Here is a 56,660-nt window from a genome sequence, read left to right as displayed (position 1 = left end):
GAGGCGGTCCACAGGTCGTCGATCGCCGGTCGGTTGCTGCTGGTGCCATCGATGCCGACGGCGATCGTACCGCGCAGCCGCGGTCCGAACATGCGATAATAACTCGCCGATGCGCCATAACCGTTAACATTGTCGAGCAGTGGGTCGCTGCTGCTGATCCAGTTCGCATAAACGCTGGTGGACCAGCCGGCATCGCGGCCCAGTTCGCCGCTGACATAGGCCGTGAGCCAGTAGTTCTCGTCGATCACCCCGTCGGCCGAGGCCAGGATGGTGTTGCGCGCGGCGATGAAGTTGCGGCGGTCGTAGCCGAGGCCTACGCCCGCGTTGAGGCGGCCGATCCGCATCGAGTAGTTCGCCGAAACGCCCCGCGCCCGGAAGAACGCCGAGCGCACCGAGCCGAGCGCGCCGGACAGGCAGTTGCCCCCGTCGAGCGAGGCGACGCAGCCGCGCAGCTCGCCGGTGATCGGGTCGCGCACCACCTGGAAGTCGTCGGGCAACTGGTCGATCGCGCGGTTGAGTTGGCCACCGAAGCCGCCGACGTTGTCGTAGACCGAGATGGAAAGCTGGCTGCGGTCGTTGGGCGCATAGGCCAGCGTCCCGCCGAAACTGGTCGAGCCGTAGCGCCGCCCGACGTGGGCCGAGAGCGAGGTGCGGCGGCTGGGGCGCCACATCACCGCGACGTCCCAGATCAGCCCGCTGACGTCGTAGGCCATCTGGCGCGGCTGCGACTTGTCGGTGACATAGCGGCCGTCCGAGCCGACTACGGGAATGCCGTCCTCGTCGCGCAAAGCATCGCGGCTGGAAATTTCCACGTCTTCGTAACCGATCGCGCCGACGACCTGGACGGTGCGGCTGACGGGCACGGTGACCAGGCCGCGCACTTGCATGTCGCGAGCGCGCTGGTCGAGGTTGGAGATGTCCTCCTGGTAGAAGCTGCCGGCGGCGCCCACGCCGACGGGCAGCACGGTCCCCGGCGCGAAGCCCGCCTGGACATCGGCCATCTGGGTCACGCTCTTGTCGAAGATGTCGACGGAGGCGCCCGTGCTGTCGCGCAAGGCGTCGGACTGCTCGACCTTGGTGAAGCCGGCGCGGTAGTTGGCGGAAACGTCGAGGTCCCCTGCCCGGGTGGTTACCGATGGGCCCGCGTAGACCGAGTAGATAGAGGTCTTGTACTTGTCGTTGATGCCGCTGCCGGCCAGGGCCGAGCCGCCGTTGCCGACGTTGGCCTGCGTCGCCAGCCCGCCCGCCTCCAGCGTCACGCCCGGCACGATCGTGGTATAGCCCCGCGCGATGCCGCTGATCGCGTCGCCGTCGCGCGCATTCTTGCCCCAGCCGAACTGGCGCTCGTAGCGCACCGAGACCGATGCCCCGTTGTTGCGCCCCGAGATCGCGGCGTCGACGCCGACGGCAGCCTGCGTATAGGTCAGCACCTCGCTGCCCGGCGACAACTCGGCCGAGACGATCTGGTCGATCTCGATATAGGGCACGATGTCGACGCGCTTGCCGCCCTTGCCACGCCCCTCGCGCGAGCCGGCGCGGCCTGGCTTGCCGGTGGCGGCCCCGGACGAGCCCTGCCCGTCGCTCGATGCGCCGCTGCCGACGCCTTCGTAGCCGATCGACTGCGCGGAGGCACCGGCAGGTGCCGCCAACGCAAGGATCGTCGCCAGCGAGACCAGATGGCCCGATGACTGCTTCATGCGGATCATCCCCTGTATCCGTAATAGGACCCGAAGCGGCGGCCGCTCGGGCTGAACTGCGCCGCGTTCAGCAGCAGTTGGACGTTCGGGCAGGCGCCGAGGAGCGAGATCGCATCGTCCAGCGATCCGCGTCCGGTCTTGTCGGCGCGCACGATCACCATGGTCTGGCCCACGTACTTGGCCAGTTCCGCCGCGGGCGAGGCCGCCAGCGCCGGGGGCGAATCGAAGATCACGATGCGTTGCGGCGCGCCCTGGGTGAGGCGGTCCAGCACGCGGCCGGTGCGCGAACTGGAGAGATATTCGCTGTCGTGGCTGGTGGTGTCGCCCGCCGGGAGTACCCAGAGGCCGGGAATGTCGGTGCGCAGCACGCAGTCCGCCACGTCGAGTTCCTCGTCCATCAGCGCGTCCATCAGGCCCGGGCCGCCCGGCAGTCCGAGCGCGGAGAGGATCGAGGGCTTGGCGAAATCGGCGTCGACGAGGAGCACTTCGCTCTCCTTCTCGGCGGCGATCGACAGCGCGAGGTTGAGCGCGCAGTAGGTCTTGCCCTCGCCCGGATGGGGCGAGCTGACCAGGATGCGCTGGGCCATTGCCCCCGCCTTCTGGCGCCGCAGGTCCGCCGCCTGCACCAGGAGCTGGCGCTTGACGATGCGGAACTCCTCGAGAAGCTCGGTGACGGTGCCCTCGGGCACGATCAGGCCCTGCTCGCGCAGATGCTCGCGGTCGACCGGATGGGCTTCGCCGTGGAAGACGGCGGGCGGTTCGGCCGCAGCGACCGGCTCGACCGGCTCGGCCGGCGCGGCGACGGGCGCGGGCGCTGCGGCAGCGGCGGGACCAGGTTCAGGCGCAGGCGCAGGCGCCGATGCGGGGCGCTGTGCCTCGGGCGGCTTCACCGGGAAACGGCGGGCGGGGGCCTCGGGTGCGACCGGCAGCGGCTTGGCGATGATGCTGTTGAAGTCGAAGCGGCCGGCGGCACGCTCGAACAGCGATTCGCGGCCGGTGGCTTCGGCGCGGTCGGACGCGGCGTCGGACTGTCCGCCGGACTCGGCATCGGGCTGCGGCGGCACGGGGATCTTGCGATGATCGGTCATGTCGTTTCCCTCAGGCCACCATGCCGCGCTGGATGAACTCGGCGGCGAGCAGCACCACGAACAGCCCGCCGAGCGCGGCGCAACTGGCGTAGAAGTATTTCAGGCGCTTCGCGCGCAGGGCGCGGGCCCCGTCGGTCAGGCTCTGCGAGATGGCCCCGAGCACGGGCAGGCCGGTCGCCCGCTCCAGCCCTGAGGTCGTCGCGAACACCGACCGCACCCGGCTGAGCGCGAAGGCGGCGGCGCAGCCACCGGCAAGGCCTGCCACCAGCACGCCGAGCAACAGCACCGGGCGGTTGGGCGCCACGGGAGCGCGCGGGCTCGTCGGCGGGTCGACGACCTGGAACTTCACCGCCTCGCGCTCGGTCTTCACCTCGCCGCGCAGGCGCAGTTCCTCGCGGTCCTGCAGGAGCTTGTCGTACTGCTGGCGCAGCACGTCGTAGTCGCGGTTGATGCGGGTCGCCTGGGTGGCGAGTTCGGGGTCCTGGATCGCGGACGCGGTCGACGCAGCTATGTCCGACTGCAGCGCTGCCTTGCGCGACTGCATCGCCTGGACGTTCGCCAGCCGTTCGGCCCGGATCGACTGGAGCGAGCTGTAGGCCGGGTTGATCGTGCCGCCGCCGTTCGCCGCATCGCGCGAGGCCGGGCCCTGCAAAGCCGCGACCTGGTTGCGCGCGGCGATCACGTCGGGATGATTCTCGGTGAGGCCGCGGGCACGCATCCCGGCAAGGTCCGCCTGGGCACGGGCGAGCGCCGACTGCGGGCTGCCGTCGGCGATGCCGCCCGCGATCGTGCGCGGAGTGCCGGCCAACTGGCCGTCGATCGCCGCCAGAGCGCTCTGCGCGGCCGACAGGTCAGCCTCGAGGTCCCGCAGCCCGGCGCGCGAGGTTTCCAGGCGCTGGGCCAGCGCGGCACCGCCCAGCGCCATCTCGGGATGCGCGGCCTCGAAGGCGGTGCGCTTGGTCTCGGCCGATTCCAGCTCGCGTTCGCGCTGCTGGAGCTGCTGGTTCACGAACTCCAGCGTCTCGACCATGTCGCCGCGATCGCCCGAGAGGTTCTCCTCCCGGAAGATGTCGATCAGCTTCTGGGCGACGCTCTGCGCCAGCTTGGCGTTCTCGGCATCGGAGAAGGAGCTGTCGTTGGCAGTGGCGGTGATCTCGAAGAGATTGTCCTCCTGGCTCACCACCTTGACGTTGTTGCCCAGCTTGAGAACCGCCGCTTCCATCTGCTTGGGGTTCTCGATGGTGTCGCCCAGGCGCGTGGCGCGGACGACCTTCTCGAGATTGACGGCGCTGGTCAGGGTCTGGCGGATACGCTCGATGTCGCGCTTCTTGTCGGCCACGCCGATGCCCACCTGCTCGGCCAGTGCGTCGTCGAGCTGGATGAAGATGCGCGCGCGCGATTCGTAGGAGTTGGGGATCAGCGCGACCACCAGCCAGCCGGCGATGCAGATAGCCCAGGCCAGCGCCAGCGCGATCCAGCGACGGTGCCAGACGCTGTGGAGCGCGCTGAGCAGTTCTTCGTAGAGCGTGTCCATCGTGCCGGCGGGTCCTTAGAACATGCTCTCGGGAATGATGATGACATCGCCCGGGGCCAGCATCACGTTGGCCTTGCTGTCGCCCTTCTTGAGCAGGTCGCCCAGGCGCAGGTCGAATTCCTTCTGGGTGCCGCTGGCCTTGTCGAAGCGGATCAGGCGCGCCTTGTTGCCCGAGGCGTATTCCGACAGGCCGCCCACCGCGATCATCGCGTCGAGCACGGTCATGTTCGCACGATAGGGGATCGATGCCGGCTTCTCGGTCGCGCCGACGACGCGGATCTGCTGGCTGAACGTGCCGGAAAAGCCGTCGACGATGACCGAGACCAGCGGGTCCTCGATGTACTGCGAGAGCTGCAGGCGGATGTCCTGCGCCAGCATCGCCGGCGTCTTGCCGACGGCGGGCATGTCGGTGATGAGCGGCGTGGTGATGCGCCCGTCGGGCCGCACCTGCACTTTGGCGCCCAGTTCCGGGTTGCGCCAGACGAAGACGGTGAGCTGGTCGAGCGGGCCGATGACGTAGTCCTCGCCCGGCCCTTCCTGCATCGATACGAACGAGGCCGGCGGCAGCTGGGGTCCGGAAGTGGTCGCGCATCCGGTCAAGGCGACGCTGGCGAGCGCCGTGGCGGCCAGAAGTCGGGTGGAGCGGCGATGCGGCATGGAAACGTCCCTGTCTGCGCCTGCCCTGCCCCCTGCTGCACGCTGGGGGTGGGACCTGGCAAAATCCAGTATGCGGTATCGGTTGAAAGGGTGAATATTGCGTTAGCCTTGCAAGGCCAATTCAACGCGGGTCCCATAACGGGACGGAGCGAAATCAAGGGTTAACGGACAATTCGCCGTCCCGGGCCCGACCCTGGACCGTGGGCGAGGCCACGCCACCTCGCGCCGGGCCGCCATGCCGTCGGGGCCCATGGCGAGGCCCCGCCTGAAGGGTCGAACCCGGGACGACGAGGACATCTCAGACCAGCATCTCCTTCGCCGGCCCCTGCCCCAGGAACGCCGCCGGGCTCGCGCTCGCGCCATAGGCCCCGGCGCAGAACACCGCGATCAGGTCGCCCTCCTCCGCACGCGGGAAGCCGCCCTTGTCGGCCAGCTTGTCGAGCGGCGTGCACAGGCAACCGACGATCGAGGCCTCCTCCTCCACTCCGGCGCCAAAGCGCGTGGCTATGGCGGAAGGGTAGTTGCGCCGCACCACTGTCCCGAAATTGCCCGAGGCGGCGAGCTGGTGGTGCAGGCCGCCGTCGGTGACGAGGAACACCTCGCCATGGCTGACCTTGCGATCGACGATCCGCGCCAGATAGACCCCCGCCTCGCCCACCAGATAGCGGCCCAGCTCGATGCAGAACTCGGTTTCGCGCAGGACCTCGGGCAGCATCGCCAGCTGCGCGGCGAGGCGATCGCCCACCAGCGCAAGATCGACCGGGGTGTCGCCGGGGAAGTAGGGAATGCCGAGGCCCCCGCCCAGATTGCAGTGGGGCAGCGGGGCACCGCTCTCCTCGGCGAGCACGCCGGCGAGCGCAAGCGCCTGCCCTTGCGTCTCGGCGATGGCCTCGGCGTCGAGCGCCTGGCTGCCGGCGAAGATGTGGAAGCCGCGCCACTGTGCGCCGCTGTCGATGACGGTCCGCACCAGTGCCGGCACCCGTTCGGCATCGACGCCGAAGGGCTTGGCGCCGCCGCCCATCTTCATGCCCGAGCCCTTGAGGTCGAAGCTGGGATTGACGCGGATCGCGAGGCGCGGGGTCACGCCGATCCGCTCGGCGATGGCGATGGCGCGCGCGGCCTCGCCTTCGGATTCAAGATTGAGCGTCACGCCCGCGCGGATTGCCGCTTCCAGTTCGACATCGCGCTTGCCGGGCCCAGCGAAGCTGACTTTACCCAGCGGAAGGCCGGCGCCGCGAACGATCTCCAGCTCCCCACCCGAGGCGATGTCGAAGCCGTCGACCAGCCCCGCCATCAGCTCGAGCAGCGGCGGGAACGGGTTGGCCTTGACCGCGTAGTGCAGCGCCACGCGCGCGGGCAGCGCGGCGCGCAAGTCGGCGACGCGGCGGCGCACATGCTCCGCGCTGTAGAGGAACAGCGGCGTCGCGCCGGCGTCCTCCACCCATTGCGTCACCGGGCGGCCGGCCACGGCGAGGATACCGTCGATCGCCTCGTAGCCGGCGGGAATAGGACCCAGTGCCTTCATGCCGCCAGTTCCGCCGCAATCTGCGCGGCCAGGCCGGTGCGGTCGAGCTTGCCGTTGGGGCCGATGGGCATGGCATCGCGCCAGTGAATGACTTTGGGCTGCATGAAATTCGGTAGTTCCTGCATGAGCTTGCGCGGCAGTTCTGCCACCGCGTCCGAACTGGAGGGCGCCGCGCGGACCACGAGATGCACCGCCTGCCCCAGCCGTTCGTCGGCAACGCCCAGCGCCACTGCCTCGGCGACGAGGCCGGTGCCGAGCGCGGCGTCCTCGATCTCCTGCGGCGAGATGCGGTTGCCCGCGCTTTTTATCATCGCGTCGCGCCGGCCGACGAAATAGAGCAGCCCGTCGGCCTCGCGCCGGACCCGGTCGCCCGACCACACCGCGATGCCGCCATAATGCGAGGCGGCCGGTGCCGGTCTATAGCGTTCGGCAGTGCGCTCCGCGTCCTGCCAGTACCCTTGCGCTACCAGCGGGCCGCAATGGACCAGCTCGCCCTCCTCCCCGTCCCGGGCAATCTCGCCCAGATCGTCGACCACGAGGATTTCGGCATGAGGGATCGCCTTGCCCATCGAGGTCGGGTGGGTATCGACCAGCGACGGGTCCAGATAGGTCGAGCGGAACGCCTCGGTCAGCCCGTACATCGGGAACAGCCGCGCCTGCGGGAAAGCGCTGCGCAACCGGCGCACGAGATCGACCGTGAGCGCGCCGCCGCTGTTGGTCAGGCGGCGCAGTCTGCCGGCGGTTTCGCGCGGCCAGTCCATCTCGCAGACCTGCACCCACAAGGGTGGGACGGCGGCCAGTGTGGTGATGGCGTGGCGCTCCACCGCCTTCACCAGATCGCGCGGCATCAGGTAGTCGAGCGGGACGACGCAGCCGCCCGCGTACCATGTCGAGAGCAACTGGTTCTGCCCGTAGTCGAACGAGAGCGGCAGCACCGCCAGCGTCCGGTCGTCCGCGGCGAGCCCGAGGTAGCCGGCGACGCTTTCGGCCCCCAGCCACATGTTCGCATGGCTGAGCATCACCCCCTTGGGCCGCCCGGTCGAGCCGCTGGTATAGAGGATGGCGGCCAGATCGTCGGGGTCGGCCTCGGAGGGCAGCATCGTGCCGCCGAGGTCGGCGGCGGTCGTCAGCGCCTCGTCCTCGGCCAGCAGGCGGCAGGCTTCCGGCACGTCGGCCACGGCCAGCGTCTTGAGGCGGGCGGCCGTGCCGATCAGCAGCACGGCGCCGCTGTCGGCCAGGATATGGGCGACCTGGGCGTGCTTAAGCAGCGGGTTGACCGGAACGTGCACCAGCCCGGCGCGCGCCGCCGCCAGCGGCATCAGGCAGGTCAGTTCTCCCTTCGCGGCCCAAGTGGCGATTCGCGCACCCTTTTCCGGCACTTCCCGCGCCAGCCAGGCGGCGAGGCGGGAGACACGCGATCTTAAGTCCTTCCAGCTAACCACGCCTTCCCGCAGGACCAGCGCGTCGTCGGGATCGTTCCCGCGCAAGGCCAGATGGTCGAGCGGCAGGATCGGTGTATCGGGACTGCCCGGCATGTGAAGGAAAGGCTCCGCGAGGGTTTACGTGGTAAAGGTCGATTATCACTCCGATCTTAAGGAAGTGCAATCGGATGAGCGGCTTGCAGCCCTGCTCTCCGAAGCGCGCCAGCATGCGCCGTTCGATCGGCTGGCGTGGTGGCAAGGGCTGGCGGCACACTGCGGGCTCACGCCCCTGCTGGTCGTGGCGCAGGACGCAGACGGCCACGCCGTCCTGCCGCTGGCGGGCGGCGGGGGGCATCTGACCGGCCTTTCCAACTGGTACACCTTCCGCCTGCGCCCCATTCTCTCGAGCGCCGAGGCACCGCTGGAAGCGCTTGCGCGCGACCTCGCGGCGCGTGCCCATCGCGTCACCCTGTCGGGCATCTGCGACGAGGACGCCAGCGCCTCGATCACCGAGCGGGCCTTCCGCAAGGCCGGCTGGCTGGTCCGCCGCGAGGTTTGCGACACCAACCACATCCTTGCCCTGGCCGGTCGCTCCTGCGAGCAATACCTGGCCACTCGCCCCGGCAAGCTGCGGACCACCCTCAAGCGCAAGTCGGGCAAGGTCGTCACCCGCGTTCTCGACCATTTCGACGAGGCCGCCTGGGCCCAGTACGAATTGATCTACGCCGAAAGCTGGAAACCGGAGGAAGGCTCACCCGACTTCCTGCGCGCCTTCGCGCAGGCCGAAGGCGCTGCAGGACGCCTGCGACTCGCCCTCGCCCACCCCGCCGATGATGCCGAGGGCCCCGCCATCGCCGCGCAGATGTGGACGGTGGAAGGCGGAACCGCCTTCATCCACAAGCTGGCCCACCGCGAGGCGGCAAAGCCGCTTTCGCCCGGATCGGTGCTCACTGCCGCACTGATGGCCCGTGTGATCGATGGGGACGGCGTCGCGCTGGTCGACTTCGGCACCGGCGACGATCCCTACAAGCGCGACTGGATGGAAGGGCAGCGCCCACGTTACCGGCTGGACATGTTCCGTCCGTTTTCACCCCGCAACTGGCCGATTCTGGCGAAGATGGCCTTGCGCGACCTTGCCGCGCGCGCGAAGCGCGGCTAGAGGCCGCCGCGTTAATAAAGAGAGTGCCGAGGGGCCATGCCAGACGAAACCGACCTGCTGCTGCGTCGCATCCTGACGGATGTGCTTGGCCTCGCGCCAGGCCAGGCCGATGCCTTCGATGCCGACACGGGCCTGTTCGGGCACTTGCCGGAACTGGACTCGATGGCCGTGGCCGGGCTCCTGACCGAACTGGAAGACCGCCTCGACATCATGATCGACGACGAGGAGATCGACGGCGAGATGCTGGAAACCTACGGCGGCCTCCTCGCCTTCACCGAGGCGAAGCGCGCCAGTTGATGAGCGGCAGATGACCCCGTCGAGCTGGCCCTGCCCGCTCCCCGGCGGGGGCACATGCGAGGAATACGCGCTCCAGTTCGACGCCGGCCGCCGGTCGCGCCTGCTGGTCGTCCCGGCGCTGTTCGACGAAGGCAACCGCATGCGGCGTTTCACCGTCGAGGTCATGCGCCGCCTCGACGCCATCGGCATCGACAGCTTCCTGCCCGACCTGCCCGGCTGCAACGAGAGCCTGCAGCCGCTCGAGGCGCAGGACCCCACCGACTGGCTGGACGCGATGACCGCCGCAGCCCGGCATTTCGGCGCCAGCCATGCGCTCGGCATTCGCGGCGGCTGCCTGTTCACGCCCCAGCGCCTCCCGGCGTTCCACTATGCCCCGGTCAAGGCTGCCGCGACCCTGCGCCAGATGGTCCGCGCCCGCATCCTGTCCGCGCGCGAAGCGGGACGCGAGGAACACCGCGATGCTCTCGCGCAGGAAGCCCTGGCTCGGGGGATAACGCTGGCGGGATACCGGCTTGGCGCCGACTTCTACCGGCATTTCGAGCCGATGACGCCCGATGCCTCGGCCACCGCGATTGCCCAGGAGCACGTCGGCGGTGCCGGCCTGTGGCTGCGCGCCGAGCCCGACGAGAACGCCGAGCAGGCCGGGGCGCTCGCCGCTATCCTTGCCGACGAGATCGCCGCATGACCCGCCGCCACCTGACGTTCGCCTGCGAGGGCAACGCGCTCGTCGCAACGCTGGACAGCGCGCCCGGACGCACCGGGCTGCTGCTGGTTTCGGGCGGCAACGAAGTCCGTGCCGGCGCCTGGAACGGCCAGGCCATGTTCGCGGCCCGGATCGCCGCGCAGGGCTTTCCTGTCCTGCGCTTCGACCGGCGCGGGGTGGGCGACAGCGAAGGCGCCAACGGCGGCTTCCGCTCCAGCGCCGCGGACATCGCCGCCGCGCTCGCGACCTTGCGCAAGGAGTGCCCCCAGGTCGACCGGGTGGTGGCCTTTGGCAACTGCGATGCGGCCAGCGCCCTCATGCTGGCGCGTGGCGCCGGGCTCGACGCGCTGGTCCTGTCCAATCCCTGGACCATCGAGGACGAGGCGGAAGCGGCCCCGGCCGAAGTCGTGCGCGACCATTACCGGCGCCGTCTTGCCGATCCGGCGGCGATCAGGCGATTGCTGACCGGTCAGGTCTCGCTGGCGAAACTGGCCCGCAGCCTGGTCTCCGCAATACGGCCCACCCCCGCTTCGCCCGATGGGCTGGCGGCGCAAATCGCCTCGGGAATTTCCGGTTTTGCCGGAGAGGTGCGGTTTCTCGTCGCAGGGCGCGACCGGACGGGTCTCGCGTTCCTGTCGCACTCGGACAAGGCCGATCCGCGCATACGGATCTGCGCGGAGGCGACGCACAGCTTCGTCGAACCCGAAGCGCAGGAGTGGCTGACCAAGCAGGTGCTGGAACTGCTGCGCACCTGATCGTGGTCCCGGGTCGAGCCCGGGACGACGCCTGCCTCAGCCCTGTACCGTCTCGGTGATCCCGGCGAACTCCTTGGCCGCAAGATAGCGCTCGGCGTCGAGCGCGGCCATGCAGCCCATGCCGGCCGCGGTGATGGCCTGGCGGTAGACATGGTCGGACACGTCGCCTGCCGCGAAGACGCCCGGCACGTCGGTCTTGGGCGTGCCCGGCTGGACCAGCAGGTAGCCGGTCTCGTCCATCGCCAGCTTGCCCTTGAACAGCTCGGTCGCCGGCGCGTGGCCGATCGCGACGAAAGCGCCGTCGGTCAGCAGTTCGCTCTGTTCGGAGGTGACGGTGTCGATCAGCGCAAGCGCGCGCAGGGCGCCGTCCTCGCCGGGAAGGAAACGGTCGACCCGCTTGTTCCATTCGACCGTGATCTTCGGGTGCGCGAAAAGGCGGTCCTGCAGGATCTTTTCGGCGCGCAAAGTGTCGCGGCGATGGACCAGCACCACTTCGGTCGCGTGGTTGGTAAGGTAGAGCGCTTCCTCGACCGCGGTGTTGCCGCCGCCGATCACCACCACCTTCTTGCCGCGGTAGAAGAAGCCGTCGCAAGTCGCGCAGGCCGAGACGCCCTTGCCCGAAAGCTCCTGCTCGCCGGGCACGCCCAGCCACTGCGCCTGCGCGCCGGTCGCGATCACCAGCGTCTCGCCTTCGTAGATGTCGCCGCCGTCGCCGGTCGCGATGAACGTGTCGCCCGAAATGTCGACCGAAGTGATCGTGTCCCACAGCATGCGGGTGCCGACGTGGACTGCCTGGGCCTCCATCTCCTGCATCAGCCAGGGACCCTGGATGACTTCGCGGAATCCGGGGTAGTTCTCGACGTCGGTAGTGATCGTCAGCTGGCCACCGGGCTGCAGGCCCTGCACGACGATCGGCTCCATCCCCGCGCGCGCACCATAGATGGCGGCGGAAAGGCCGGCAGGGCCGGAACCGATGATGAGCATGCGGGTCTTGTGCGTGGTCGCCATGTCTGTGTCTCCGGCGTGAATGTGTTGCGGCGCGAAATAGGGACTGGGAGGGCCGTTTGCCAAGCAGGGCAAGCCCCAAGCTTTTATTTCATCCCCGCAATTCCGACATCTCCCGATGGATTGACCTTCGTGCCGTCGCGCGCCAATCGATGGCCATGACCCAACTCGGCCCCACGTCCAACCGCTTCGTCTCGCAGCGCCTGCGCCTGAACTACGTCGATTGGGGCAATCCCGAGGCGCCGCCGCTGATCCTCCAGCACGGCGGACGCGACCATTGCCGCAGTTGGGACTGGGTGGCCGAGGAGCTGCGCCACGACTGGCATGTCATCTGCCCGGACTTGCGCGGCCACGGCGACAGCGAGTGGTCGCTCGAAGGCCATTACGGCATGGACGCCTTCGTCTACGACTTCGCACAGCTGGTCCACACCCTGGGGCACAACCAGGTGACGATCATCGCCCACTCACTGGGCGGCAACATCGCCACGCGCTTCACCGGGCTCTATCCCGAGAAAGTCGCCAGGTTCGTCAACATCGAGGGCCTCGGACCGCCGACCGGCCTGCGCCGGGAACAGGAAGCGGACGGCGCCGATCGCCTGCGCCAGTGGATCGCCGACAAGCGCAAGGCCTCGGGCCGCTCGGTGCGCAAGTACGCCAGCCTGCGCGACGCCTACCAGCGCATGAAGGAGGAGAACGGCTTCCTTACCGACGAGCAGGCCCGCCACCTCACCATCCACGGCGCCAGCCGCAACGAGGACGGCACCTGGAGCTGGAAGTTCGACAACTACCTCAACGTCTGGTCGACCACGGACCTGCCCACCGATCTCGTGGTGGCGCTGTGGGAGGCGATAACCTGCCCGGTGCTGCTGTTGTGGGGCAAGGACAGCTTCGCCAGCAGTCCGGCCGGCGACGGCCGGATCGACCATTTCCCGAGCGCGCGGCTGATCGAATACGAGAACGCGGGCCACTGGCTGCACCACGACCAGTTCGACCGGTTCATGGGAGACGTGAAAGCGTTCCTGGCCTGAGAGGCTGCCTGGAAAATGCCTGGCCGGCATTTTCGCATCCGGCGCCGGCTCATTCCACCAGCGCGTCCCGCAGTCGTTCGCGCTTGCCCTCGTCGAGGCCCAGCGCCTCGGCGAGGTAGGCATCGACGCTGCCGTGGCGTTCGCCGACCGCCGCCCAGGCCGCGTCGAGATATTCGGGTTCGACGCCCATCAGCACCCGGACCACGTCCTCGTCCATGGGGCCGCTGACGACGCGGATGGTCTCGGCACCCGCGGCGATGCGCGCTTCGACGTCGCCGGCGGTGTTGGTGAGCAGGTAGTCGTCCATGATGTCGTCGCGGTGGACGCCGAGCGCGGCATGCAGCATCGCGACCGCGATTCCAGTACGGTCCTTGCCGGCCATGCAATTGACGAGGCTTGGCCCATCGCCCTGGGCAAGGCGATCGAACCAGTCGCGCACCATCGCCTGAAGTTCGGGGCGGAAGGCGATCGTGCCGTAGATGCGCATCAGGCTCTCGCGCATGGTTGCCGGGGTGCGCTGGCGCACGCCTTGCGCGGCCGCGACGTGCGGGGCCAGCCGTACTTGCGGGTCCGCTGCGAGAAACACTTGCGCGGCAAAGGGTTGCGGGCGGCGACAAGGGTGCGCATCGCGCTCCTTCGAGGTCCGCAGGTCGAACACGGACGCCAGGGCGAGGTCGGCGATCCGCGCGAGGTCCGCATCGCTCGCTCCGTGGTGCTGGCCCGACCGCCACACCGCCGCCCGCTTCATCCGCCCGCCTCCGGACAGCACATAGCCGCCCGCGTCACGGAAATTGTGGACCCCCTCCAGGGGCAGGACACGATCGTTCATGTGCTTGTCCAGGTCTCTTGCCAGATCACTCGCCAGGCCCTCCGGTTGCCCGATGGCGGCGGCGCCTGCCTATCCCGTCACGGACGATCGGCGCAAGGATTTCGCAAGGGGGACAAGGCGCGCGGTGGCGGAGCGCGCTTGGCCGGCGAGGACGAGAACGAGGCCGGACAAGAAAAAGGCGGCCGCAAGGCCGCCTCAGGTCGCTGTCGATGCACCTTGCGGAGCGATCGACGGCGCGTGGGACGAGACATCGCGCCAAGGCGCGCGGCTCCGTCCGAAATGAACCCGCCTGCGACCGTCAGGCCAGCAGGAAGTATCCCAGTGCGGCCCAGCAGGCCATGCAGAGCAGGATCGCGACAATCAGGCCGCGACCGTCATGCTCTTCCTCGCTGCTTCCCATGCGCTGGGCGGCGTAGACCATCCCCGCAGGAAGCCGCGCGGAGAACTTGCGCGTGTCCGAAAAACGTTCGAAACGGATAATATTTTCCTCGGCGACCTTCATGTTTCATCCTCAATGGCCGAGACGTTTCGCAAGCGCTTCTGCGCCTGCGCCGTCCTGATCTATCCCACGACGTTCACCTGTTGGCGTCACGTCCCAATCTGTTTGCTGTCGAACATATAACAGAAACTGACATATTATTCCAGAATATCCCGAATGCCTCACATGATTTTAATCTCTGGACGCAATGTGAAACTATCATAAATTTTAACGTAATTTTATTTCTGTTGCGGAGAATATTTCTTGGTTCCGCCGTGCTTGATTTTTGCACCGCAAAATACCCCATTGCCCCGGGATTTCAGCGTTTTGCAATCGTTGCGCATGATCGGCGCGGGTTTTGTACTGCAAGGCAGCAGGACCATATCGACCGGACTGTGCACCGCAACACACAAGCTCCGAACCAAGCGGCCAGGCCCGCTACGACAAGTACGGGCCGATGCGTTCGGCACCTGCGTCGAAGTGATTCGCAAACCCCGTTCGACCACCGCCCGGCGCTTTTTTCCGCTCCCTTGCCGCAAGCCGATGGCCCTTCTAGGTTGCGGGGATGACCGCGCCGCCCCGTCTCAAGATCAAGATTCAGATCCATTGCGGTGGTGAAATCGCCATGGGTCCCGGCAAGGCGGACCTGCTCGATGCGATCCGGCAGCACGGCTCGATCTCCGCCGCCGGACGTGCCATGACGATGAGCTATCGCCGGGCCTGGCTGCTGGTCGACGTCATGAACCGATGCTGGGACGGCCCGCTGGTCCACACCGCCCCGGGACGATCGAGCAACAGCGGTGCCCGCCTCACCGACCTGGGCGAAAGCGTCCTTGCGCATTACCGCGCCTTGCAGGACGGCATCTCCGCCGCCTCGCGCGGGCCGGACTACGATGCGCTCGCCGCACGCCTGCTCGCCGATCCGCGCGCCAGCCAGAAGGACTGAAACGCCGTCCGCAAATTCGCCCAGGACGCGACCTGCTGCACGTCCCCCTGCCCTTCTGCTCCGAACCTTGCCCCGGCCCGCATCGGCTTGTATGCCCGGAAGCACGATATACTGTCCGATACAGTATCCTCCGGAGACCTGTCCCGAATGCGCAAGTACATCGTCTTCCTGCTGGCGGCGTTCGCCATGCTGCTGCCTTCAGTGCCCACGGCGGCGATCGCGGCTGCGCCCGCGCCGACCAGGGAGGCGCCGCTCGTCCTCGCCGCTGCCAGCCTGCAGGAATTGATGAATGCCGCCGCCGACGCCTGGAGGGCCAAGGGCCACCCTCGCCCGCGCATTTCCTTCGCCGGGTCGTCCGCGCTGGCCCGCCAGATCCAGTCGGGCGCGCCGGCCGACCTGTTCGTGTCCGCCGACGAGCCGTGGATGGATGCCGTGGAGGCTAAGGGCCTGCTGCGCAAGGGAACGCGGATCTCGTTCCTGCGCAACACCCTGGTGCTGGTCGCGCCGCGCGCCAGCTCGGTGCGGCTGCGGATCGCCAGAGGCATGCCGCTTGCCCGCACGCTCGGTAGCGGGCGCCTGGCGCTTGCCGATCCCGGCGGCGTGCCGGCCGGCGTCTATGCCCGGCAGGCCCTCACCAACCTGCGCGTATGGGATCAGGTGCGGGACAGGCTTGCGCCGGGTGAAAGCGTGCGTGCTGCGCTGGCGCTGGTCAGCCGCGGGGTCGCGCCGCTCGGGGTGGTCTACGCGACCGATGCCCGCGCCAATCCCGGCGTGCGCGTGGTGGGCGTCTTTCCTGCCGCCAGCCACGACCCGATCAGCTACCCGGTCGCGGTGATCGCCTCCTCGCGCAATCCGGAGGCCGACGCGTTCCGCCGCTACCTCGTCTCGCCCGAGGGCAAGGCGCTGTTCCGCCGGTTCGGCTTCGGGACGAAATAGCGCGCCCGTGGACACGCTTTCGCCGGCCGAATGGGAGGTGCTGATCCTCTCGCTCAAAGTCAGTGCCGTCGCCATCGTGCTGGCGCTGCCGGTGGCCTTCGCGCTCGCCTGGGTGCTGGCGCGCTGGCGGTTTCCCGGCAAGGTGCTGCTCGACGCCGCCGTGCACCTGCCGCTGGTGCTGCCTCCCGTGGTCACCGGCTGGCTGCTGCTGATCGCACTCGGCCCGAATGCGCCGCTCGGCGGCTTCCTCGAACGCACGCTGGGGGTCGGCTTCGTGTTCCGCTGGACCGGCGCCGCGCTGGCGGCGGCGGTCATGGCGCTGCCGTTGATGGTGCGGGCCATGCGCCTCTCGCTCGAAGCCGTGGATCGGCGACTGGAGAGCGCCGCACGGACGCTCGGCGCCGGCCCGTGGCGCACGTTCGCCGCAGTAACCCTCCCGCTTTCCGCCAACGGCATCCTCGCCGCGCTGGTACTGGGCCTTGCCCGCTCGGTCGGTGAGTTCGGCGCGACGATCACGTTCGCCTCGAACATTCCCGGCGAAACGCAGACGTTGCCGCTCGCCATCTACAGCGCACTGCAAATGCCGGGATCGGACATCCAGGTCGCGCGCCTCGCCGGACTCTCGATCCTTCTGTCGGTGGCCGCGCTGGTGCTGTCGGAGTGGCTGGCGCGGCGCAGCGGACAGCAGAAGGGCCGCCATGTCGTTTGACGTCGCGGTCACCCTGAAGCGCGGCGGGCTGCGGCTTTCCTACGCCTTCACCTCGGGTCCCGGGCTGACCGCGCTCTATGGCCCCTCAGGCGCGGGGAAGAGCAGCCTGCTCGATGCGATCGCCGGCCTCGCGCGGCCTGTCGAGGGGCGTATCGCCGTGTCCGGCACCACCTTGTTCGATGGCGCGGCCCGCGTCGACCTCAAGCCGGAACGCCGGCGCTGCGGCTACGTGTTCCAGGACCTGCGCCTTTTTCCCCACCGTACCGTGCGCGAAAACCTGCGCTTCGGCTTCAGCCTGGCCGCTGCGGAACGCCACCGTCTCGACTGGGACCACACCCTCGAGCTGCTCGGCATCGCCGCCCTGCTCGACCGCATGCCCGCGACGCTGTCGGGCGGCGAGGCACAGCGCGTGGCGATCGGCCGGGCCCTGTTGTCGGCTCCGGCATTCCTGCTGATGGACGAACCGCTCGCCTCCGTCGACGTCGACCGCCGCGCCGAGATCCTCGCCCTGATCGAGCGCATCCGCGACGAGTTGCGCCTGCCCATCCTCTACGTCAGCCACGATCGCGCCGAAGTGGAGCGGCTGGCCGACCGGATCGTGCCGGTACCCGCACCCGCCGCTTGACCCGGGCGGCAAGGGCGGCAACCTTGGCGAAAGGCGGGGGCCTCGCGCGGTCTAACGGGACTTGTCAGTACCGCCGGGGCCGCTTCGCCTTTAGAGACCGCGCGCAATCAACGGAGGGTACAATGCGCATTCTGGTTGTGGGACCGACGGGCCGGACGGGAAGCCACGTCATCGACGCGCTACGGGGCCGGCAAGCCGACGTCGCCATCCGCGGTTTCTGCCGCTATCCCGAAAACCGCGCCCGTTCCATCGAGGTGATCCCGGGCAACGCCGACACCGGAACCAAGGTCCGCACCCGCTCCATCGAGGTGATCCCGGGCAACGCCGATACCGGAACCAAGAGCCGTACCCGCTCCATCGAGGTGATCCCGGGCAATTCCGATACCGGAACCAAGAGCCGCACGCGCTCCATCGAAGTCATTCCCGGCAATTCCGATACCGGAACCAAGAGCCGCACGCGCTCCATCGAAGTCATTCCCGGCAATTCCGATACCGGAACCAGATCCCGATCCCATGCCATCGACTGTCTCGTCGGCGACCTCGAGAACCCCGCCGACCGCGCGCTCGCGGTCGAGGACATCGATACGGTGATCCACTACGCCCCCGCCTTCCACCCGCGCGAGGCCGCGATGGGCACGGGCATGATCGACGCGGCCGTCGCCGCCGGGGTGAAGCGCTTCGTCTACGTCTCGGCGCTCCATGCCCAGGCGAGCAGCGTGCCCGGCAATGCCGCCAAGCTGGCGGTCGAGGGCTACCTTGCCGAATCCGGCCTGGAATGGACGGTGCTGCGCCCGCAAAGCTTCATGCAGAACATCGACGTCGCTGCCGCACTCGACGCCGGGGCACTGGAACTGCCGTTCCCGCTCGCGACGCGGCTGGGCCATGTCGACCTCTCCGACCTCGCCGAAGTGCTGGCGAAAGTCACGTTCGAGGACGGCCATGCCCTCGCCAGCTACGACATCGCCAGCGACGAGGCCCTGGGCACCGCCGAGATCGCCGCGCTGATCGCGACGGTCAGCGGCACCCCGGTGGCGGCGGGCGAGATGTCGGCAGCGCAACTGCTCGCCGGGCTGGAAGCGGCCGGGCCGGGCTATGCCTACGTCGTCGGCGCCCTGGGCCGCCTCAATGCGTGGCAGGCGCGCAATGGTGGGCGGGGCAATGCGAACACCCTGCGCTGGCTGCTCGGTCGCGAGCCCGGGCGGTTCGAGGACTACGTGAGGCGCAGCCTGGGCGTGGCGTAGGGGCCGGCGCCGCCGGAACGGACGCTGCGGCGCTTTCGTACTGATCGTATCGCCATCGTATTGGATCGCATCTTCGTGTCAGTCGAGGCGGAAACGTCTTGTTCTACGTCGCCTTGCCGATCCGCAGGGAGGCAGCCGCCGCGACCAGCAGCGTGCCGGCGGCAAAGGCCATCGTCCAGATCGGCTCTCCGGGGAAGAAGGCCTTCATGATCGAACCCATGACCGTCGCCACCAGCAGTTGCGGCAAGACCACGAAGACGTTGAACAGCCCCATGTAGATGCCCAGCTTCGCCTGCGGCAGGCTGCTCGCCAGGATGGCGTAGGGCATGGCGAGGATCGAGGCCCAGGCGATGCCGATGCCGATCTCGCACGCCAGCAGCGCGTGGGGATCGCGCAGAACGAGGAACCCGGCGAAGCCCGCCGCGCCCGCGACGAGGCACAGGGCATGGGTCTTCGCCTTGCCCAGCCGTGCGGACAGCGCCGGCAGCAGCGCCAGCGCCGCCACCGCCGCGACGCCGTTGTAGACCGAGAACAGCACGCCCACCCAGTTCCCCGCCTCCTGGTACACCGCGCTCGCCGGGTCGGCCGAGCCGAAGTGATACTGCGCCACCACCGGCGTGGTGTTGATCCACATGATGAACAGCGCCGACCAGCTGAAGAACTGCACGAAAGCCAGCCGCTTCATCAACGGCGGCATCCCTGCGAAGTCACCGACGATACCGGCCAGCATCGAGGCGCTGCGCCCGGCCCTCGCCAGCCGGATCGCCAGCATCGTCGCCGCGCCGTAGCCCGCCAGAAGGCCGGCCAGCAGGTAGACTTCCTTTTCCAGCGCCCATCCGCGCACCAGCAGCGCCACGACCGATCCGGCCGCGATCCACGCCAGTCCGCCCAGCATGCTGCGCGCCGCCAGCGCCGATGCAGTGGCCGTGCCGTCTTCGGCCTGGCTTTCCCCGAACGCGGCCTGTTCCTGCGGCGAATACTCACGCGTGGTCAGGACGGTCCACAGGACCGCCGCCAGCAGCGCCAGCCCTCCGGCCCAGAAGCTGTAGCGAACGGTATCGGGAATGCCGCCCGCCGCCGCCGCATTCGAGACGCCGAAATGCTCAAGCGCATAGGGAAACAGCGAGCCGACTACCGCGCCGGTGCCGATGAAGGCGGTCTGGACGCCGTAGCCGGCGGTGTGCTGGTCGCGGTGCAGCATGTCGCCGACGAAGGCGCGGAACGGCTCCATCGAGACGTTGAGGCTGGCGTCCAGCATCCACAGCAACATCGCCGCCATGAGCAGGCCCGACCCCGATCCGGCGCTTTCGGGCATCGCCAGCAACGCCACCGTCGCCAGCACCGCGCCGGCGAGGAAGTAAGGCCGCCGCCGGCCCAGCCGTCCGAGCCAGGTGCGGTCGGACATGTGCCCGACGATCGGTTGCACCAGCAGCCCCGTCAGCGGCGCCGCGACCCAAAGCGCGGGCAAGTCGTCGATCCCCGAGCCGAGCGACTGGAAGACGCGGCTCATGTTGGCGTTCTGCAAGGCGAAGCCGATCTGGATGCCGAAGAAGCCGAAGCTGATGTTCCACAGGCCCGCCCAGCCCTGCCGGGGCTTTTCGTGGCTGGTCATGGCGTCCATCGCGTTCCTTCCCGATCCTCGCGGACTTGGCGCCGCGTGAGAAGGCGGGCGTGGCATGGCGCGTGGCCTGCGGCAATACGCATACGAATGCGTGAGGGCCGTCGCCAGCTATCGCCTCAAGGGTTGCCACGGTCCCGGATCGAGCCCGGGACGACACAAACTAGCCCGTCGTGCTGCGCCGCACGACCAGCTTTGCTGCGAGCGTGCCGGCCGGCACCGCGCGGTCCTCGATCTGCGCGGCGAGGGTATCGACCAGCACTTCCCCGGCACGCTTGAGGTCCTGCATGATCGTGGTGAGCGGCGGGTTGGTGATGCTGGCGGCGGGGAGGTCGTCGAAGCCCATCACCGCGACATCGCCGGGAACCGAGAGCCCCGCCTCGTCCAGCGCGCGCATGGCGCCCACCGCGATCGTGTCGCTCGCCGCGAACACCGCGTCGAAACCGACGCCCTGCGCGATCAGCGTGCGCATCGCCGCAAAGCCCATGTCCTCGAGGTTCACCGCGTCGCGCTGCAGGCGCGGGTCGGGCGCGATGCCGGCCGCCTGCAGCGCTTCGCACAGGCCGCGGTAGCGATCGGCGAACTCGGGATAGTGCTCGTCCGCCTGACCCAGGAATGCCACGCAGCGGCGTCCGAGGCCCAGCAGGTGCTCGCCCGCCATGCGCCCCGCACCGACGTTGTCGGAACCCACGGTGGCGCCGATGTTGCCTTCGTCCACGCTGCCCCAGCGCACGAAGTGGGTGCCCTGCCCGACAAGCTGGCGCAGACGGCTTTCGTAGAGCTTGTAGTCGCCGTAGCCGAGCAGGATCAGTCCGTCGGCGCGATGGCTGTCCTGGTAGCGGACGTGCCAGTCGTCCTCCAGCTTCTGGAACGAGATCAGCAGGTCCAGCCCGCGCTGCGCACAACTGCGCGTGATCGCGCCAAGCATGGCGAGGAAGAAGGGGTTGATCTTGGAATCGTCGGGAGACTGCTCCTCGAAGAACAGCAGGGCGATGGTGTTCGAGCGCTGCGAGCGCAATGACGAGGCGTTCTTGTCGACCGAATAGTTGAGTTCGCGGGCGATCGCCTCGATCCGCTCGCGAGTCTCGACACTGACCGATTTGGCCCCGCGCAACGCCCGGCTGACCGTCGGCTGAGAGACACCGGCGCGGTAGGCGATGTCGAAACTGGTCGGTCGATTGCTGGCCTTGCGTCCCATCGCTCTATCTCTTTGCAGACAATGTTGCGCTGCGACAAAGCAACACAACGCCTCCCCGTCCCCCGATATCGCAGCACTTTAGCGGAATCTACAGCGTTGCAAAGAAGCAACGCGCGTCGCGTGCCCGCATCTGCGTATACGTATGCCCTATTATGCATGTCGCAGTCCCACCTTAAGCAAAGGGGGTCGATGGAGTCGCGGCAGCAATGTGCGGGCCCATCGGGGGATAGCCAGTCGCCGGTTCGCATTCGTTCGGCCGGGACAGGGAGAGGACAGGGAAATGCCGCTTCGCAATGAGATTTCCGCCATCGGGACGTCGTCCTGCATGGCCATCGCCGCCGCACTCGTCGCCGCCGCCCTGCCGGGTGCAGCACGCGCACAAGAGAGCGCGGCACCGGCTGCGGACGAGACCGCCGGCGACGCGAGCACCATCGTCGTCACCGGCTTTCGTGCCAGTCTCCAGAACGCGATCAACCAGAAGCGCACCGCCGAGCAGATCGTGGAATCGGTCTCGGCCGAGGACATCGGCAAGCTGCCCGACGCCTCGATCGCGGAATCGATCGCGCGCCTGCCGGGCCTGACTTCGCAGCGCGTCTCCGGCCGGTCCAACGCCATCGCCATCCGCGGCTTCGCGCCCGACTTCTCGACGACGCTGCTCAACGGGCGCGAGCAGACCTCCACCGGCGACAACCGCGCGGTCGAATACGACCAGTATCCGTCCGAAGTCGTCAGCGCCGTCAACGTCTACAAGACGCCGATGGCGAGCCTGGTCGGCCAGGGCCTCTCGGGCACGGTCGACATGCGCACGATCCGCCCGCTCGAGGCGGGCAAGCGCATCGTCACCGTCGGTGCGCGCGGTTCCTACGCGGACCTCGGCAAGCTCAACGCCGGATCGACCGACAAGGGCTACCGCGTCAACGCGATGTACGTCGACCAGTTCGCCAACGACACTCTCGGCATCGCGCTGGGCGCCAGCTACACCAACGAGCCCTACCAGATCCAGGAGTTCAACTCCTGGGGCTATCCCGAAACCGCGGATGGCGACAACGTGATCGGCGGCTCGAAGTCCTACGTCACCTCGACCAAGCTCAAGCGCCTGGGCTTCAACGGCACGCTCGAATGGCGCCCGGTTCCCGAGCTGACCACGACGATCGACGCGTTCTATTCCAACTTCAAGGACGACCAGATCAAGCGCGGCATCGAGCTGCCGCTGTTCTGGGACCCCGACACCGCCTCGCTGAACCCGGGCGCCACCGTGGAGGACGGTTTCGTCACGGCCGGCAGTTTCTCTGGCGTCAAGGGCGTCGTGCGCAACGACGTGTTCCAGCGCCACGCCAAGCTCTATTCGTTCGGCTGGAACACCAAGTGGGAAGGCGACGACGGCTGGAACGCCTTCTTCGACGCCAGCTATTCCAAGACCGACCGCAACGAACTGAACGTCGAGACCACCGCGGGCACGGGCCGCAACACCATCGGCGCCACCGACACGATCGGCTTCGCCAGCGGCACCAAGGGCACCAGCTTCACCCACGGGCTGGACTACGGCAACTACGACCTGATCCAGCTTACCAGCCCGCAAGGCTGGGGCGGCACCCAGATCGCGCCCGACGGCACCGCCATCCTCAACGGCCAGGACGGCTACTACAACGACCGCAGGATCAAGGACGAACTCTGGCAGTTCCGCGTCGAGGTCGAGCGCGAGTTCGAGGCGGGGCCGCTGCACTCGGTCCAGGCCGGGTGGAACTACACCAACCGCTCCAAGACGCTGGTGCCCGAGGAATACTTCCTGGGCCTCGCCGCCAATACCGACGGCCTGACCAGCCTCGTCGTGCCCGAGGAATACCGCCGCGGCACCAGCGACCTCAAGTACCTCGGCCTCGGCCAGGTCATCAGCTACGATCCGCTGGCGATGGTGCGTGACGGCATCTACAACCTGGTCGCCAACCCCTATGGCGACGTGGTGGTCAAGAGCTACGCCATCCGCGAGCGGATCATGACCGGCTACGTCCAGGGCAACATCGATGCCGACATCGGTTCGGCCCACCTGACCGGCAACTTCGGCGTGCAGGCGAACTGGACCGACCAGAACTCGCGCGGGGCGACCGCCGTGCTGCTCGACCCGCCGACGAACCCCAACGGCTCGGCCAACGTCGGCACGCTGCTGCGCAACGAAAGCACCGACTACCTCGACGTGCTGCCCAGCCTCAACCTGTCGCTGCGCTTCCCCGGCGAGTTCGTGATCCGCTTCGCCGCCGCGCGCGAGATCATCCGCCCGCGCCTCGACGACATGCGCGCCTCCGAAAGCTTCGAATACAGCTTCGTCGCCCTGCCCGACGGTTCGGAAGTAGCTGCGGTAACGGGCAAATCGGGCAATCCCGACTTGCGCCCGTGGCGCGCCAACGCGCTCGACCTCACGTTCGAGAAGTACTTCGCCGGCAAGGGCTACATCGCCGCGCAGTTCTACTGGAAGGAGCTGAAAAGCTACATCTACAACCAAGACCTCGTGGTCCCTACCGACAGCCTCGCGCTCCAGCCTCCGGGCAACGGCATCCCGATCTCCGACACGGCCGTCATCAACGTGCCGATCAACGGCAAGGGCGGCAAGCTCTACGGCGTCGAACTGGCGACCACGCTGCCCTTCGACGCGTTCGTTTCGGCATTGGAAGGCTTCGGCGTGACCGGGTCGGTGGCCTATACCAAGACCAAGATCCAGCCGACGCCGGGTGAAAGCTCCAGCGACCTGCCGGGCTATTCCAAGTGGGTCGCCAACGGCACCGCCTACTTCGAGAAGGCCGGCTTCAACGCCCGCGGGTCGGTGCGCTACCGTTCGACCTTCATCGGCGAAGTCTCGGGCTTCGCGGCCAACCGCGTGCGTCGCCGCGCCGCCGCCGAGACGATCATCGACGCGCAGATCGGCTACGACTTCCAGCCCGGCAGCGCACTGGAAGGCCTGTCGCTCTACGTGCAGGGCCAGAACCTGACCGACGCGCCGTTCGTCACCACCAACCCCGGCGATAACCGCGAAGTGATCGACTACCAGACTTATGGGCGCCGTTTCCTGGCCGGGTTCACTTATAAGTTCTAAGCCCATCCGGCTCCGTCGAATTCTGAGCCCCCCGGCGCGACAGGAGAACCTCCTCCTCACCTGACGCGCCACACGGGCGGAACCGGGGATGTCACCCTCCCTTCCCGGTTCCGCCTAGTATCTTCCTCGAAAAGCAGGACAATCGCCTCGGCATGTCTCCGCACCCGGCCTTGCCCCCAAGTCATCGTCACTCTGAACGTGCTTCAGGGGCCATGGGGCATTTCAGGTCGGAGCGCAGTACCGCCGGCGGCCCCCTCGGCCTGCGACGCAGCGGCCGGGCGACTGCGGCACAATGGCCCCTGAAACACGTTCAGGGTGACGGGAAAGCGGCCGACGTGACCAACGATTTTCGGGGCTGGCGCCCTTACTCGAACCCGTGTTCGGAGACCGACCGATGAACCGCATGATCCCCTCGCTTGCCGCCATGACGCTGGCGCTGTCCCACGGAGGCGCCATGGCCGGCCCGGTGGAAGACATGCGCGCGCGCACGCCCGAGCAGGAAGTGATCTACTTCGCCCTGCCCGACCGTTTCGAGAACGGCGACCCCGGCAACGACGAGGGCGGCCTCAAGGGCGGCAAGCTGCAGACTGGCTTCGACCCCGCCGACAAGGCCTTCTACCACGGCGGCGACCTCAAGGGTCTGACGCAGCGCCTCGACTACATCGCAAACCTGGGCGCCAGCGCGATCTGGGTCGGCCCGATCTTCCGGAACAAGCCCGTCCAGGGGCCCAAGGGCCAGGAAAGCGCCGGCTACCATGGCTACTGGATCACCGACTTCACCCGGGTCGACCCGCACCTTGGCACCGATGCCGAGTTCAAGGCGCTCGTCGACGCCGCCCATGCGCGGGGGATGAAGGTCTACATGGACATCATCGTCAACCACACCGCCGACGTGATCCTGTACAGGGAAGGCGCGGCCCAGGGCTATCCGTACCGCTCGAAGGCGGACTACCCCTTTTCCGCGCGCGGCGGCGTCAAGGGCCCGGCGATCAACCCCGGCTTCGCGGGGGATAGCGTGGCAACGGTCGAAAACTGGGCCAAGCTGACCGCCCCCAGCTTCGCCTACACTCCCGTGGTCCCCAAGGGCGAAGCCAGGGTGAAAGTGCCCGCCTGGCTCAACGATCCCATCCACTACCACAACCGCGGCAACACCGACTGGAAGGGCGAAAGCGCGCAGTATGGGGATTTCGTCGGCCTCGACGATCTCGCCACCGAGGACCCGCGCGTGATCGCCGGCATGATCGCGATCTACGGCGACTGGATCGACCGCTTCGGCGTGGACGGCTTCCGCATCGACACCGCCAAGCACGTCGACGCCGCGTTCTGGCGCTCGTTCGTGCCTGCCATGCAGGCCCGCGCCAAGGCCAGGGGCATCCCCAATTTCCACATCTTCGGCGAAGTCACCACCGGCGAGGTCTATGATCCTGCCCTGCTCGCTTCGTGGACACGCAATTCGGGCCTCCCCGCCGTGCTCGACTTCGGGTTCATGCAGGCCGCCATCACCGCCAGCAGCAAGGGCGACACCACCGACCTTGCCCGCATGGTCGACGATGACGTGCTGTATCAAGGGGGCAAGGCCGCGGCGATGCAACTGCCCACATTCCTGGGCAATCACGACGCCGGGCGGATCGCGATGTTCATCAGGCAGGCAAGGCCGGGCATCGGCGCCGACGAGCTGCTCGCCCGCGACAAGCTGGCCCATGCCCTGCTGCTGACCTTGCGCGGCGTGCCGACGATCTATTCGGGCGACGAACAGGGCTTCGTCGGCGAAGGCAACGACCAGTTGGCGCGGCAGGACATGTTCGCCTCGAAGACCGCGATCTACAACGCGGAAACCTTGGTAGGCACCACGGCCACGACCGCGCAGGCGAACTTCGACGAGACGCACCCGCTATACCAGTTCATTTCCGCCCTCGCGAAACTGCGGCGCGGCACGCCGGCGCTGACTTCGGGCACGACCGTGCTGCGCGCCGCGTCCGACCAGCCGGGCCTCTTCGCCGTCTCGCGCTTCGATCCCCAGGACGGACGCGAAGTGCTGCTGGTCTTCAACACTTCCACCCAGCCGGTCTCGGCACAAGTGGAAGTAGCCACCGCCTCGCTCGGCTTCACCACCTTGGTAGGCGCGACCTGCGCTGCCACCGCCAGCGCGCCCGGCAGCGTCACGGTCAGTCTCCCGCCCCTGGGCTTCGCGGTCTGCACGGCCAGGCCCTGAACGCACCGTCCCTTTCGGCCCTCCTCACCCCCCAGGAATGCGATGACCCAGCTCGACTCCTCCGCCGCAATCGCCCCCTGGTGGCGCGGCGCGGCGATCTACCAGATTTACCCGCGCAGCTTCGCCGATTCGAACGGCGACGGCATCGGCGACCTGCCTGGCATCACCGCCCGCCTCGACCACGTCGCGCGCCTGGGCGTCGATGCGATCTGGATCTCGCCGTTCTACAAGTCGCCCATGGCCGACTTCGGATACGACATTTCCGATTACTGTGCGGTCGATCCGATGTTCGGCACGCTGGAGGACTTCGATGCCCTGATCGCCAGGGCCAAGGGCCTCGGCCTGAAAGTCATCGTCGACCAGGTCTACGCCCATACCTCGGACCTGCACCCGTGGTTCGCGCAAAGCCGCTCCAGCCGCGACAATGCGCGCGCCGACTGGTACGTCTGGGCCGATCCCAGGCAGGACGGCACGCCGCCCAACAACTGGCAGTCGATCTTCGGCGGCCCCGCCTGGCGCTGGGATGCGCGGCGCGGGCAATATTACATGCACAACTTCCTGGTCTCGCAGCCGCAACTCAACTGCCACCACCCGGACGTGCAGCAGGCGCTTCTGGACGTGGCGCAGTTCTGGCTCGATCGCGGCGTCTCGGGCTTCCGCATCGACGCGCTCAACCACTCGATGCACGACCCATTGCTGCGCGACAATCCGCCCGCGCCCGATGACGGCGCGGTGCGCACGCGGCCCTACGATTTCCAGCTCCAGGTACACAACCAGTCGCACCCGGACATCGTCGCCTTCATCGAGCGCCTGCAGGCCCTCATAGCCAGCTACCCGGACACCTATTCGCTGGCGGAAGTCGGTGGCCTCAATTCCGGGATCGAGATGAAGGCCTTCACCCAGGGGCCCGCCCGGCTCGACAGCGCCTACGGCTTCGACTTCCTCTATGCCGAGAACCTGACTCCCAGGCGTATCGCGGCGGCGCTCGACTTCTGGCCCGACGAACCCGGCACGGGCTGGCCAAGCTGGGCCTTCGAGAACCACGACGCTCCGCGCGCCCTCTCCCGCTGGTGCGCGCCCGAGGACATCGACGCCTTCGCGCGGATGAAGACGATGCTGCTGCTTTCGCTGCGCGGCAATCCGATCCTGTTCCAGGGCGAGGAACTGGGTTTGCTGCAGGACGAAATCCCCTTCGAGCAACTGCGCGACCCTGAAGCCATCGCCAACTGGCCGCTCACTCTCTCGCGTGACGGCGTGCGCACCCCGCTGCCGTGGATGGCGCAGGACGAGCACGGCGGCTTCACGTCCGCCTCTAGCGGCGTGGGGCCGTGGCTGCCGCTGAGCGCGCACAACCTCGAACGCGCGGTGGACCGGCAGGAAGCCGACCCCGCCTCGCTCCTCAACCTCACTCGCGAATTGCTGCGCCTGCGCGCCGGCAGCGCAGCCCTGCGCCGGGGTTCGTGCGACGTGCTCCTCGCCGACGAGACGCGCCTCGTGCTGCGCCGAAGGCTGGGAGGCGCCAAGTCCTCGACCAGCCTGCTCGCGGTGTTCAACATGGGCACGAATGCTGCGGCTTGGCCCGGCGAAATTCCCGCAGGCGGCCGCGTACTCGCCGCCGTCAATCAAGCCGAACCCGGCTCGCTGCCCGCATGGGGCGGTCTTTGGATCATCGAAGGAGAAACGGCATGAAGCCGCTCAACCTGCTGGCGCCTATCGGCATCGGGCTTGCTGGTATCGCGCTTTCCACCCCGGCGCCGGCGCAGGAAGCCCCGCGCCCCGAAGTCACCGCGACTTCGCCAGACGGCAGCATCGTCCTTACCGTCAGCACCGATAACGACAGCCGCCCGACATGGTCTCTCTCGCGCAAGGGCAAGCTGCTGATCGCGCCGAGCAAGCTGGGCTTCGTCCTCACCGATGGTCTCAACATGGTGCGCGGCTTCACGATCGAAAGCAGCGCCACCGCCAAAGGCGACGACACCTGGGAACAGCCCTGGGGCGAGCGCCGCTTCGTGAAGGACCAGTACAACCAGGTCACCGTCCGCTTCCGGCAGGGCGCGACGTACGGCCAGCGGCGGATGAACGTGACCTTCCGCCTGTTCGACAACGGCGTGGGATTCCGTTACGAAATTCCCGAGCAACCCGGCCTCGAGACGATGAAGATCGCCGACGAGACCACCGAGTTCGATATCGTGCCCAAGGGCACCGCCTGGTGGATTCCGGGTGGCGAGTGGAACCGCTACGAGCAGGTCTACCAGCAGACCCCGATCGACGCCGTAGCCACCGCCCACACGCCCATCACCATGAAGCTCGAGGACGGCACCCACCTCGCCTTCCACGAAGCCGCGCTGGTCGATTACGCCGGCTACTGGTTCAAGCGCGCCGACGGCCAGAAATTCCGCACCACCCTCTCGCCTTCCTCGCGCGGAGCCCGGGTCGTGCGCGACCTGCCCTTCGCCACGCCCTGGCGCACGGTGCGCATCGCCGACGACGCGGCGGGCCTCGTCGAGAACGACCTGGAACTCAACCTCAACGAACCCAACAAGCTGGGCGACGTCAGCTGGGTCAAGCCGGCGCGCTACATCGGTATCTGGTGGGGCATGATCCGCAACGACTGGACCTGGGCCGAAGGCCCCAGGCACGGGGCCACTACCGAGCGGGCAAAACAATACATCGACTATGCTGCGCAGCATCACTTCCGCGGCGTACTCGTTGAAGGCTGGAACAAGGGGTGGAACGGCGACTGGTTCGGCCATGGCGACGCTTTCAGCTTCACCCAGGCCACGCCCGATTTCGATATCGAGGCGGTGACGAAATACGCCGCGAAGAAAGGCGTGCGGCTGATCGGCCATCACGAGACCGGCGGCAACATCGCCAACTACGAAGCCCACATGGAAGACGGTTTTGCCCTCTACCAGAAGCTGGGCGTGGACGTGGTGAAGACCGGCTACGTCGCCGACGGCGGCGGGATCATCGCCGATACCGACAAGCCGGGGGCGCCCGTCGGCCCGCCGCGCATGGAGTGGCACGACGGCCAGCGCCAGGTCGAACACCACCTCGCCGTGGTCGAGGCCGCCGCGCGCCACCATATCGCGATCGACGCGCACGAGCCGGTCAAGGACACCGGCCTGCGCCGCACCTACCCCAACTGGGTCTCGCGCGAAGGCGCGCGCGGCATGGAATACAACGCCTGGGGTACGTTCGCCAACGGGCCCGAGCACGAGCCGACGCTGGTCTACACCCGCATGCTGTCGGGCCCGATGGACTTCACCCCCGGGGTCCTCAGCCTCGAAGGTGCGAACGGCCCGCTGGCCTCGACGCTCGCCAAGCAACTGGGCCTGTATCTCGCGATCTACTCGCCGATCCAGATGGCGGCGGACTTCATCGAACAGCTCGACAAGTACCCGCGCGAGATGGACTTCATCGAGAGCGTCCCCACCGACTGGTCGGAGAGCCACCTCGTCGCCGGCGAAGTGGGCGACTACGCGATCTTCGCACGCAAGGACCGCAATTCGCAGCGCTGGTTCGTGGGCGGCGTCAACGACGCGACAGCGCGCACCGTCACGGTGAAGTTCGACTTCCTCGAGCCCGGCAAGCGCTACAAGGCCAGCGTGTGGAAGGACGGCGAAGGCGCCACCTACCTCACCGATGCCCGGCACAAGATCGCCTACGAGACCCGTACCCTGGGCAAGGGCGATACGATGGACGTGTGGCTGGCCCCCGGCGGCGGCATGGCGATGAGGCTGGAGCCGGCCCGGTAGGCACGCATCCCGGGCGCGGGGGTCAGGCCTGACGCGGTAGCGCGTCCTGGCCGCGCCCCGCGGCGAGGTCGCGCGGCATTGCCCATGGTCCCGGATCAGTCCGGGACGACGGGGATCAATTCAGGAGCAGCTGGTGTCGGTGTTGCTGGGGGTGATGCCCGGTGTCAGGTTGCGGTCGTCGCGGATGATGTAGGCGGCCTCGCGGTGGAAGCTGGGCTTACCCACGAACATCGTGCCGAACAGCGGCTGGTAGGTATAGTAGACCTCGACGTACATCACCGCCGAACCGCTCACCGCGGTAATCAGCGGGTTGCCCATGCCGGCCAGCGTCGTGCCCGTCAGCCCGGCGCCGGTCTTGCCGTACTTCGAATTGGCCTTGAGGCTGCCGCTGCAGCGCTGCCAGTGGATGTACTGGCGGTTGGTGGACGAATCCACTTCCAGGCTGGACAGGATGATCCGCCCGTTGGCCTCGAAATTGAAGCCCGATCCCTCGAGCAATCCGCCTTTCATGACCGAATTGATCTGCGTCTGGGTCACCGTGGGGGTCACCGCGCTGTTGTTGGTCTGGCCGATGCGCGAGGCGTTGTCGGCCACCGAGGAGGCGATCTGGCCGATCTGCATGTTCACCGTGGCCATGTAAGCCAGTTCGGTCCCGTAGAAGCCCATGGTGATGAGGATCGGCAGGATCAGCGCGAACTCGAGGAACGAGACGCCGCGACGATCCCGGCCCAGCCGCCCGGCCAGCGAGGCGAGGCGCGCAGGCACCCGCACGGAGCGAAGGCGCAGTCTCATGTGCAGGTCCCCACCGCGGAGCCGTACTTTTCCTGGAGTGCGTAAGGCTGGTTCATCTTGACCGCACTCGCGGTCAGGGTGCGGGCGTTCTTCGCCTTGCTCATGAACGGGATCACGAAGACCGGCGTATACGTCACCGTCACGGTATAGAGCGTGACGTCGCTGGCGCCGCCGTTGTCGCTGGTGCCGACGTCGGTGTCCCATTTGCCGTTCTTGTTCTCGTCGGTGTAGGTTTCCGAATTGTCGCAAGTGCCGTTGCTGTTCTTGTCGTTCCACGATTCCGGACGCTTGACGTCGGCGAAGTCGTAGTAGCTGACGCGCTTGGTGACCACGGTGGCACCCGGCGCGACGCCCTTGACGAGGTCGGTCACGTAGGCGTCGGCCTTCGTGGTATCCGCCACCTCGAGCGTGTCCGCGCGCGCGACCTGGTTGACCGCGCCGTGCAGCACGGCATTGAGGTAGGCCATGTGGCCCATGTCGTAGATGCCCATCAGCAGGATGATGAGGACCGGCGCCGAGACCGCGAACTCGATCGCGGTGGCGCCGCGCCGGTCGGTCCGGCAATGCCGCAGCAGCGCCCGCAGGCGCGCCGGTCGACGCGACGGCCAGCGCAACAGCCAACGGGGCCCGGCGCCTAGCGTCACTGAACGACCCTCAACTCGCCCACTTGCTTGGCGATCTCCTGGAACGCGGTGTTGAGTTCGGTGGCGCTGTTGGCGGTGTAGGAGCTGCTGTCCGACGCGCAGGTCTTGAGGTCGGTGCTCAGCGAGGACGTGAAGGCGACCACCCAGACGCGGATGCCCTTGTCCTTGATCGCCTCGCAAGTCGCCAGGAAGCGGGAGGTGTGGCGCGCATCGTCGCCGGTCGAACCGTCCGTGGTGACGCGGCGGTCGAAATATTCGATGCCCCATGCGGACTGCACGTAATAGGCGGTATCCATTTCGCCGTCGGTCATGAAGATGATGTGCCGGGCCACTTCGCCGCCGTTGGCGGGCTCCTCGTTCACGAGCGAGCCGAAGATACCGTCGGGCGACAGCAGGCGGCCGCCCCAGATCATGCCGATGTCGAGGTAGGTGCCGCCCACCGCCACGAGCGAATCCGCATACGTATTGAAGCTGCTCTGGGTCATCTCCTGGAGACCCTGCGCCGCCTTCGGGCAATATTCGGTCACCGCGGCGCCGGTCGTGCTGGTCGCGGTGTTGAACGTGTTGGTGGAGGAGCCGGCGCGGGTGTAGGCGACCTGCGTCCACATCGGCTTCCACTTGGTGGTGTTGTCCGTACCCGGCGCGGAATCGATGTCGATGTCCAGCGCGCCAGACGGCGACATGCCGGTCAGCGAGGAGTAGCTGAAGCTCGACACCGCCTTGGTGGCGCGCTCCTCGATGCATCCCGCCCAGGTCGAGGACACCGCAGCGCCCTGGCTGCCGGTATAGGTGGTCGCGGCCGAGAAGGTCTTGAACGTGCTGGTATCGAACTCGACCGGCTTGTACTCCCAGTGGTCGAACGTCGAATTGGACGTGGGCACGTTGCTGTAGGGAACCGAGTACGTTTCCGTCGTGATCTTCGAGCGCGTGTAGGTGTACTTATAGACGTAGTACTTCTTGCTGCTACCCGAACCGGAGGAGATGCACTGGTAGACCTTCTTCTGCTGGCTTTGCGTGATGGTCTTCGTGGACGTTCCCGAGGTGCTGCCGACGCCGCCGGTGGTGGGGGTGGTCGATACACTCGTGGCCGTACCCGAATCGGAATAGTCCGCATCGCTGGCAGGCAGTGCCTTCGTGCAGTCGGTCTGGGTGCTGTAGCTGCTGCCGACCTGGCTGGACGAGGACAGGCTTTCGGTGCCGTAGCTGGTCGACGAGTTGGTCTTCGACTGCTTGCTGTAGTCCAGGAAGAACGGCTGGCGCGACTGGTAGGTCTGCTTGTCCGCCAGGTAGGCCGGGTTCAGGTTCTTCACCAGGCGGCCGACGTTCACCGTCGAGCTGTAGGGCACGAAGCCGAAGCGCACGCGGGCGTTGGTGCCGGTGGTGGCATTCGCCATCGTCGTGTAGAAGTTCTTCATCGCCGTGCGCAGCGCCGCGATGCGCGTGGTGGTGCCGAGCGAACTGGACATCGAGCCGGTGGTGTCGAGCACCATCATGATGTCGGCATTGCCCACGCCCATCGAGCTTCCGCACGTCACCGTGATCGTGAAGCTGTTTTTGCCGAAGATGCGCATCAGCAGCGTGTCGAGCACCGTAGACGCCGTGGCGGTGATGGTGTTGCCGTTGTCGTCCGAAGCCGTGGTGAACTGGGTCGAGCGCGTGCTTTGCGCGTTGTCGTTGTAGTTGGTAAGGAAATAGGCTTTCGCGGCGTTCTTCGACGCGGTGTCGAAGCCATTGCTGGTGATCGTGCGCCGCCCGGCCAGAACGCCGGCGTCGCAGGCCGCCTGGAGCTGCTCCTTGGCGAGGTAGTTGCGGCCCAGGTCCACCGCGGAGCCGATGATGACGGCTCCCACGAGCAAGCCGATGGCCGCGATCGGCAGGACGTTGCCGGATGCATCGCGGGCCAGCCGCTCGACGAATTGGGGTGCTTGGCGCATGTGTTAACCCGGCTCGCTCTTGGAAATACCTCGATAATTCGCTCGGATACCAGCAATGTCTTAAGGAAGTTTTCCGGGTCTTCCGCCGTTGCGAAGCTCGTTCGGGTTCTTCGGCCGTGACCGCGCCATGTCCCGGCACCAATTTCGCCGCCCGGGAACCGAAGCGTTTCCCGAGCGTTTTCAAGCCCGATCCGGGGATCGCGCGCGTTTGGGGGAGCGGTCCGGCCCGGCCCGGCGTACCTCCGCGAGACATGAAATGGCGCTAGATGAATAACGGCGACTGCGCGCGAATTCGAAGTGACGATGTTTCCCCCGTCTTGCTCCCATCCGCCCATGGCCCCGCCGCGAGGGAGTCTTCCCCTCGGCCATCACGGCACCCATCACGGCACCCATCACCCGAGGACGCAGCCCTTGTCCGATAGCGTAACCAGGGCAGGCTCGCCGATCAGGATACTGGCCGTGGACGACGTCCCCGAGAACCTCGTCGCGCTCGAAGCCGCGCTGGACCAGGTGGGCGTGGAACTGGTCACCGCCGCATCGGGTTTCGAGGCGCTGGAACTGCTGCTGCGCAACGACTTCGCCCTGGCCCTGCTCGACGTGCAGATGCCCGGCATGGACGGCTTCGAGCTGGCCGAGTTGATGCGTGGCGCCGAGCGGACGCGCCGCGTGCCGATCATCTTCCTCACTGCCATCGCCACCGACGAGCGCCGCAAGTTCCGCGGCTTCGAAACCGGTGCGGTCGACTACCTGCTCAAGCCGCTCGACATCACCGTGCTCAATTCGAAAGTCGCGGTCTTCGTCGAGCTGGCCCGCCAGCGGCGCGAGATCGCTTTCCAGCGCGACGAACTGGGCGCCGCGCTCGGCCGCTTGCGCGCGCATGGCGACAATTCGCCGCTGGCTGTGCTGGAGATCGATTCCACTCTCCGCATTGTCGGCTGGTATCGCAGCGCCGAGCGGACCCTGGGCTATCCCGCCGCCGAAATTCTGGGGCTGCCGCTGGCCCAGGCCCCTTTCCTTCCGCCCAACGGCGGGCGCGTGGCCTTCCTTGCCGGCATGGGCGCCCTGCTCGAGGGTGGCGACCGCCGCGCCATGCAGGAACACCGCTTCGCCCGCGCCGACGGAGCGCTGCGCGAGGGCGAATGGTACTGCTCCTCGCTCGCCGGCAGCGGCGCGCGCCCGGGCAGCGTGATGATCGAACTGCTCGACGTCACCGAGCGCCGCCGCGGCGAGGAAACACAGCGCCTGCTCATCGGCGAGTTGAACCACCGGGTGAAGAACACCCTCGCCACGGTCCAGGCGATCGCCTCGCAGGGGTTTCGCCACGCCCGCTCCGAAAAGGAATTCCAGGACGCCTTTACCGGACGGCTCCAGGCGCTCTCGCGGGCCCATTCGATGCTGAGCGCGACGACCTGGGAAAGCGCGGGCCTGCGCGCCCTGATCGCCGACCAGGTCGCCATCGGCGCAGTGGGCGAGGACCGCCTGCTGCTCGACGGACCCGATGTCGACCTGCCCCCCGAACTGGCCCTGCGTTTCTCGCTGATCTTCCACGAACTGGCGACCAATGCCCACAAGTACGGCGCCCTTTCGAACGCCACCGGCACCGTGCGCCTCGCCTGGAGCCGGACGGACGGAGTGCTTTCGCTCGAATGGGCGGAACATGGCGGCCCACCGGTCTCCCCGCCCGCGCGGCGCGGTTTCGGCTCCACCCTGATCGAGCACTCGATGGCCGCCGACGGGGCGCGAATCGTCTCCGACTTCGCCCCTGAAGGCGTGCGCTGGACGATGACCCTGCCGCTGCGCGTCGAGGCCCCCGCCGCCGCCGCATGCGCCGCGCGAAAATCGCCCGCCCCCGCTCGCCCACCTGCCCCGCCCGCGTCCGACCCGTTGCCGCCCATCCGCGTCCTGGTGGTCGAGGACGAGCCGCTGGTGGCGATGGAACTGATGATGGAGATCGAGGACGCCGGCGCCATCGCCATCGGCCCCGCCACCTCCTGCGACCACGCGCTCTCCCTGATCCGCGAGGCCCGCCCCGACCTCGCCCTGCTCGACGGCAATCTCAACGGCGAGAAGATCGACGCCGTCGCCGACCTGCTGGCCGCGCGCCACACGCCCTTCGCCTTCGTCAGCGGCTACGACCGCGACCAGTTGCCCCACGGCCATTCGGACCGGCCGATGCTGGGCAAGCCGTTCGTCGTCCCGGACGTACACGCGATGCTCCGCCGCCTCGCCGCCGAAGCGGACGCCCGGCAACCCGACATTCCCGCCGGCGAGGCGATCGGCAGCGATCTTTAGGGCCGCACAGGCACCACCCGCCATCACCGAGGTGACGCGGGCGATCGGGCGCGCTATCGGCGGGACATGCCCGGCAGCCCTTCCGTCCTGTTCGTATGTCTCGGCAACATCTGCCGCTCCCCTCTCGCCGAAGCCGCGCTGCGCCATGAAGTGCAGGCCGCGGGGATCGAGGTCCTCGTCGACTCGGCCGGCACCGGCTCCTGGCACGTCGGCAAGGGCCCCGACCCGCGCGCCTGCGCCGAGGCGCAGCGCCACGGCATCGACATTCGTTCCTACCGTGCCCGGCAGGTGAGCCCGCAGGACTTCGTCCGCTTCGACCGCATCGTCGCACTGGATTCGTCCAACCTGGCCGACCTCGAACGGATCGCCCCGCGCCATCCGCGCGCCAGGCTGTCGCTGCTGCTCGACCATGTCCCGGGCCTCGAAGGGCAGGACGTCGCCGACCCCTACTATGGCGGTCCTGAAGGCTTCGAGGAAACCTGGCGCCAGGTCAGCGCGGCGGCCCGGCGTCTGGTCGCGGAGTTGCGGGACTGAACCGCCGGAGCCAATACTGCATCGGCTTGGCCGTCTCGCCCGCGTCGCGATGGTCCTTCCAGGCGAATTCGGTGACGAATCCCGCCACCGGCCCATAGCCCCGGCGGCCCCAGAAGCCATCGAGCGGGACGTAGTCCACCGGCCGGTCCGGGTGCGTATCGGGACGGATCACCGCGGCGAAACAGGCCGCCTCGGCCCCCAGGCGCAGGGCCTGGGCCTCGCGCTGGTCGAAGAAGGCATGGCCGATGCCCTGCCCCCGATATTCCGGCAAAAGCACGGATTCGCCGAAATAGAACAGGCGCGAGACGTCAAGGCCGCGCGCCGCGAAAGGCGCCTGGAACGCCGCCTTCTGCGCCGCCATCGGCGAAGCGGTGGCCGCACCGACGATTCGCGCACCGTCGCACGCGGCCACCAGCACCGCCCCGGGCGCCGCGACGAACTCGCGCAAGTACTCGGCCTCGTAGGCCGGATCGCCGTCGTACAGGTATGGCCACCGGGCGAAGACGGCCATGCGCAAGGCCGCCAGGTCTTCGATCGCGGCCAGCACCTCGTCTCCCGCAAGCACCTGGATCGTGACCGTCATTCGTGCCTCTCCCTGCCTCGCATAGGGGCCCTTCCATCCTGCCCGCCGACGCGCCTTCGACCAAGCCTCCTTCGCGCAGTTTGCTTTTGACCCCGCTTGCACTATATGCGCGCTCGAATGCCCCGGCCGTGAAAGTCGCCAAAGCGGCTCGATCGCCGGGGTTTGCTCTTTCGTCGTTTCAAGGACCACCAGCATGTCCCGTCGCCGCCAGATCTACGAAGGCAAGGCCAAGATCCTCTATGAAGGTCCCGAGCCCGGCACGCTGATCCAGTATTTCAAGGACGATGCCACTGCGTTCAACGCGCAGAAAAAGGGCACGATCCAGGGCAAGGGCGTGATCAACAACCGCATCAGCGAGTACGTGTTCACGCGCCTCAACCACATCGGCGTGCCCAACCACTTCATCCGCCGCCTCAACATGCGCGAGCAGCTGGTGCGCCAGGTCGAGATCATCCCGATCGAGGTCGTAGTCCGCAACGTGGCCGCCGGCTCGATCTCCAAGCGCCTCGGCATTCCCGAGGGCGAGATGCTGCCGCACACGCTGATCGAATACTACTTCAAGGATGACGCGCTCGGCGATCCGCTGGTGGCCGAGGAGCATATCGCCTGCTTCGGCTGGGCCAACAACGACGAGATGCAGGACATCGCTGCGATGGCGATCCGCGTGAACGACTTCATGGCGGGCATGTTCGCGGCCATTAACATCCGCCTCGTCGACTTCAAGCTGGAGTTCGGCCGCATCTGGGACGGCGACTACAGCCGCGTGATCCTGGCCGACGAGATCAGCCCGGACGGCTGCCGCCTGTGGGACATGACCACCGGCGAGAAGCTCGACAAGGACCGCTTCCGCCGCGACCTGGGCGGCGAGGAAGAGGCCTACCAGGAAGTCGCCCGCCGCCTCGGCCTGCTGCAGGACGACAGCGGCCCCAGCGAAGTGCTCGACCTGACCAAGCACCGCAAGCTGCGCGGCAAGTAAGCCGGGCCCCGGCTCGGGCACGACAAGGCGGCGCCTGCAAGGGCGCCGCTTTTTTGTTATGCTCCCCACCGGGTCAGGGGGAGGAGCGCGCCCCCCTTGCCATCGCGCGCCGGGCGGGGCAGTCCATGGCGCAATGAGAGTCTCCCTGATCGCGGCCCTGCTGGTGCTGGCCCCCCTGCCGCTCGCAGCCAAGGACAAGCCCCCCCGCCTCGCCGCCGCTGACCACACCGCCTGGGCCTTCGAGCACAGCGACGTGCCGGTCGATCGCGATTTCCGCTTCGGCCGGCTTGCCAACGGCATGCGCTACGTGGTGCGCCACAATGCCACGCCCGCCGGCACCGGCATCGTGCGCCTCGACGTCGATGCCGGGTCGCTGGACGAATCGCCGCAGGAACAGGGCTTTGCGCATTTCGTCGAGCACATGGCCTTCAACGGCTCGGCGCGGGTGCCGGAAGGGCAGATGATCCCGCTGCTCGAACGCGAGGGACTGGCCTTCGGGGCGGACACCAATGCCTCCACCGGCTTCGACCGCACCCTCTACAAGCTCGACCTGCCGCGCAACGACGCCGCCTTGCTCGACACCGCGCTGATGCTGATGCGCGAGACGGCGAGCAATCTCACGATCTCGCAAGGCGCCATCGAGCGCGAGCGCGGAGTGGTGCTCGCCGAAATGCGCGACCGCAATTCCTGGGCGCTGCGCAACGCCATCGCCACGACCCGGTTCTTCTATCCCCAGGCCCGCTATTCGCAGCGCTTCCCGATCGGCACCGTCGAAACGCTCAACGCCGCGACCGCCCAAACCCTGCGCGCCTTCTACGAGCGCGAATACGTGCCCGCCAACGTGACCCTCGTGGTGGTCGGAGACTTCGACGTCGATGCGGTAGAGGCCGGGATCGTGCGCCACTTCAACGACTGGGCCGCAAAGCCCGCCGATCCCCAGCCCGACGCCGGGCCGATCGTGCCTGCGGACCGCGACCGCGCAGAAGTCTACCTCGATCCCGCGCTGGCCGAACGTGTCACCGTCCAGCGCAACGGCAAGTGGCGGGACGAGCCCGACAGCGTCGCCCAGCGGCGCGAGGGGCTGTTGCGCTCGATCGGCTACGACATCGTCAACCGCCGGATGCAGCGCCTGTCGCGCAGCGCCGAGCCGCCGTTCCGGGGCGCCGGCTTCGGCACCGGGGACGTGTTCGAGGCGGGCCGCTCGACCCGGCTCATCATCGACACGGTGGACGGCAAGTGGCGCGCCGGGCTCGATGCGGCCGGCCGTGAATACCGCCGGGCACTTGCCTATGGCTTCACGCCGGGCGAAGTCGCCGAGCAGGTGGCGCAAGTGCGCACCGCGCTTGCCAATGCCGCCGCCTCGGCCGGCACCCGCAGCAATGCCGCGCTGGCGCAACTGGCACTGGCACTGGTCGACGACGAGCTGGTGCCCTCCACGCCGCAGGCCGCGCACGAGCGGTTCGAGGCCTTCGCGCCGCGGATCACGCCCGCGGCCGTGCTGGCGGCGATGAAGCGCGAGGCGCTGGCCCTCGACAAGCCGCTGATCCGCTTCCAGGGTCGCCGGGCGCCCGAAGGCGGCGAAGCTGCCTTGCGCGCCACCTGGCGTAGCGTCACACGCGCCAGGCTGACCCGCGAAAGCAACGCCGCCGCCGCCCAGTTCGCCTACACCAGCTTCGGCACCCCGGGCCAAGTGACGAGCGACACGCGCACGGCAGACCTCGGCATCCGCGAAGTGCGCTTCGCCAACGGGGTCCTGCTCAACTTGCGCAAGACCGACCTCGAGACCGACCGGGTGCGCGTCAGCCTCGCGATCGACGGCGGCGACATGCTCAACACCCGCGCCAATCCGCTGGCGAGCGAGATGACGCCCTACCTCGACGAGGGGGGCCTCGCGCTGCACAGCCGCGACGACCTCGATTCGATCCTTGCCGGGCGGACCGTGGGCTTCGGACTGTCGCGCGGCGAGGCCAGCTTCGATTCGCGCGTCGCCACCACCCCGCGCGACCTCGAACTGCAGTTGCAGCTCCTCGCCGCGCTGGTGACCGCGCCCGGCTACCGGGCCGAGGGCGAAGTGCAGTACCGTCAGCAGATCAACAATTACTTCGCGCAAAGCCGCGCCACACCGGGATCGGCGCTCCAGGCGGACCTCGGCGGGATCCTGTCGGACGGAGACCCGCGCTTCAGCCTCCAGAAGGTCGAGGACTACCGCCAGCTCACTTTCGCGCGCCTGCAGAAGGACATCGGCGACCGGCTGGCCCGGGGCGCCATGGAGATCGGCATCGTCGGCGACATCGACGAGGACAGGACGATCGCCCTCGTCGCCGCGACGCTGGGCGCCCTGCCCGCGCGCGAACCCGCCTTCCGCACCCACGACGACCAACCGCCGCGGACATTCACAAAGGACCGGACGGCGCGGGTAATCCGCCACACCGGCCCCGCCGATCAGGCGCTCCTGCGCATCACCTGGCCTACCCGCGACGATGCCGACCCCGTGGAGGCCCTGGCGCTCGAACTGCTGGAACGGGTCATGCGCGTCGAGCTGACCGACCAGTTGCGCGAGGCGCTGGGCAAGGCCTATTCGCCCTCGGCGGCGAGCAATCTGTCCCACGAATGGAAGGGCTACGGGGTGTTCGCCGTGAATGCCTCGGTCGACGTTTCCGAAGTGCCCGCCACCCGCGCCGCGATCCGGCAGGTGGTCGGCGAACTGCGCGCCGCGCCGGTAAGCGAGGACATCCTGCGCCGCGCCCGCCAACCGCTCGTCGAGGGGTTGCAGAACGCGCTCAAGAGCAATGCCGGCTGGATGGGACTGGTCGACCGCGCCCAGAGCCAGCCCGACCGCATCGCGCGCTTCGAGAAGGCGAAGGAGCGCGTGCTCGCGCTGACCCCGGCGGACGTGCAGGCGATGGCCCGGCGCTACCTCGCGCCCGAGGCGGGACTGGAAGTGCTGGTCCTGCCTGAAGGCGTCGCGGCTCCGAAGTGATCCTGCCCCTCTTCCAAGAGGAAGGCGTTATCGGGCGTGGTTGGGCCGCGTCTCCTTGCCCGTGCGCTTCGCCCAGTCGACGATGAGGTCGTCGTAGAGCGCCTGGTCGATCAGGTCGTACTTCTCGGGGAAGTTCGTGAAGGCCGCCATCGCACTGGCGACAGAGCCGGTCTCCATCAGCTCGCGCGCCATCCGGAGATGGCCGACCGCCGCCGAGACCCAGCCCCAGCCGGTCGAGAGCGTGAAGCGCGTGTCCGGCAGGTTGAAGCCCAGGGTACAGACCGGGATCGTCACATGCGGGATGACCTGCGCCTGCTGTTCGGGCGGGGCGCTGGCGAAGACCACTGCGTCGGCCCCCGCCTCGGCGTACGCGTGGGCGCGGCGGATCGCCTCGTCCACCGAGCCGGTACCGCCGCCGCCGTTGGCGCTGGTGTAGAGTTCGTCGCAGCGGGCGATGATGACGAGGCCCGAATCGCCCCGCCCCTTCACGCCCGCCTCGATCCGGCACTGCATCTCCTCGATCGAGCACAGTCCGTTGACGTGCTTGGAGTGCTTCGGGTTGACCTCGTCCTCGACATGGTAGCCGGCGATCCCGGCAGCGACGTACATCCGGGTGAGGCGGTAGGCATCGGCCACCGTCTCGCCCAGCGTGTCGGCATCGGCAACGAGCGGGATGTCGATGGCCTGGGCGATGCGCCCGGCCTGGTCGATCTGCTCGATCTGGCTGAAGCTGCCATTGTCGGGCACTGCATAGTGGAACGCCGAGCAGGCATGCCCGCCCAGATAGGCCGCCTTGAAGCCGACGTGCTCGACGATCCGTCCGGTCAGCGCGCTATAGGCCTCGGCGGCGACGAAATGCTCGCCATTCTCGATCAGTGCGCGCAGCGTCTCGCCCGGTGTCGGCATCCGTGGTCTCCCTCTATGGCACGAGGGCTGGCACGGCGGCCCGAGACTGGCAAGCGCGCGCAGGGCGGTATCGGTCCGGCGTTACGCCCCCCCCCACTCACTGCCCGTTCCCCAGGAGGCTCCCGGAGGCCGGGCTGTCGGTCAGGCCGCGCCCAGACGCTCCAGCGCCGGCACCAGCTCGTCGAAATGGTCGATGACCGCCGCCGCGCCCAGCTCGCCGACCGGCCGGTCGCTGAACCCGAAGCTCACCGCCACGCACGGCAGGTCCGCTGCCGCCGCGGCGCGCGTATCGTAGGTGGTGTCGCCGACGTAGGCCGCCCGGCCCTCGCCACCACGCTCGAGCATGAGGTGCAGCAGGTCGGGCTTGGGCTTGGCGCGGCCGGGGCCCAGCGTGTCGCCGCCGATCACCGTGTAGAAACGCTCCGACAGGCCCAGCTCGGCGAAGATCTTCACCGCGAAGCGCTCCAGCTTGTTGGTGACCACAGCGATCTTCACGCCGCGCGCCGCCAGCGCGTCGAGCATCGCCTCGCCGCCGGGGAACAGCCGCGTCTCGACCGCGATGTTGGCCTCGTAGTGGGTGAGCAGCGCGTCGTGCAGTTCCTCGAACCGGACGTCGTCGACGGCGCCGCCCGTCGCCACCATCGCGTTGGCGAGCATCTTGCGCGCACCTCCGCCCACGAAGCCCCGCACGTCGGAGACCGGCACTGCCTGCCGGCCCTCCAGCGAGAGCGCATGGTTCACTGCATGGGCAAGGTCGCCGAGGCTGTCGAGGAGGGTTCCGTCGAGATCGAAACCGACGATTTGAAAGGGAAATGCCGTCATCTCGTCCCCAGTGACGGCTTGGTGTGGAAACCGCAACAAATTGCTGGCAGGAAAGGCCCATGACTTCTGCCAGTACGCCCGCCCCCGCCCCACTTGGCGCCCCGCTCGCCATCATCGTCCTCGCCGCCGGCAAGGGCACCCGCATGAAGAGCGACCTGCACAAGGTACTCCATCCGGTCGCCGGTCGGCCGATGCTCGAACACCTGCTCGCCAATGCGAAGGACCTCGCCCCCGAGCGCCAGGTCGTCGTCGCCGGACACGGCCGCGAACAGTTGGAGAAGGCGCTGGGCACGCGCGCGACGATCGCGGTGCAGGACCCCCAGTTGGGCACCGGCCATGCAGTGCAGCAGGCCGAAGGCGCGCTGGCGGGCTTCGCGGGCGACGTGCTGATCCTCTACGGCGACGTCCCCTTCGTGCGCGCCGAAACCATGCGCGCCATGATCGAGCGCCTCCACGGTCCCGACGCGCCCGCGGTGGTCGTGCTCGGCTTCGTGCCGCAGGACCCGCTGCAATACGGCCGCGTGCTCGCCCATGACGACGGGCGCATCGCGATGATGGTGGAATACAAGGACGCGACCGAGGAACAGCGCGCCTGCACCTTGTGCAACTCGGGCCTGATGGCGGTGAAGTCTGCGGACCTGTTCGAGCTGCTCGCCAAGGTCGGCAACGACAACGCCAACGGCGAATACTACCTCGTCGACATCGTCAACATCGCCACCCTCGAAGGGCGGCCCTGCGCCGTCATCGTCACCGACGACGCGGACGAAGTAGGCGGCATCAACAGCCGCGCCGAACTGGCCGAGGCGGAAGGCCGCTGGCAGCAGAAGCGCCGCGTCCGCGCCATGGACGAAGGCGCCACGCTGGTCGCGCCCGAGACGGTATTCTTCGCCTGGGACACGCGCCTGGGCCGTGACGTCACGGTGGAGCCCAACGTCGTGTTCGGACCGGGCGTGACGGTGGCCGACAACGTCGTGATCCACGCCTTCTCGCACCTCGAGGGCGCGACGCTGGAAAGCGGCGTCTCGATCGGACCCTACGCGCGCCTGCGCCCCGGCGCGGTGCTCAAGGCCGGGTCGCGGATCGGCAACTTCGTCGAGATGAAGAACGCGGTGCTGGGCGAAGGCGCCAAGGCCAACCACCTGACGTACCTGGGCGATGCCGAAGTCGGCGCCGGTGCCAATATCGGCGCAGGGACCATCACCTGCAACTACGACGGCTACTTCAAACACAAGACGGTGATCGGCGAGCGGGCCTTCGTCGGCTCGAACAGCGCGCTGGTAGCGCCCGTCAGGATCGGCGCGGATGCCATCGTCGCCGCCGGCAGCGCGGTCACGCGCGACGTCGCGGACGGGGAGCTGAGGCTCGTGCGCGGCGAACAACTGGTCAAGCCCGGCTGGGCCGACCGCTTCCACGACGCGATGAAGAAGAAAAAGGCCGAAAAGGCGGACTGAAGGGCGACGAGTTCCGGCCTGCGGTCAGCCTTGCCCGCCCTCGCGTGGATGCCCGGCTGCGTTCGCAATGACGATTCAACGTAAAGTCGTCCCGCTTCAGACTGCCGCCTAGCCTTCTCGTTCAGAGCAGGCGGAATATTCACGGCACCTGAATCTGCCGCGGCCGCCTAAGGTGCCTTCGCTCGCCCGCGGACCAGTCCGGCCAGCTTCGCGCGCGCCTCGGCGTCGGTGCCGTCGCGCTGGAGGAGCCGTTCGTGGTAGCCTTGGGCCACGGCGAGATCGCCACGGCACTCGCTCGCCTGCGCCAGACCGCGCAAGGCGCGGGTGGCCAGTGCGGCAGCGCCCTCGTCCTGGTCGCCAGCGGCCAGTTCGTAAGCCTTCGCGTATTGGCCGATCGCCCCGGCCTGCCTGCCGTCACGGATCAGGCCGACGATCTCGACCATGCGCGGGTCCTGCGCTTCCGCACCGACTGTGGCGGCGGTGAGCAGCAATGCCGCGCCGGCGATCCACCGGGCGCGGCCTGCGCGGGTCATCAGGAACCGATCGCCTTGCGCCGCGCGATGTTGCCCAGCTCGGCCTGGGCGATCTCGCTCTTGGGGTCGTACTGCAGCGACTGGGTGTAGAGCGACTGCGCCTCGTCGTACTGGCCCATCGCCGCCTTGTTGAAGCCCATGCCGCGCAGCGCGCGCGCCGCGATGCCGGCATCGGGGCCGGTGGTCGCCTTGTCGACGACGGCCCAGGCCTTCGCGAAGCTGTCGTAGCTGTGCTGCCAGTCGCGGCGCGACTTGAAGAGTTCGGCATATTCGTTGGCGAAGTGGGCATTGCCCGGCGCCATCTGCGTGGCCTGGCGCAGTTCCGCCTCCGCGAGGTCACCGCGACCCATGTCGATCAGAGCGAAGCCCTTGCCGAAGTGCGCATCGCACACCGCCGGGTCTACGGATACGGAGGCATCGACCGGGCCGGCCACGCGGCAGAGCCGGCTGCGGGTGTCGCCGTAGAGCTGCCGGTCGGCATGGTCGATCACCTTGTCGAACAGCTTGACCGCCTGCGCCTGCTTGCCGCGCCGGATCATGTCGAAGCCCTGTTCGACATGGGCACCGGCATCGAAGGCGGCGTCGTACTTCGGGGCGGCTGGCACCCCGCGCTGGAATGCTGCCACCACCAGAGTCGCCGGAGCGATCGCGCTGGACGTGGAATTTTCGCCCGCCGACGAATGGGCCTGTGCGGTCCCTGCGAAAAACAGGGACATTGCGCCTGTGAATACCAACGCAGTTCTTGCGCCCATCGGTGATTTCCTCTCCCAAAACACCGATACCGCGCCGGTCTTTGCCGAGCCCTGCGTGTGGGCCAGTCGTCAGACAGTGTTCGTTGAACTGTGGAGAATATCCGACCGGCGCGGTTTGACAAGTCATCTTGGCGAAATCAAACGGTGCTTCATCGCATTCATGCCCGGATCGGGCGCGCTACACGGAGATTATCGATGGCAAACAGTCCCTGGAGCCACGCCCGCAGTTCCTCGCTGGCCGACGACGTCGACTTCGAGATCAAGGGCCAGGAACTCCAGTTCGTCGAGATCGAGCTGGACCCCGGCGAAAGCGCGGTGGCGGAAGCCGGAGCGATGGTCTGGAAGGACGCGGCGATCGACATGACCACCGTCTTCGGCGACGGTTCGGGCGACCAGGGCGGCGGCTTCATGGGCAAGCTGCTGGGCGCGGGCAAGCGCCTCGTCACCGGCGAGAGCCTGTTCACCACCGTCTTCACCCATCGCGGCTCGGGCAAGGCGCGTGTGTCGTTCGCGGCACCGGTACCGGGCGCGATCCTGCCGATCAAGCTCGACGACGTCGGCGGCCGGCTGATCTGCCAGAAGGACGCCTTCCTGGCGGCGGCCCGCGGCGTCTCGATCGGCATCCACTTCCAGCAGAAGATCATGACCGGCCTGTTCGGCGGCGAAGGCTTCATCATGCAGAAGCTCGAAGGTGACGGCTGGGTCTTCGTGCAGATGGGCGGCACCGTGATCGAACGCACCCTGCGCCCCGGCGAGGAACTCCACGTCGACACCGGCTGCATCGCGGCCTTCACCGACACCGTCGATTTCGACGTGATCCGCGCCGGCTCGGTCAAGTCGATGATCTTCGGCGGGGAAGGCGTGTTCTTCGCGCGTCTGCGAGGCCCCGGCCGGGTGTGGATCCAGTCGCTCCCGTTCTCGCGCCTAGCCGGGCGAATGCTCGCCGCCGCCGGGTCGCGCGGAGGCCAGAGCCGGGGCGAAGGCTCGCTGCTGGGATCGCTGGGGAACATGCTCGACGGGGATTGATGGGGCAAGACAGGCCCCGGCCTACCCGCTCCATACCCGTCGCCCTGAACTCGTTTCAGGGTGACGGGTGGAGCCGACAGGCCTCGCCTCGCCGGCTCCGGCTAACAGGAATGTAATGCTCAGGAAACGGCCCGTTAATCGCCGTGGGCGCATGGCCTGTCCATGGCAGACGCAACATCCGGCTTGAGAGTGATATCACGATATGATATCACGATATCATGACGCGCATCCTCGCAGACCTTCCCGACGATGACATCCGCTGGCTCGACGCTCGCGCGGCCCAGCTTGGCCAGTCGCGTGCCGCGATGCTGCGCGAGGCGGTCTCGATGTACAAGACGAAGAGCGAGCCGGTGCATGGTCACGACTGGATTCGCAGCGGCGCCGGCATCTGGAAGGATCGCAAGGACATCGGCGATGCGGTGGAATGGCAGCGCCGCGAACGCGCCGCCTCGGCGCGGCCGTGGGACTACGACTACGAGGAAGTGCGCGCCGAGTTTCCCGATCTCTTCGACGAAGATCATGATCGCGAACACGAATACTACCGCAAGGTAATGGGCTCCGAATCCTTTGCGCCGCGCAGGTCGGGCACCTCGTGAGTTCGTTCGCGTTCGACGCCAATATCGTGATCGATGCTCTGGTCGGCCGGGAGGCGGCGATCGTCGAGCTCGAACGCGCAGCGGCTTCCGGGGGGCAGGTCTGGATGAGCCGGATGGCCTGGATCGAGATCCTGTCCAAGGGCGAAGGCCGCACGTTGCGCGCGGCGCGGGACTATCTCTCGCATTTCTCCATCGACGAGATCGACGCCGAGATCGCCGACCGCGCCGCCGCCCTGCGGCGGGAGCGCCCTCGCCTGCGCTCGCCCGACGCCATCATCCTCGCCAGCGCGAACGTCCGCGGGCGCATCCTCGTTACACGAAATACCAAGGATTTCCCTGCAAGCATGCCGGGCATCCGCGTCCCTTACACCCTCTAAGCTAAGGCATCCTCTCTCATGTGTGGCATCATCGGCATCGTCGGCAAGGAAGACGTGGCGGACCGGCTGGTCGACGGACTTCGGCGCATGGAATACCGCGGCTACGACAGCGCCGGCGTCTGCACGATCCACGACGGCCAGCTCGTGCGCCGCCGCGCCGAGGGCAAGCTACTCAATCTGGTGAAGGTCCTCGCCCACGATCCGGCGCGGGGCCTCACGGGCATCGCCCACACCCGCTGGGCCACCCATGGCGCCCCGACCGCCGCCAACGCCCACCCCCATGCCACGGCCGAACTGGCGCTGGTCCACAACGGCATCATCGAGAACTTCAAGCCCTTGCGCGAATCGCTCGAGGCGCGCGGCCGCACCTTCGAGAGCCAGACCGACACCGAAGTGGTCGCCCACCTCGTCTCCGAGCAGGTCGAGGCCGGCCTGTCGCCCGAGGAAGCGGTCAAGGCCACCCTGCCCCAGTTGCGCGGCGCCTTCGCGCTCGCCATCGCCTTCCGCCGCTTCCCCGACATGCTGATCGGCGCGCGCCTCGGTTCGCCGCTGGTTATCGGCTATGGCGAAGGCGAGACGTACCTGGGTTCCGACGCGCTGGCGCTCGCCCCGCTGACCCAGCGCATCACCTACCTCGACGAGGGCGACTGGGTCGTCATCACGCGCGAGGGCGCACAGATCTACGATGCGCAGAACAACCCGGTGGTCCGGGAGATCGTCACCTCGGGCGCCTCCGCCGTCGCGATCGAGAAGGGCAACTACCGCCACTTCATGCAGAAGGAGATCTTCGAGCAGCCGACCGTAGTGGCCCAGACCCTGCGTTCCTACTTGCGCCAGGTGGACCAGTCGGTGGCGCTACCGCAGATCGACTTCGACCTGTCGACGATCAACCGCATCACCATCGTCGCCTGCGGCACCAGCTACTACGCCGGCATGGTCGCGAAATACTGGATCGAGACTTTCGCCCGCCTCCCCGTCGACATCGACGTGGCGAGCGAATTCCGCTACCGCGACCCGGTGCTCGAGAACGGCGGCCTCGCCCTGTTCATCTCGCAGTCGGGCGAAACCGCCGACACGCTCGCCGCACTGCGCCACTGCAAGGCGGCCGGGCAGACCATCGCCGTCGTCGTCAACGTGCCGACCAGCACCATGGCGCGCGAGGCGGACCTGCTGCTCCCCACCCATGCCGGCCCCGAGATCGGCGTCGCCTCGACCAAGGCCTTCACCTGCCAGCTCGCGGTCCTCGCCGCGCTGGCCGCACACCTGGCCGTCAAGCGCGGGCGCATGGACCGCTCGGAGGAGATGGAAGTCGTCCAGCACCTCCTCCAGACGCCCGCCAGCCTCAACGCCGCGCTCGACCACGACGAGGAGATCGCCGCGATGGCCCACCTCATCGCCCCGGCGCGCGACGTGCTCTACCTCGGCCGCGGGCCCGACTATCCGCTCGCCCTCGAAGGCGCGCTGAAGCTCAAGGAGATCAGCTACATTCACGCCGAGGGCTATGCCTCGGGCGAGATGAAGCACGGCCCCATCGCGCTGATCGACGAAGCCGTGCCGGTGATCGTCCTCGCGCCCTCCGGACCGCTGTTCGAGAAGACCGTCAGCAACATGCAGGAAGTGCGCGCGCGCGGCGGCAAGGTCGTGCTGATCTCCGACGCTGCAGGCATCGCCGAGGCGGGCGAAGGCTGCATCGCGACGATCGAGATGCCCTTCGTCCACCCGCTGATTGCCCCGCTCGTCTACGCGGTGCCGGTGCAGTTGCTGGCCTACCACGTCGCCTGCGTGAAAGGCACCGACGTCGACCAGCCCCGCAACCTCGCCAAGAGCGTGACGGTCGAATAGGACCGGCCCGCACATGGTTGCCGACGGGTATATCCGTACCGAGGCAATTACTTAACCACCTGCTAACCCTTGTCCCGGTAACCCTTCGGCCGTGAACACGCGATCGCCCGTCAACAAGGCCCTGCCGAAGGAGCTGCCCGCCCTTGCGGTACTCGGCCTGTCCGAACCTGCCGACGGGGACTGGGAACGGCTGCGCAGCCTGCAGTTCGCGACCCTCCGCCGCACCGCCGCCACTCGCATGGCGACCCAGGCGGCGGCCGCGCTGGCGACGACGATGCTGCTGCTCGGCCGCATCGCGCCCCTCGCCGTCGCGGCCTGGCTGGTGCTGCTGGCGCTGACGCAAGCCTATGGCTGGCGCCTGGACCGTTCGCTCGCGGATGCCGAGCGCCGCCATGTCTCGCGCGACGAGGCCAGGGCGCAGATGCTCGCCCCGATCGGGAGCGGCCTGGCCTGGGCCCTGCCGCTGACCGGGCTTGCGATGTTCGTCGATCCGCAGACGCAGGTTAAGGTCTGGACGGTGCTGGCCATGCTCATGGCCGCCTCGGTGATCCTGCTCCCCGCCGTGCCGATCAACACGCTGCTGTTTTCCGCGATCGTCGGCGGATCGGCGATCGGCGCCTTCCTGGTGTCGGGCAGCTACGACATGGCCGCTATCGCCTTCCTGTTCATGGGCATCATCCTGGTCGGCGCCATAGAGGGCGCGCGGCGCTATCTTTCGACCAAGATCGCCGAGGCGGGCATGGTCGAGAAGGACGAGGTCGTCTCGCTCCTCCTGCGCGAATTCGAGGAAGGCCAAGCGGACTGGCTGTGGCAGGTCGACACCTCCCGCCGGGTCCGCTCGGTATCCCCGCGCTTCGCCTATGCGCTCGATCGCGACGCCGCCGAACTGGAAGGCATGCCGCTGGTCCAGCTCATCGCCGGCCCGGCCTGGGAGAGCGGCCAGTTCCCCCCCAGCCTCCACGACCTCGCCGAGCGCCTCAAGCGGCGCGAGCATTTTTCCAACCTTCTGGTGCGGGTGACGATAGGCGGTCAGGCGCGCTGGTGGGAGCTGTCCGGCACGCCGCGCATCAACGACAACGGCGTCTTCGACGGCTTCCGCGGCGTCGGCTCGGACGTCACCGAAGCGCGCGAGAATTCCGACAAGATCGCCTGGCTCGCCCGCTACGACACGCTCACCGGCCTGCCCAACCGCATGATGCTGACCGAGACGCTGGCCGCCGCGCTCGACTATTCCGACAAGTGGCGCACGCGCTGCGCCTTCCTGATGATCGACCTCGACCGCTTCAAGGCCGTCAACGACACGCTCGGCCACCACGTCGGCGACCAGTTGCTGGCACGGGTTTCCGAACGGCTCAAGGAGCAGATGAGCGACAACGAGCTGTGCGGACGGCTGGGCGGCGACGAATTCGCCATCGTCGTGCGCGACGCTTCCGACCTGCGGCACGTCGAGGACGTCGCCCGGCGGGTGATCGACCGCCTCTCGCAGCCCTACGAGATCGACCATCACACGCTTTTCGTCGGCGCCTCGATCGGCTCGGCGATCGGCCCGCGCGACGGCGCCAGCGTCGAGACCCTGATGCGCAACGCGGACCTGGCGCTCTACCGCTCGAAGGACATGGGCGGGAACATGCACCGCACTTACGAGCCTTCGCTCCACGCCCATGCCGAGGAGCGGCGCAAGCTCGAATTTTCCCTGCGCCGCGCGCTCGAACGCAACGAATTCCACGTCGTCTACCAGCCCGTGGTGGACGCGCAGACCGAAGGCGTCGTCAGCTTCGAAGCCCTGCTGCGCTGGAACAACGCCGAGCACGGGCCGGTCAGCCCCGCCAAGTTCGTGCCCCTGGCCGAAGACACCCGCCTGATCGTGCCGATCGGCGAATGGGTGCTCTACGAGGCCTGCCGCGAGGCGATGAACTGGCCGGCGCACATCCGGGTGGCCGTCAACGTCTCGGGCGAGCAGCTTCTCGACGGCCACTTCGTCGCCAGCGTCGTCGGCGCGCTTTCGGGCAGCGGCCTGCCGGCGAACCGGCTCGAGATCGAAGTGACCGAGAGCATCTTCCTGCGCGACGCCAACCAGGCCCGGGCGGCGCTCGAACAGATCATGGCGCTGGGCTGCGCGGTGGCGCTGGACGATTTCGGTACCGGCTATTCCTCGCTCGGCTACCTGCGCAAGCTGCGTTTCTCGACCATCAAGGTGGACCGCTCCTTCGTCCAGGGCGCCGCGACCGGCAATCCCGAAAGCCTGGCGATCATCCGCGCCGTCGTCGCCATGGCGGACAGCCTCGGCATGTCGACCACGGCGGAAGGGGCAGAGACCGAAAAGCAGGTCCAGGTGATCCGCCAGTTGGGCTGCCGCAAGATCCAGGGCTACTTCTTCGGCCGTCCGATGGCGCCAAAAGACGCCGTTGCCCTGTTCCGCCCGCAGATTCTGGCAAAACCGAACGTGGCGTGAAGGCCGGCTCGCCGCGTCAACCGAACAACGCGATCGACTGAATGCCCGTCATCACCGGCACGCCGTCCGTGTTCCACATTCCTTCCCGCTGGCTGGAGCACCCGCTTTCGGCATAGTCGCCGACCGAGCGCAGCAGCCACCAGCCATCGCCGGTGACCGGCCGCGCGGTGAGCATGCCCACCTGCCAGTGCATCGTCGAGAGCGGCACCCTGCCCGGCAGCAGCGGCAGCACGGCAGGAGGCAGCGCGTCGCCCAGCAACAGAAGTTCGACCATCGGATCGAGGCCTTCGCGTTCGCGCAGGCGCACCCAGCGGCACAAGTCCGGCCGCCTGCCCTGCTCCGGCGGCAGGGCGTAGCGCGCTTCGAAGTGGTTGGCGAGGAAGGCGGGGGTATCGGGCGTAAACGTCACCGGTCGCGCTGTCGCCGCCGCGAGCAGGCCTTGCGGAACGGGCCGGTCGTCGAGCCGCAGCGCGCTGGTCACCGCGCCCATGAAGACGAAGCTGGCGGTGAAGGCGAGGCCCTTGTCGCCCTCGATCCGCGCCGATAGCCAGATCGCGTTGCGCCCCTGCCGCTCGACCTGGGCGGACACCCGCACTTGTCCCGCGACCGGCGCCATCATCGCCAGTTGCCCCGAGCGCAGCGGCGGCAGGCCCGCGCCGCCCACCTGCCGTGCCACCGCCAGGCACAAGGCCGAGGAGAAGCCGCCGTAGGCCGTGCGCCCCTGGTGCCATGTCTCGGGCACCTCCACGACCACCCCCGCGTCGAAAGCTTCGCCCGCGGCGAGGACTTGCGCGAACGAGGCCATCAGAACAGCCGCGAGCCGTTTGGAACGCGGCTGTCGGGCGAGAACAGCACGACCCTGCCCGCCTCGTCCGCGAAGCCCATCGTCAGGACCTCGGACAGCGCCTTGCCGATCTGGCGGACGGGGAAGTTCACCACAGCCGCCACCTGCCGGCCGACCAGTTCCTCGGGAGAATAGAGTGCGGCCACTTGGCCGACGCTTTTCTTCTCGCCGATGCCCGGACCGAAATCGATCCGCAACTTGTAGCTGGGCTTGCGCGCGCCCTCGTAGACTTCGGCCGCGACGACGGTGCCGACGCGGATGTCGACTTTCAGGAAATCGTCGAAACCGATCGTCTCGCCCGCCGGCGCGGCGGGGTCGTGGTCGAGATGCATGTCACTCCATTTCGAGAAGGATGTGGTCGACGCGCAGGATGCTGTCCATTTTGATGGCCCTGCCTCCTTCGCCCGCTCCCAGGCAAGGAAGGTCGGGCGCCACCTACTCGGCCGCTTCCAGCTTGGCGCATCCCTTGGGCATGCGCTGTGCTTCGACTTGCGCCGGGGTCATTTCGATGGCCATGGGCTTGAGGCCGAGGCGGGCGAACATCGCCAGGTCGTTGTCGTCGCCTGCGTTGGGCGCGGTGAGCAGCTTGTCGCCGGTGAAGATCGAGTTGGCGCCGGCCAGGAAGCACATCGCCTGGGTCATCTCGGACATCGATTCGCGCCCCGCCGAGAGGCGCACCATCGAGGCCGGCATGGTGATCCGCGCCACCGCCACGGTGCGCACGAACTCGACGTCGTCGATCTTGGCGAGCGGGGTGTCGGCCAGCATGTCGCCCAGCACCGTGCCCTTGACCGGGACCAGCGCGTTGACCGGCACCGACTGCGGGTGCTCGGGCAGCGTGGCGAGCGTGTGCATGAAGCCGACGCGGTCGGCGCGGGTCTCGCCCATGCCGACGATGCCGCCCGAGCACACGTTGATCCCCGCCATCCGCACGTTCGACAGCGTGTCGAGGCGGTCGTCCATCGTGCGCGTGGTGATGACCTGGTCGTAGCGCTCGGGGCTCGTGTCGATGTTGTGGTTGTAGTAGTCGAGCCCCGCATCGCTCAGCATGTCGGCCTGCTCGGGCGTCAGCATGCCCAGCGTCATGCAGGTTTCCATGCCCATCGCCCGCACGCCCTTCACCATCTCGATGATGGCGGGCATGTCGCGGTCCTTGGGGTTGCGCCAGGCGGCCCCCATGCAGAAGCGGGTCGAGCCCTGGTCGGCCGCCTGCGCGGCGCGCTGGAGCACGGCCTGCACTTCCATCAGCTTGGTCGCCTTGACCCCGCTGTTGGCCGAGACCGATTGCGAGCAGTAGCCGCAGTCCTCGACGCAGCCGCCGGTCTTGATCGAGAGCAGCGTCGAGAGCTGCACTTCGTCCGCCTTGTGGCTGGCGCGATGCACCTCGGCCGCGCGGAACACCAGTTCGGTGAACGGCAGGTCGAACAGGCCTGCGATCTCCTCGCGGGTCCAGTCGGTACGAGCCACGGGGCGGGAGGCGAAGGCGGGGGTTTGGGTCATAGTCATTCCTCAGGCGGCACGCGCGCGGCTCGGGCCAAAGCCCTGCCATAGAGCGCGATGCCGTGCTGATCCAGCATCCGCCTACTCCGCCGCCTGCAGCTCGGAACCTGCCGGCGGCATGTTGTGCCCGAGCAGGCGCAGCACGTCGGCGGCGCATTCGACCACGTTCGAGCCGGGGCCGTAGATGCCCTGGACACCGGCATTGCGCAGGTATTCGTAGTCCTTGGCGGGGATCACGCCGCCCGCGATCACCTTGACGTCGCTGCGCCCGGCAGCGCGCAGCTGCTGGATCAGCTCGGGGATCAGCGTCTTGTGCCCGGCCGCGAGGCTGGAGGCGCCGACGACGTCGACTTCGTGCTGCAAGGCCAGCACCACGGTTTCCTCGGGGGTCTGGAACAAGGGGCCCGAGACCACCTCGAAGCCCATGTCGCCGAAGGCCGAGGCGATCACGTTGGCGCCGCGATCGTGGCCATCCTGGCCCATCTTGGCGACCAGCAGCTTGGGCTTGCGGCCGAGGCGGCGTTCGACCGCCTGCACCCCGTCGAGCACCTGCCGCCAGCGGCTGTCGCCCTCGTAAGGCGCGCCGTAGACGCCCTTCACCGGGGTCGGCTGGGTGCCGTAGCGCTCGAAGCTCTCCTCCATCGCAGAGGAGATCTCGCCGAGCGTGGCGCGCGCGCGGGCCGCTTCCACCGCAAGGGCGAGGAGGTTGTTCTCGATGCTGGCGGGCGCGGCGGCGCCGTCGGCCAGCGCCCTGAGCGCGGCCTGGCACGCGGCCTCGTCGCGGCTCGCCTTCATCTTCTCGATGCGGGCGATCTGGCCCTCGCGGACCTTGGCGTTGTCGATGTCGAGCGTCTCGATCGCGTCTTCTTCGGCGAGGCGGTACTTGTTGACGCCGACGATCACGTCGTCACCCCGGTCGACGCGGGCCTGGCGGGCGGCGGCGGCGGTCTCGATCATCGCCTTGGGCCAGCCGGCGGCGACCGCCTTGGCCATGCCGCCATCGGCCTGGACGCGCTCGATGATCTCCCAGGCCTGGTCGACGAGGCTCTGCGTCAGCGATTCGACGTAGTACGAGCCACCCAGCGGATCGACGACATTGCACATGCCGGTCTCCTCCTGGATGATGATCTGGGTGTTGCGGGCGATGCGCGCCGAGAAGTCGGTCGGCAGCGCGATCGCCTCGTCCAGCGCGTTGGTGTGCAGCGACTGGGTGCCGCCCAGCATCGAGGCCATCGCCTCGATCGTGGTGCGGATGACGTTGTTGTAGGGGTCCTGCTCCTGCAAGGACACGCCCGAGGTCTGGCAGTGGGTGCGCAGCATCTTGCTGCGCTCGTCCTTGGCGCCCAGCTCGGTCATCACCCGGTGCCACAGCACGCGCGCGGCGCGCAGCTTGGCGACTTCCATGAAGAAGTTCATGCCGATCGCGAAGAAGAACGACAGGCGCCCGGCGAACTTGTCGATGTCGAGGCCCGAGGCCACGCCGTACTTCACGTATTCCGCGCCGTCGGCGATGGTGAAGGCCAGCTCCTGCACCTGCGTCGCGCCGGCTTCCTGCATGTGGTAGCCGGAGATCGAGATCGAGTTGAACTTGGGCATCTCGCGGCTGGTATAGCCGAAGATGTCCGAGATGATCCGCATCGAGGGCTCGGGCGGGTAGATGTAGGTGTTGCGGACCATGAACTCCTTGAGGATGTCGTTCTGGATGGTCCCGTCGAGCAGCTTGCGGTCGACGCCCTGTTCCTCGCCGGCGACGATGAAGAACGCCAGGATCGGGATCACCGCGCCGTTCATCGTCATCGACACCGACATCTTGTCGAGCGGGATGCCGTCGAACAGGATCTTCATGTCCTCGACCGAATCGATCGCCACGCCCGCCTTGCCGACGTCGCCGACCACGCGCGGGTGGTCCGAATCGTAGCCCCGGTGCGTCGCGAGGTCGAAGGCGACCGACAGGCCCTTCTGCCCGGCGGCGAGGTTGCGGCGATAGAAGGCGTTCGATTCCTCGGCGGTCGAGAACCCGGCGTACTGGCGGATGGTCCACGGCCGGCCCGCATACATCGAGGCCCGCACCCCGCGCGTGAACGGCGCGTAGCCCGGCAGGCCCGGATCGACGGTGACGTCCGCGGCGGTGTAAAGCGGCTTGACCGCAATGCCTTCGGGCGTGTTCCAGGTCAGGTCCCGACCCTTGACTTCCTTGTCCGCCGCTGCCTGCCAGTCCTTGATGTCGGGCATGATCGGTTCCTCTTCTACTCGTCGTCCCGGATCGCAGCCGGGACCGGTGCCTGTCTTCAGGCGAGACCCCCCTTCAGAGCGCCTCGCC

Annotated in this window: 47 protein-coding genes (1 of these 47 running past the window's edge); 25 read left to right on the top strand and 22 right to left on the bottom strand. The window is 68.0% G+C overall.

Annotated features, from left to right (window positions below; translation table 11 throughout):
- From ACFFDA_RS12915 to ACFFDA_RS12890, 6 genes are all read right to left on the bottom strand, one after another.
- Positions 1 to 1,706, bottom strand: the 5' portion of a protein-coding gene (locus ACFFDA_RS12915; protein WP_404480860.1) for a preprotein translocase subunit YajC. It extends 31 nt beyond the left edge of the window; only the first 1,706 of its 1,737 coding nucleotides appear in the window; its start codon is at positions 1,704 to 1,706; the stop codon falls past the left edge of the window.
- Complete coding sequence (locus ACFFDA_RS12910) at positions 1,703 to 2,785, bottom strand: capsular biosynthesis protein (protein WP_404480859.1); 1,083 nt, start codon at positions 2,783 to 2,785, stop codon at positions 1,703 to 1,705. The genes ACFFDA_RS12915 and ACFFDA_RS12910 overlap by 4 nt, the downstream gene beginning before the upstream one ends.
- 10 nt (positions 2,786 to 2,795) lie before the next feature.
- Positions 2,796 to 4,319, bottom strand: coding sequence for an XrtA system polysaccharide chain length determinant (locus tag ACFFDA_RS12905; RefSeq protein ID WP_404480858.1), 1,524 nt, complete (start codon positions 4,317 to 4,319; stop codon positions 2,796 to 2,798).
- A 15-nt stretch (positions 4,320 to 4,334) separates the two neighbouring features.
- Positions 4,335 to 4,976 carry an XrtA/PEP-CTERM system exopolysaccharide export protein gene (locus ACFFDA_RS12900; RefSeq protein ID WP_404480857.1) on the bottom strand — a complete coding sequence of 214 codons (642 nt, stop codon included), beginning with the start codon at positions 4,974 to 4,976 and terminating at the stop codon, positions 4,335 to 4,337.
- A gap of 298 nt (positions 4,977 to 5,274) precedes the next feature.
- Entirely contained in the window at positions 5,275 to 6,501 is a 1,227-nt protein-coding gene (locus tag ACFFDA_RS12895; protein ID WP_404480856.1) for a pyridoxal-dependent decarboxylase, exosortase A system-associated, read from the bottom strand.
- Positions 6,498 to 8,036, bottom strand: coding sequence for an acyl-CoA ligase (AMP-forming), exosortase A system-associated (locus tag ACFFDA_RS12890; protein WP_404480855.1), 1,539 nt, complete (start codon positions 8,034 to 8,036; stop codon positions 6,498 to 6,500). The genes ACFFDA_RS12895 and ACFFDA_RS12890 overlap by 4 nt, the downstream gene beginning before the upstream one ends.
- Before the next feature lie 28 nt (positions 8,037 to 8,064).
- Here ACFFDA_RS12890 and ACFFDA_RS12885 point away from each other — a divergent pair, with 28 nt between their 5' ends.
- The 4 genes from ACFFDA_RS12885 to ACFFDA_RS12870 are packed head-to-tail and all read left to right on the top strand — an operon-like array spanning position 8,065 to position 10,836.
- On the top strand, positions 8,065 to 9,081 hold the full coding sequence (locus tag ACFFDA_RS12885) for a GNAT family N-acetyltransferase (protein WP_404480854.1): 1,017 nt from the start codon (positions 8,065 to 8,067) through the stop codon (positions 9,079 to 9,081).
- Positions 9,082 to 9,117: 36 nt separating this feature from the next.
- Positions 9,118 to 9,378 (top strand): acyl carrier protein, encoded by a 261-nt coding sequence (locus tag ACFFDA_RS12880; protein WP_404480853.1) that lies wholly within the window; start codon positions 9,118 to 9,120, stop codon positions 9,376 to 9,378.
- A 10-nt stretch (positions 9,379 to 9,388) separates the two neighbouring features.
- The gene (locus ACFFDA_RS12875) at positions 9,389 to 10,063 is read left to right on the top strand and encodes a hypothetical protein (RefSeq protein ID WP_404480852.1); all 675 of its coding nucleotides are present in this window, start codon (positions 9,389 to 9,391) and stop codon (positions 10,061 to 10,063) included.
- Entirely contained in the window at positions 10,060 to 10,836 is a 777-nt protein-coding gene (locus tag ACFFDA_RS12870; RefSeq protein WP_404480851.1) for a hydrolase 1, exosortase A system-associated, read from the top strand. The genes ACFFDA_RS12875 and ACFFDA_RS12870 overlap by 4 nt, the downstream gene beginning before the upstream one ends.
- A 36-nt stretch (positions 10,837 to 10,872) precedes the next feature.
- On the opposite strand, the gene trxB is transcribed toward ACFFDA_RS12870, so the two are convergent.
- Positions 10,873 to 11,844, bottom strand: a complete 972-nt coding sequence (trxB, locus tag ACFFDA_RS12865; protein ID WP_404480850.1) for a thioredoxin-disulfide reductase — start codon at positions 11,842 to 11,844, stop codon at positions 10,873 to 10,875.
- Positions 11,845 to 11,999: 155 nt separating this feature from the next.
- Here trxB and ACFFDA_RS12860 point away from each other — a divergent pair, with 155 nt between their 5' ends.
- Positions 12,000 to 12,869, top strand: a complete 870-nt coding sequence (locus ACFFDA_RS12860; protein WP_404480849.1) for an alpha/beta fold hydrolase — start codon at positions 12,000 to 12,002, stop codon at positions 12,867 to 12,869.
- A gap of 49 nt (positions 12,870 to 12,918) precedes the next feature.
- Here ACFFDA_RS12860 and ACFFDA_RS12855 read toward each other — a convergent pair whose 3' ends face one another.
- Positions 12,919 to 13,698: a tyrosine-protein phosphatase gene (locus ACFFDA_RS12855; protein ID WP_404480848.1), complete on the bottom strand. Its 780-nt coding sequence runs from the start codon at positions 13,696 to 13,698 to the stop codon at positions 12,919 to 12,921.
- 298 nt (positions 13,699 to 13,996) lie between these two features.
- Positions 13,997 to 14,200, bottom strand: coding sequence for a hypothetical protein (locus ACFFDA_RS12850; protein WP_404480847.1), 204 nt, complete (start codon positions 14,198 to 14,200; stop codon positions 13,997 to 13,999).
- A 541-nt stretch (positions 14,201 to 14,741) separates the two neighbouring features.
- Between ACFFDA_RS12850 and ACFFDA_RS12845 the strand changes: the two genes are divergently transcribed.
- The 5 genes from ACFFDA_RS12845 to ACFFDA_RS12825 all read left to right on the top strand — a co-directional run bounded on the left by ACFFDA_RS12845 (position 14,742) and on the right by ACFFDA_RS12825 (position 18,633).
- Entirely contained in the window at positions 14,742 to 15,122 is a 381-nt protein-coding gene (locus ACFFDA_RS12845; protein WP_404480846.1) for a winged helix-turn-helix domain-containing protein, read from the top strand.
- 147 nt (positions 15,123 to 15,269) lie between these two features.
- Positions 15,270 to 16,058, top strand: a complete 789-nt coding sequence (gene modA, locus ACFFDA_RS12840; protein WP_404480845.1) for a molybdate ABC transporter substrate-binding protein — start codon at positions 15,270 to 15,272, stop codon at positions 16,056 to 16,058.
- A gap of 7 nt (positions 16,059 to 16,065) precedes the next feature.
- Positions 16,066 to 16,767: a molybdate ABC transporter permease subunit gene (modB, locus tag ACFFDA_RS12835; protein WP_404480844.1), complete on the top strand. Its 702-nt coding sequence runs from the start codon at positions 16,066 to 16,068 to the stop codon at positions 16,765 to 16,767.
- Complete coding sequence (locus ACFFDA_RS12830; RefSeq protein ID WP_404480843.1) at positions 16,757 to 17,392, top strand: molybdenum ABC transporter ATP-binding protein; 636 nt, start codon at positions 16,757 to 16,759, stop codon at positions 17,390 to 17,392. Before modB ends, ACFFDA_RS12830 begins: the two co-directional genes overlap by 11 nt.
- A 122-nt stretch (positions 17,393 to 17,514) precedes the next feature.
- The gene (locus ACFFDA_RS12825; RefSeq protein ID WP_404480842.1) at positions 17,515 to 18,633 is read left to right on the top strand and encodes an NmrA family NAD(P)-binding protein; all 1,119 of its coding nucleotides are present in this window, start codon (positions 17,515 to 17,517) and stop codon (positions 18,631 to 18,633) included.
- A 103-nt stretch (positions 18,634 to 18,736) separates the two neighbouring features.
- Here ACFFDA_RS12825 and ACFFDA_RS12820 read toward each other — a convergent pair whose 3' ends face one another.
- Both ACFFDA_RS12820 and ACFFDA_RS12815 read right to left on the bottom strand, forming a co-directional pair.
- Entirely contained in the window at positions 18,737 to 20,254 is a 1,518-nt protein-coding gene (locus ACFFDA_RS12820) for an MFS transporter (protein WP_404480841.1), read from the bottom strand.
- Between the two features lie 160 nt (positions 20,255 to 20,414).
- Positions 20,415 to 21,449: a LacI family DNA-binding transcriptional regulator gene (locus tag ACFFDA_RS12815; protein WP_404480840.1), complete on the bottom strand. Its 1,035-nt coding sequence runs from the start codon at positions 21,447 to 21,449 to the stop codon at positions 20,415 to 20,417.
- A gap of 280 nt (positions 21,450 to 21,729) precedes the next feature.
- On the opposite strand from ACFFDA_RS12815, the gene ACFFDA_RS12810 reads away from it, so the two are divergent.
- The 4 genes from ACFFDA_RS12810 (at position 21,730) to ACFFDA_RS12795 (ending at position 30,504) form a co-directional block, all read left to right on the top strand.
- Positions 21,730 to 24,534, top strand: a complete 2,805-nt coding sequence (locus tag ACFFDA_RS12810; RefSeq protein ID WP_404480839.1) for a TonB-dependent receptor — start codon at positions 21,730 to 21,732, stop codon at positions 24,532 to 24,534.
- A 394-nt stretch (positions 24,535 to 24,928) separates the two neighbouring features.
- Positions 24,929 to 26,746: an alpha-amylase family glycosyl hydrolase gene (locus ACFFDA_RS12805; RefSeq protein WP_404480838.1), complete on the top strand. Its 1,818-nt coding sequence runs from the start codon at positions 24,929 to 24,931 to the stop codon at positions 26,744 to 26,746.
- A 42-nt stretch (positions 26,747 to 26,788) separates the two neighbouring features.
- Complete coding sequence (locus tag ACFFDA_RS12800) at positions 26,789 to 28,435, top strand: alpha-amylase family glycosyl hydrolase (RefSeq protein ID WP_404480837.1); 1,647 nt, start codon at positions 26,789 to 26,791, stop codon at positions 28,433 to 28,435.
- Entirely contained in the window at positions 28,432 to 30,504 is a 2,073-nt protein-coding gene (locus ACFFDA_RS12795; protein WP_404480836.1) for a glycoside hydrolase family 97 protein, read from the top strand. The genes ACFFDA_RS12800 and ACFFDA_RS12795 overlap by 4 nt, the downstream gene beginning before the upstream one ends.
- Positions 30,505 to 30,624: 120 nt before the next feature.
- Here ACFFDA_RS12795 and ACFFDA_RS12790 read toward each other — a convergent pair whose 3' ends face one another.
- Genes ACFFDA_RS12790 through ACFFDA_RS12780 form a run of 3 tightly spaced genes read right to left on the bottom strand, consistent with a single transcriptional unit; the run spans position 30,625 to position 33,874 of the window.
- A complete protein-coding gene (locus ACFFDA_RS12790) occupies positions 30,625 to 31,296 on the bottom strand; it encodes a TadE/TadG family type IV pilus assembly protein (RefSeq protein WP_404480835.1) in 672 nt (223 codons plus the stop codon).
- Positions 31,293 to 31,940: a TadE/TadG family type IV pilus assembly protein gene (locus ACFFDA_RS12785; protein WP_404480834.1), complete on the bottom strand. Its 648-nt coding sequence runs from the start codon at positions 31,938 to 31,940 to the stop codon at positions 31,293 to 31,295. Before ACFFDA_RS12785 ends, ACFFDA_RS12790 begins: the two co-directional genes overlap by 4 nt.
- A complete protein-coding gene (locus ACFFDA_RS12780; protein WP_404480833.1) occupies positions 31,937 to 33,874 on the bottom strand; it encodes a pilus assembly protein TadG-related protein in 1,938 nt (645 codons plus the stop codon). The genes ACFFDA_RS12785 and ACFFDA_RS12780 overlap by 4 nt, the downstream gene beginning before the upstream one ends.
- A 411-nt stretch (positions 33,875 to 34,285) precedes the next feature.
- Between ACFFDA_RS12780 and ACFFDA_RS12775 the strand changes: the two genes are divergently transcribed.
- Both ACFFDA_RS12775 and ACFFDA_RS12770 read left to right on the top strand, forming a co-directional pair.
- A complete protein-coding gene (locus ACFFDA_RS12775; protein WP_404480832.1) occupies positions 34,286 to 36,166 on the top strand; it encodes a response regulator in 1,881 nt (626 codons plus the stop codon).
- A 66-nt stretch (positions 36,167 to 36,232) separates the two neighbouring features.
- Positions 36,233 to 36,700: a low molecular weight protein-tyrosine-phosphatase gene (locus tag ACFFDA_RS12770; protein ID WP_404480830.1), complete on the top strand. Its 468-nt coding sequence runs from the start codon at positions 36,233 to 36,235 to the stop codon at positions 36,698 to 36,700.
- On the opposite strand, the gene ACFFDA_RS12765 is transcribed toward ACFFDA_RS12770, so the two are convergent.
- Positions 36,657 to 37,283, bottom strand: a complete 627-nt coding sequence (locus ACFFDA_RS12765) for a GNAT family N-acetyltransferase (RefSeq protein WP_404480829.1) — start codon at positions 37,281 to 37,283, stop codon at positions 36,657 to 36,659. The two genes, ACFFDA_RS12770 and ACFFDA_RS12765, sit on opposite strands and share 44 nt — an antisense overlap.
- 193 nt (positions 37,284 to 37,476) lie before the next feature.
- On the opposite strand from ACFFDA_RS12765, the gene purC reads away from it, so the two are divergent.
- Both purC and ACFFDA_RS12755 read left to right on the top strand, forming a co-directional pair.
- A complete protein-coding gene (gene purC, locus ACFFDA_RS12760) occupies positions 37,477 to 38,259 on the top strand; it encodes a phosphoribosylaminoimidazolesuccinocarboxamide synthase (protein WP_404480828.1) in 783 nt (260 codons plus the stop codon).
- Positions 38,260 to 38,392: 133 nt separating this feature from the next.
- Positions 38,393 to 41,239: a M16 family metallopeptidase gene (locus ACFFDA_RS12755; RefSeq protein ID WP_404480827.1), complete on the top strand. Its 2,847-nt coding sequence runs from the start codon at positions 38,393 to 38,395 to the stop codon at positions 41,237 to 41,239.
- A gap of 27 nt (positions 41,240 to 41,266) precedes the next feature.
- On the opposite strand, the gene ACFFDA_RS12750 is transcribed toward ACFFDA_RS12755, so the two are convergent.
- Both ACFFDA_RS12750 and ACFFDA_RS12745 read right to left on the bottom strand, forming a co-directional pair.
- Positions 41,267 to 42,145 carry an oxaloacetate decarboxylase gene (locus ACFFDA_RS12750; protein ID WP_404480826.1) on the bottom strand — a complete coding sequence of 293 codons (879 nt, stop codon included), beginning with the start codon at positions 42,143 to 42,145 and terminating at the stop codon, positions 41,267 to 41,269.
- 141 nt (positions 42,146 to 42,286) lie between these two features.
- A complete protein-coding gene (locus tag ACFFDA_RS12745) occupies positions 42,287 to 42,967 on the bottom strand; it encodes an HAD-IA family hydrolase (protein ID WP_404480825.1) in 681 nt (226 codons plus the stop codon).
- Between the two features lie 59 nt (positions 42,968 to 43,026).
- Between ACFFDA_RS12745 and glmU the strand changes: the two genes are divergently transcribed.
- The gene (gene glmU / locus ACFFDA_RS12740; RefSeq protein WP_404480824.1) at positions 43,027 to 44,418 is read left to right on the top strand and encodes a bifunctional UDP-N-acetylglucosamine diphosphorylase/glucosamine-1-phosphate N-acetyltransferase GlmU; all 1,392 of its coding nucleotides are present in this window, start codon (positions 43,027 to 43,029) and stop codon (positions 44,416 to 44,418) included.
- Between the two features lie 254 nt (positions 44,419 to 44,672).
- Complete coding sequence (locus ACFFDA_RS12735) at positions 44,673 to 45,041, top strand: hypothetical protein (RefSeq protein ID WP_404480823.1); 369 nt, start codon at positions 44,673 to 44,675, stop codon at positions 45,039 to 45,041.
- Here ACFFDA_RS12735 and ACFFDA_RS12730 read toward each other — a convergent pair.
- Positions 44,951 to 45,667 carry a tetratricopeptide repeat protein gene (locus ACFFDA_RS12730; protein ID WP_404480822.1) on the bottom strand — a complete coding sequence of 239 codons (717 nt, stop codon included), beginning with the start codon at positions 45,665 to 45,667 and terminating at the stop codon, positions 44,951 to 44,953. The genes ACFFDA_RS12735 and ACFFDA_RS12730 overlap by 91 nt on opposite strands.
- A gap of 231 nt (positions 45,668 to 45,898) precedes the next feature.
- Here ACFFDA_RS12730 and ACFFDA_RS12725 point away from each other — a divergent pair, with 231 nt between their 5' ends.
- The 5 genes from ACFFDA_RS12725 (at position 45,899) to ACFFDA_RS12705 (ending at position 51,996) form a co-directional block, all read left to right on the top strand.
- Positions 45,899 to 46,729, top strand: a complete 831-nt coding sequence (locus ACFFDA_RS12725) for a TIGR00266 family protein (protein WP_404480821.1) — start codon at positions 45,899 to 45,901, stop codon at positions 46,727 to 46,729.
- Positions 46,730 to 46,947: 218 nt separating this feature from the next.
- Positions 46,948 to 47,325, top strand: coding sequence for a ribbon-helix-helix domain-containing protein (locus ACFFDA_RS12720; RefSeq protein WP_404480820.1), 378 nt, complete (start codon positions 46,948 to 46,950; stop codon positions 47,323 to 47,325).
- On the top strand, positions 47,322 to 47,702 hold the full coding sequence (locus ACFFDA_RS12715; RefSeq protein WP_404480819.1) for a PIN domain-containing protein: 381 nt from the start codon (positions 47,322 to 47,324) through the stop codon (positions 47,700 to 47,702). Before ACFFDA_RS12720 ends, ACFFDA_RS12715 begins: the two co-directional genes overlap by 4 nt.
- 18 nt (positions 47,703 to 47,720) lie before the next feature.
- Entirely contained in the window at positions 47,721 to 49,544 is a 1,824-nt protein-coding gene (glmS, locus tag ACFFDA_RS12710; protein WP_404480818.1) for a glutamine--fructose-6-phosphate transaminase (isomerizing), read from the top strand.
- Between the two features lie 91 nt (positions 49,545 to 49,635).
- Complete coding sequence (locus ACFFDA_RS12705) at positions 49,636 to 51,996, top strand: putative bifunctional diguanylate cyclase/phosphodiesterase (RefSeq protein WP_404480817.1); 2,361 nt, start codon at positions 49,636 to 49,638, stop codon at positions 51,994 to 51,996.
- A 16-nt stretch (positions 51,997 to 52,012) separates the two neighbouring features.
- Here the strand turns inward: ACFFDA_RS12705 and ACFFDA_RS12700 are convergent, their stop codons facing one another.
- From ACFFDA_RS12700 to scpA, 4 genes are all read right to left on the bottom strand, one after another.
- Positions 52,013 to 52,801 carry a thioesterase family protein gene (locus tag ACFFDA_RS12700; protein WP_404480816.1) on the bottom strand — a complete coding sequence of 263 codons (789 nt, stop codon included), beginning with the start codon at positions 52,799 to 52,801 and terminating at the stop codon, positions 52,013 to 52,015.
- Positions 52,801 to 53,172 carry a tRNA-binding protein gene (locus tag ACFFDA_RS12695; protein WP_404480815.1) on the bottom strand — a complete coding sequence of 124 codons (372 nt, stop codon included), beginning with the start codon at positions 53,170 to 53,172 and terminating at the stop codon, positions 52,801 to 52,803. The genes ACFFDA_RS12700 and ACFFDA_RS12695 overlap by 1 nt, the downstream gene beginning before the upstream one ends.
- 103 nt (positions 53,173 to 53,275) lie before the next feature.
- The gene (gene bioB / locus ACFFDA_RS12690; RefSeq protein WP_404480814.1) at positions 53,276 to 54,346 is read right to left on the bottom strand and encodes a biotin synthase BioB; all 1,071 of its coding nucleotides are present in this window, start codon (positions 54,344 to 54,346) and stop codon (positions 53,276 to 53,278) included.
- A 75-nt stretch (positions 54,347 to 54,421) separates the two neighbouring features.
- Positions 54,422 to 56,572: a methylmalonyl-CoA mutase gene (gene scpA, locus ACFFDA_RS12685; protein ID WP_404476754.1), complete on the bottom strand. Its 2,151-nt coding sequence runs from the start codon at positions 56,570 to 56,572 to the stop codon at positions 54,422 to 54,424.
- Between the last annotated feature and the right edge of the window lie 88 nt (positions 56,573 to 56,660).

This window comes from Novosphingobium sp. BL-52-GroH (assembly GCF_044813085.1).
Lineage (GTDB): Bacteria > Pseudomonadota > Alphaproteobacteria > Sphingomonadales > Sphingomonadaceae > Novosphingobium.
This window is presented reverse-complemented; position numbering and strand designations above follow the sequence as displayed.

What these genes read in the sequence shown, in the direction of transcription:
- ACFFDA_RS12910 (WP_404480859.1), bottom strand. Translation starts at nt 2,785, where the DNA reads ATGACCGATCATCGCAAGATCCCCGTGCCGCCGCAGCCCGATGCCGAG.
- ACFFDA_RS12905 (WP_404480858.1), bottom strand. Translation starts at nt 4,319, where the DNA reads ATGGACACGCTCTACGAAGAACTGCTCAGCGCGCTCCACAGCGTCTGG.
- ACFFDA_RS12900 (WP_404480857.1), bottom strand. Translation starts at nt 4,976, where the DNA reads ATGCCGCATCGCCGCTCCACCCGACTTCTGGCCGCCACGGCGCTCGCC.
- ACFFDA_RS12895 (WP_404480856.1), bottom strand. Translation starts at nt 6,501, where the DNA reads ATGAAGGCACTGGGTCCTATTCCCGCCGGCTACGAGGCGATCGACGGT.
- ACFFDA_RS12890 (WP_404480855.1), bottom strand. Translation starts at nt 8,036, where the DNA reads ATGCCGGGCAGTCCCGATACACCGATCCTGCCGCTCGACCATCTGGCC.
- ACFFDA_RS12880 (WP_404480853.1), top strand. Translation starts at nt 9,118, where the DNA reads ATGCCAGACGAAACCGACCTGCTGCTGCGTCGCATCCTGACGGATGTG.
- ACFFDA_RS12875 (WP_404480852.1), top strand. Translation starts at nt 9,389, where the DNA reads ATGACCCCGTCGAGCTGGCCCTGCCCGCTCCCCGGCGGGGGCACATGC.
- ACFFDA_RS12870 (WP_404480851.1), top strand. Translation starts at nt 10,060, where the DNA reads ATGACCCGCCGCCACCTGACGTTCGCCTGCGAGGGCAACGCGCTCGTC.
- trxB (WP_404480850.1), bottom strand. Translation starts at nt 11,844, where the DNA reads ATGGCGACCACGCACAAGACCCGCATGCTCATCATCGGTTCCGGCCCT.
- ACFFDA_RS12860 (WP_404480849.1), top strand. Translation starts at nt 12,000, where the DNA reads ATGACCCAACTCGGCCCCACGTCCAACCGCTTCGTCTCGCAGCGCCTG.
- ACFFDA_RS12855 (WP_404480848.1), bottom strand. Translation starts at nt 13,698, where the DNA reads ATGAACGATCGTGTCCTGCCCCTGGAGGGGGTCCACAATTTCCGTGAC.
- ACFFDA_RS12850 (WP_404480847.1), bottom strand. Translation starts at nt 14,200, where the DNA reads ATGAAGGTCGCCGAGGAAAATATTATCCGTTTCGAACGTTTTTCGGAC.
- ACFFDA_RS12845 (WP_404480846.1), top strand. Translation starts at nt 14,742, where the DNA reads ATGACCGCGCCGCCCCGTCTCAAGATCAAGATTCAGATCCATTGCGGT.
- modA (WP_404480845.1), top strand. Translation starts at nt 15,270, where the DNA reads ATGCGCAAGTACATCGTCTTCCTGCTGGCGGCGTTCGCCATGCTGCTG.
- ACFFDA_RS12830 (WP_404480843.1), top strand. Translation starts at nt 16,757, where the DNA reads ATGTCGTTTGACGTCGCGGTCACCCTGAAGCGCGGCGGGCTGCGGCTT.
- ACFFDA_RS12825 (WP_404480842.1), top strand. Translation starts at nt 17,515, where the DNA reads ATGCGCATTCTGGTTGTGGGACCGACGGGCCGGACGGGAAGCCACGTC.
- ACFFDA_RS12820 (WP_404480841.1), bottom strand. Translation starts at nt 20,254, where the DNA reads ATGGACGCCATGACCAGCCACGAAAAGCCCCGGCAGGGCTGGGCGGGC.
- ACFFDA_RS12815 (WP_404480840.1), bottom strand. Translation starts at nt 21,449, where the DNA reads ATGGGACGCAAGGCCAGCAATCGACCGACCAGTTTCGACATCGCCTAC.
- ACFFDA_RS12810 (WP_404480839.1), top strand. Translation starts at nt 21,730, where the DNA reads ATGCCGCTTCGCAATGAGATTTCCGCCATCGGGACGTCGTCCTGCATG.
- ACFFDA_RS12805 (WP_404480838.1), top strand. Translation starts at nt 24,929, where the DNA reads ATGAACCGCATGATCCCCTCGCTTGCCGCCATGACGCTGGCGCTGTCC.
- ACFFDA_RS12800 (WP_404480837.1), top strand. Translation starts at nt 26,789, where the DNA reads ATGACCCAGCTCGACTCCTCCGCCGCAATCGCCCCCTGGTGGCGCGGC.
- ACFFDA_RS12795 (WP_404480836.1), top strand. Translation starts at nt 28,432, where the DNA reads ATGAAGCCGCTCAACCTGCTGGCGCCTATCGGCATCGGGCTTGCTGGT.
- ACFFDA_RS12790 (WP_404480835.1), bottom strand. Translation starts at nt 31,296, where the DNA reads ATGAGACTGCGCCTTCGCTCCGTGCGGGTGCCTGCGCGCCTCGCCTCG.
- ACFFDA_RS12780 (WP_404480833.1), bottom strand. Translation starts at nt 33,874, where the DNA reads ATGCGCCAAGCACCCCAATTCGTCGAGCGGCTGGCCCGCGATGCATCC.
- ACFFDA_RS12770 (WP_404480830.1), top strand. Translation starts at nt 36,233, where the DNA reads ATGCCCGGCAGCCCTTCCGTCCTGTTCGTATGTCTCGGCAACATCTGC.
- ACFFDA_RS12765 (WP_404480829.1), bottom strand. Translation starts at nt 37,283, where the DNA reads ATGACGGTCACGATCCAGGTGCTTGCGGGAGACGAGGTGCTGGCCGCG.
- purC (WP_404480828.1), top strand. Translation starts at nt 37,477, where the DNA reads ATGTCCCGTCGCCGCCAGATCTACGAAGGCAAGGCCAAGATCCTCTAT.
- ACFFDA_RS12755 (WP_404480827.1), top strand. Translation starts at nt 38,393, where the DNA reads ATGAGAGTCTCCCTGATCGCGGCCCTGCTGGTGCTGGCCCCCCTGCCG.
- ACFFDA_RS12750 (WP_404480826.1), bottom strand. Translation starts at nt 42,145, where the DNA reads ATGCCGACACCGGGCGAGACGCTGCGCGCACTGATCGAGAATGGCGAG.
- ACFFDA_RS12745 (WP_404480825.1), bottom strand. Translation starts at nt 42,967, where the DNA reads ATGACGGCATTTCCCTTTCAAATCGTCGGTTTCGATCTCGACGGAACC.
- glmU (WP_404480824.1), top strand. Translation starts at nt 43,027, where the DNA reads ATGACTTCTGCCAGTACGCCCGCCCCCGCCCCACTTGGCGCCCCGCTC.
- ACFFDA_RS12730 (WP_404480822.1), bottom strand. Translation starts at nt 45,667, where the DNA reads ATGTCCCTGTTTTTCGCAGGGACCGCACAGGCCCATTCGTCGGCGGGC.
- ACFFDA_RS12725 (WP_404480821.1), top strand. Translation starts at nt 45,899, where the DNA reads ATGGCAAACAGTCCCTGGAGCCACGCCCGCAGTTCCTCGCTGGCCGAC.
- ACFFDA_RS12720 (WP_404480820.1), top strand. Translation starts at nt 46,948, where the DNA reads ATGACGCGCATCCTCGCAGACCTTCCCGACGATGACATCCGCTGGCTC.
- glmS (WP_404480818.1), top strand. Translation starts at nt 47,721, where the DNA reads ATGTGTGGCATCATCGGCATCGTCGGCAAGGAAGACGTGGCGGACCGG.
- ACFFDA_RS12700 (WP_404480816.1), bottom strand. Translation starts at nt 52,801, where the DNA reads ATGGCCTCGTTCGCGCAAGTCCTCGCCGCGGGCGAAGCTTTCGACGCG.
- ACFFDA_RS12695 (WP_404480815.1), bottom strand. Translation starts at nt 53,172, where the DNA reads ATGCATCTCGACCACGACCCCGCCGCGCCGGCGGGCGAGACGATCGGT.
- bioB (WP_404480814.1), bottom strand. Translation starts at nt 54,346, where the DNA reads ATGACTATGACCCAAACCCCCGCCTTCGCCTCCCGCCCCGTGGCTCGT.
- scpA (WP_404476754.1), bottom strand. Translation starts at nt 56,572, where the DNA reads ATGCCCGACATCAAGGACTGGCAGGCAGCGGCGGACAAGGAAGTCAAG.